The following is a 43,156-nucleotide window of genomic DNA, read 5'->3' as shown; positions in this document are numbered from 1 at the left end:
TACATGGATTCCATTCCCATGGTGGTACTGTCCGGCCAGGTGCATGCCCAGGAACTGGCGATCCGTTCCCGGATAAGCACCGAGCCCCATTAGGGTATTGGTCACTGGGTAATTGAGCATTTTCGCCAGGCATGTAAGCAATTCGCTACCCTCGCCCTGCACCACACCGCCGCCGGCGTAAATCATTGGACGCTTGGCGCCCAAGAGCATACGTACCGCTTTTTTGATCTGGCCAGTGTGACCGCGCTGTGCGGGCGCATAGGAGCGCATCTTCACCGCTTCGGGGTACTGGTACTCGAATTTTTCATCAGGCCGGGTGACATCCTTGGGGATATCGATCACAACTGGGCCGGGGCGGCCCGTAGAGGCGATATGGAAGGCCTTTTTAATCATGCCGGGAATGTCTTCGGCTTTGCGCACCATAAAGCTGTGCTTCACGATTGGGCGGGAAATACCGACCATATCGGTTTCCTGGAACGCATCTTCGCCAATCAAGTGGCTCTGTACCTGGCCGGACAGTACCACCATGGGAATGGAATCCATGTACGCAGTCGCGATACCGGTAATCGCATTGGTTGCGCCGGGACCTGAGGTCACCAGCACCACGCCTGGCTTACCGGTGGCTCGGGCGTAGGCGTCAGCCGCATGGGTAGCCGCCTGTTCGTGGCGCACCAGGACATGAGGGACCTTGTTCTCCTTGAACATGGCATCGTAAATGTGCAGTACAGCACCGCCCGGATAACCGAACACGTACTCAACGCCCTCGTCTTCCAGGGCGCGGACAATCATTTCACCGCCGGATAAGAGTTCCACAGCAAATCTCCAAAAATGAACGCTGCCCGACGCGTAACCCTCGCCGGTGCATTGCTTCAGTTTGTGTGGACATGTCGAGAACGAATACCAGGAACCGGTATTCGACTTTCCACGCCACCCCCTTTATCAGCTCGATACACTTCGCAAACGCCCCGTGAGGAGACGCTCCTCCAGGGAAGAATCGATCACGAAGCCCGTGTATCGGTCGCCCTGCGGGGTAGCGCAGTGTCTGGCCCTCAATCGCACAGGTACTGTGCGACTGAATACGGGACTCACAAACAGCTGACATGAATAATCGGATCACGCCAGTAGGCCAGGGGACGAGGGTACTCGCCGTTAGCCGTTGCCATCTGTAAGACGGGAGGAATCTTGGCAGAACCGGCTGCAAAGTCAACCGCAGGCGGCGATGCATGGTATTTGTTCCGTGAATAATGCGGGATTGCTCCCCCGCGGGAATTTGGATATGTTTCAGGAATCGACCCACAGGAGCCAAGGGGGCACCGTGACCTCGTTTATTCCCAAAGCCATTGTGCTTGCCATCGCTGCAGGCATGCTCGCCAGTAGTCTCAGCACGGCCGCCGGCCAGACCTACTACCGCTGGAAGGATGACCGCGGCAATGTTTACCACAGCGACCGGCCACCGCCGAAGGGCACGGAGTACGAAGTTGTGTCCACTAAATCGTACGATATCCGACGCGTCGAGGGCGATGAAGGCGCCGTACCACTGGATACGACCCCCGAGCCTGGCAACGAATTTGAAACCTTCCCCCAGGAAGAAACCGCACCCAAGAAGAGCGCCGAGATGTGCGCTCGCGCCCAGGAGAACCTGGCGACACTGCAGAACGGCGGTCGCATTCGACTGCGCGATGAGAACGGCGAGTTCCGTTTCCTGAGCGAAGAAGAAAAAGCCGACCAGATGACCCGCGCCCAGGCGGTAATCGACCAGAACTGCTAGCGCCAAAGCACCGGCAAAAAAAGGCCCCTAACGGGGCCTTTTTCATTTTCGGGAACCGACTAGCGAGCGTCGAAGCTCGCCTGCTCGCCGTCGTAATCCACCGCAATCGTCTGCCCAGGGGCATACTCTCCGGCCACAATTCGCTGTGCAAGCGGATTCTCCAGCTCCTGCTGAATGGCTCTCTTCAGCGGGCGCGCGCCGTAGACAGGATCGAAGCCCGCAGCTACGAGGTGCTCCATGAACGCCTCTGAAATATCCAGCGAGAGTTCCCGCTCGGCCAGACGCGCCTCAAGGCCGCGCAGCTGAATATCAGCAATACCGCGGATCTGGCTTTGCTGCAGTGGGTGGAATACCACCGACTCATCCACACGATTGATGAACTCCGGACGGAAGTGGTTGCCCACCGCGCCCATGACCGCCGCCTTGATGGCGTCGTAGTTCTCGTCGCCGGCCATCTCCTGGATAAACTCCGAGCCCAGGTTGGAGGTCATCACTACTACGGTATTACGAAAATCGACCGTACGACCCTGGCCATCAGTCAGGCGACCGTCCTCCAACACCTGCAGGAGAATATTGAACACATCCGGATGCGCCTTCTCCACCTCGTCCAATAGCAACAGCGAGTATGGACGGCGGCGCACAGCCTCGGTCAGATAGCCGCCTTCCTCATAACCCACATACCCGGGAGGCGCGCCGATCAGACGGGCAACAGAGTGCTTTTCCATGAATTCGGACATATCGATCCGCACCATGGCCTGCTCAGAATCAAACAGAAACTCTGCCAACGCCTTACACAACTCGGTTTTACCCACGCCGGTGGGGCCGAGGAACAGAAACGAGCCATTCGGGCGATTCGGGTCCGAGAGCCCCGCCCTGGAGCGACGCACTGCGTTAGACACTGCCACCACAGCCTCATTCTGACCGACGACGCGATTGTACAGCGCCTCTTCCATGCGCAATAACTTCTCACGGTCGCCCTCGAGCATCTTGGAGATGGGAATACCCGTCCAGCGCGACACCACTTCCGCGACTTCTTCCTCAGTCACCTTGTTGCGCAGCAACGTGCGCTCCACGGTCTCCGCCTCATCGGCCTGCTCGAGTTGCTTTTCCAGTTCAGGCAACTTGCCGTACTGCAACTCGGACATGCGCGTCAGGTCTCCGGCGCGACGCGCCGCTTCAAGCTCCAGCTTGACCTGCTCCAGGTCCGACTTAATCTGGGCACTGCCCTGCAAGGACGCTTTCTCGGCCTTCCAGATTTCCTCGAGATCAGAGAACTCTCGCTCAACCAGCTCGATTTGCTCATCCAGATGTTTAACCTGCTCCTTGGCAGACTCGTCCTTGGCCACAGCCTCACGCTCGATCTTCAGCTGAATCAGGCGCCGCTCTAGGCGGTCCATGGATTCGGGCTTGGAATCAATCTCCATCCGGATGCGGCTGGCCGCCTCGTCTACAAGATCAATTGCCTTGTCCGGTAATTGCCGATCGGTAATGTAACGCTGCGACAACTTGGCTGCGGCGATGATTGCACTGTCGGTAATATCAACACCATGGTGCACCTCATAACGCTCTTTCAGGCCACGCAGAATGGCAATGGTGTCTTCCTCGTTGGGCTCATCGACCAACACCTTCTGGAAACGCCGCTCAAGGGCCGCATCCTTCTCCACGTAATGCCGGTATTCATCCAGCGTCGTCGCACCCACGCAGTGCAATTCACCGCGAGCCAGCGCAGGCTTAAGCATATTGCCCGCATCCATTGAGCCCTCGGCCTTACCGGCACCTACCATGGTGTGCAGCTCATCGACAAACAGAATGATGCGCCCTTCCTGCTTGGAGAGCTCATTGAGTACTGCCTTGAGGCGCTCCTCAAATTCACCGCGGAATTTAGCGCCAGCCAGAAGCGCCCCGAGATCCAATGACAAAATACGCTTGTCCTTGAGGCCCTCCGGCACCTCACCGTTAATGACACGCTGCGCCAGGCCTTCGATGATGGCGGTTTTACCCACCCCCGGTTCGCCGATAAGCACAGGGTTGTTCTTGGTGCGACGCTGCAGCACCTGAATGGTGCGGCGAATTTCATCGTCGCGGCCAATCACCGGATCGAGTTTGCCCAATTCGGCACGCTCGGTGAGATCGATGGTGAACTTGTCGAGGGCCTGACGGGTCTCTTCGGCCTCAGGGTTGCTCACGGCCTCGCCGCCGCGCACGTCCTCAATCGCTGTTTTCAGTGCTGCTGCGGTCACACCGCTTTGTTTGAGCAATTCACCGGCGCGGTTCTTGCTCTCAAGCATAGCCAGCAGCACCAGTTCACTGGAGATATAGGCATCCCCGCCCTGCTGTGCGAGCTTATCCGTTACGTTCAGTATGCGACCCAGATCCTGGGAAACGTGCACCTCACCGGCGGCGCCGCCTACCGTGGGCAGCGCGTCGACCGCGGCGTGTACCTCGGCTCGCAAAGCGGTGAGCTCTGCACCCGCCTTATGCAGCAACGGGCGCGCGGAACCACCGCTCTGCTCCAGCAGCGCGCTGAGCAGGTGTACGGGTTCAATAAAGTTATGATCCTTACCCAGTGCCAGTGACTGAGCGTCCGCCAGCGCGGACTGCAGCTGGTTGGTCAGTTTGTCCATACGCATTGTGTGAAGTCTCCTTCCCGGGGGCATTCTCCCCGGCTAAATTTGTCTCTTGGGGGGTTATATTGGGCCAAACAACCCGACTTCAAGGGGGGAGATTCAATCCGACAACCAGACTAAGCTGGCCATCCGGCCGGTTTGGCCGTCGCGCCGATAGGAGAAAAAGCGCGCTCTGTCGCTGAAAGTGCAGAAATCCCCGCCAAAGAGCTGCTGCACACCCGCCACACGCAAGCGATGACGCGCCAGCGCGTACAAATCGGCCATGAACGCGCCCTGGCGCCCCTCACTGGGTACGAAACACGCAGCGCTGCCAGCCTCACCGGCGCCGCGAAAGGGCAGTTTATTATCGGCCGCCACAAAGGCCGCCTTGACCTCCGGGCCAACCTCAAATGCCCGCGGGCCGATGGCGGGCCCCAGCCAGGCCAGAATCCGTTCGGGCGCGCAGTCCATGGATGCCACCGTTGCCTCGAGAACGCCCGCACACAGCCCGCGCCAGCCGGCATGCGCAGCAGCCACCCGCGTACCGGCCTCGTCGCAGAACAATACCGGGAGGCAATCGGCTGTCATGACGGCGCAGGCGTAATCAGGTGTCGCTGCCCAGCTGGCATCCGCTTCAGGGAGCGGTTGATTTCCGGCCAACACCACAGCGGTGCCATGAACCTGTTGCAGCCACTGTAGCTGCGCGCCACCGAGATGCGCCCGCACCAGGGCGCGATTGGCGTCGACAGCGGCGGGGTCATCTCCCACATGCTGTCCCAGATTCAATCCCTGATAAGGGCCGATGCTGACGCCTCCGGCCCGAGTTGTGGATAGCGCCCTTACCCGGGGCGGCGCCGGCCAGTCGGGCTCAATACAGGGGATCGTCACTGGCGATAACCGGGTCTTCGCGTTCGAGCACTGCCAGCAGCTGCTGCATCTCTTCGGGCAGCGGGCACTCAAAATGCACCTCTTCACCGGTTTCGGGATGAAACAGGCCCAGCGCCCGGGCGTGTAACGCCTGGCGAGGAAAGCCGCGCAATACTTCAACCAGTTCGGTCGATGCCCCTTTGGGAATACGCGGGCGGCCACCGTAGGTAGGGTCGCCCACCAGCGGGTAGTGACGATGCGCCATGTGCACGCGGATCTGGTGAGTGCGCCCGGTTTCCAGATTGACCGCGATGCTGGTGTGATGGCCGAAGCGCTTCTCCACACGGTAGTGGGTAATGGCGGGTTTACCGCCAACCGCCAGCACTGCCATTTTCTTGCGCTGTTTGGGGTGACGACCCATCGGCTCGTTGACGGTCCCACCGCCGGTCATCACGCCAATGCACACCGCACAGTACTCGCGCCTGACGGTGCGCTCCTGTAGCTGAGCAACCAGGTCGCCGTGGGCGAGCAGGCTTTTGGCGGCCACCATAATGCCCGAGGTCTCCATGTCGAGGCGGTGGACAATACCGCCCCGGGGCAGCTGCGCCATCTGCGGCGCATGGGCCAACAGGGCATTGACCAGGGTACCGTCGGCATGCCCGGCGGCCGGGTGGACCACCAGACCCGCGGGCTTGTTGATAACGATGATGTGCTCGTCTTCGTAGATGACATCCAGGGCGATATCCTGCGCCTGCCAGCCTACGACTTCCTCAGGCTCGGTATCGATAGACAGCTCCATGCCCTCGACCACTTTGTCACGGGTTCGCAGCTGCTTGCCATCGGCGAGCAGTTCGCCTTTTTTGATCCACGCCTGCAGGCGCGAGCGGGAATAGTCTGGAAAGAGACGCGCGGCCACCTGGTCCAGCCTGTCGCCGTCCATCTCAGCCGGCACCGATGCCGATATCTGGATTCTTTCGCCCATGACTTTTCCTGTTTATGCCGCTTTCGGGCTGTGGTTAAATAGCCGCCTTGATTAAGGCGTGCATGGTAGCACGCCGAAGGAAATAACACCGGTGAGATCTTTGAAATACGCCCTGGTCCTGCTGCTCAGCCTGGCTATTGTTGGCTGCGCGGGCAACGACGAAACCCCTGAAATTGCTGCCGATACAGGCGAGCAACAAATCTACGAGCAGGCTCAACGCTACCTGAGGGCCAGCAACTGGGATCTGGCGGTACGCAGCCTGCAGACGCTGGAATCGCGCTACCCGTTCGGCCGCTATGCGGAGCAGGCCCAGCTGGAAATCATCTATGCCCACTACCAGGGCTACGAGCAGGAGGCCGCCGTTGAGGCCGCGGATCGCTTTATCCGCCTGCACCCACAGCACCCCAACGTGGATTACGCCTATTATATGAAGGGGCTGGCGGCTTACTCTGCCAATGAAGACCTGCTATCGCGCTTCCTGCCCACCGACGCCGCCGAGCGCGATGTGTCCTCTGCCAAAGAGTCCTTTGCCGAGTTCGCGCAATTGGTCTCGCGCTTCCCGGACAGCCCCTACGCCGCCGATGCCAAGGCGCGCATGGTATACCTGCGCAATCTGCTGGCCCGGCACGAGATTCTCGTGGCCAACTACTACTTCCGTCGCGGCGCGTGGCTGGCAGCGACCAACCGCGGCCGCTACGTGGTTGAAAACTTCCAGCGCACGCCGGCCGTTGCCGACGGCCTGGCGGTGATGGCACAGGGCTATATCCTGATGGGTATGGACGACCTGGCACGAGACACGATTGAAGTGCTCGCCATGAATTACCCGGAGCACCCGAACATCGACGAAAACGGTGAGTTCAAGAGCGTGTATACGCTCGATGGCTTACAGCGCAACTGGATTAACAAAGCCACCTTCGGCCTGTTCTTCCCGCCAACCCCGCCGCAGTTCGACTCCCGCGACAGCTAATACCCTACCTTGGGGCGCATCGGCAGATGCGCCCGCGATTATTCGCCAATCCGCCAGCCTGACGTAATCGGGTAACGGCGGTCTCGACCAAACCCACGCCGGGTGATGCGCACTCCGATCGGGGCCTGACGGCGCTTGTACTCGTTGATGTCGACCAGGCGCAACACGCGCTGCACCTGTTCCCTGTCCATGCCGCTGGCGATGATCGCCTCGGCTGACATGTCCTGCTCAACGTACATCTCCAGAATCTGGTCGAGCACGTCGTAGGGCGGCAGTGAATCTTCGTCTTTCTGGTCTGGTGCCAGCTCAGCCGAGGGCGGCCGGTCGATAACGCGCTGAGGAATGCAGGGCCCGAGGGTATTGCGGTAGCGGCACAAATCAAACACCAGCGTTTTAGGAACATCCTTGAGAGCATCGAAGCCACCGGCCATATCGCCGTAGAGGGTGGAGTAGCCCACCGCCATTTCGCTCTTGTTCCCGGTGGTGAGCACCAGGTAGCCCTTCTTGTTGGAGATCGACATAAGCAGCACACCGCGGCAGCGGGCCTGCAGGTTCTCTTCGGTGGTATCGGCAGCGGCGCCTGCAAATTCATCCGCCAGTGCCGCCATGAACGACTCGTAAATCGGTTCGATGGATATCACCTTGTGGCTGACACCCAGCGTACGCGACTGCTCCGCCGCATCCTCAACACTCATCTGGGAGGTGTAACGGAAGGGCATCATCACCGCCTCAACACGCTCCGGCCCCAGGGCCTCAACGGCCACCGCCAGTGTCAGGGCCGAATCAATACCGCCGGACAGGCCCAGTACCACGCCCTTGAAGCGGTTTTTGTTCACGTAATCCCGCACGCCCAGTACTAGTGCGCGCCAGGTTGCTTCCATCTCGTCGAGGGGCTCAACCACCGACACCCCACGAAAGGGCGCCTCGGCCTGTTCCGCATCGTAGTGCAGCCAGTATTCGCCCTCTTCGAAGCTGGGGGCCGCGGCCACCACTTCGCCTTCCGCACTCACCGCAAATGAACCACCGTCGAAGACCAGTTCATCCTGGCCGCCGACCTGATTGACGTAGACAATCGGGAATCCAGCGGCTTTGGCCCGCGCCGCGATAAGCTCCCAGCGCTCAGAGCGCTTGCCCCGGTGGTAGGGCGAGGAGTTCAGGTTGAGCAACAGGGCGGCGCCGGCCTCGGCGACATCGAGGGTTGGGGCTTCCTCCCAGATGTCCTCGCAAATGGACAGACCTACCGGAATGCCGTGGATATCAACAACGCAGGGCTCATGCCCGGCTTCAAAATAGCGCTTCTCATCAAATACCTGGTAATTGGGCAGACATTGCTTGCGATACTCGGCGATGATTTCACCGCGGTGCACAACACCCGCCACGTTGTACAGAGCGTCGCCGTCTTTTCTGGGGTAGCCGATAACGGCATAGGCATCTCCGCTGAGCGCCGCACAGATTTTTTCCAGTGACTGATTGACCCGCAGTTCGATACTGGGCCGCAGCAGCAAGTCTTCAGGGGGATACCCGCTCAGCGTCAGCTCAGGAAAAACCACCACAGGCGCAGCGTGTTCCTTCTCGGCGCGCTGGACGGTCTCGATAACACGCTCGGTGTTGCCATCGAAATCACCGACCAGCGTATTCATCTGGGCCATCAGGATATTCAGGATTGTCATGGGGCTACCATCTCACTGCATTGTCGCTACAAACGGGGCGCTATTTTCCGAAAAACCAGCCCTTTAAGCCAGCCCCCCGGCCAACAATGCCTGTTACACTAAGTTTAATAACAGCTACTGAGCCCAGGCCATCGCGTGAACCCGCCCGCTATCCTGACCAAGCCCGTCACCGGAGCGACCTCGCAACAGAACCTGACCCTGTTCAGGATTTATATTGCCTATCGTTCGCTGCTGTCGGTGGTGCTGCTCATCATGCTGGTCAGCCCCAATACCCGCCAGCTTGTAGGCTCGCTTAACCCGGCCCTCTATGCCCTGGTGGCATTGGCACATCTGGCCACCAATGTGCCCCTGGCAGGCTTTTTCTCCCGTCACCTGAACCAGCGGGTCATGCTCGCTGTGTTCGTGCTGGATATTATTGCCATCACCCTGTTGTCGGACTTTTCCGGCGGTATCGCCAGCGGCCTGCCGGTCTTGCTGGTCATCACGGTGGCCGCCAGCGCAGTACTGATCAGCAATCACACCATAGCCACACTGATTGCCGCACTCAGTGCCATGGCGCTGTTGCTGGATACGATATGGCTGGCCTACAGCGGCGAACTCAATATGAACGCCCTGTTCCCGGCGGGCATTATCGGGGCGCTCATTTTTATTGTGTCCCTGCTAGTGCAGGCTGTGGCCCAACGCCTGGGCAGAGCCGAGGAGCTCGCCCGCAACCGGGCCAGTGACCTGTATGAACTGCAGCGGCTGAACGAACAAATTGTCCAGCACATGGAAACCGGCATTCTGCTGGTGGATGACAAGAGTGTGGTCCGGGTGATGAACAAGGCCGCCTCCAGCCTGCTGGTGCCGGACCGCCCGGTGCTGCTGGAACAGGGGCGCGCCCTCGCCGACTACTGTCCGGAACTGGCGTTTCAGTTCGAGAACTGGCGCAAGACGGGCCTGCACCGCGCACAGCCGTTTTCACCGGCAGAAGATTCAGCCCCCGTGATCGCCAACTTCCGCGACCTACAGTCCAGCCCCCACGGTGAGGCGCTGATTTTCGTCGAGGACTATTCTCCCGTCACCCAGTACGCCCAATCACTCAAGCTCACGTCGCTGGGCCGCCTGACTGCCAGTATTGCTCATGAGATCCGCAACCCTCTGGGCGCGATCAGCCATGCAGCACAGCTCATGCAGGAATCCGATGATTTGTCGACGGCAGACAAACGTCTGGCAGACATCGTCCAGCACCACTGTGGGCGGGTGAACGAAATTGTCGAGAGTGTCATGCAGATTTCCCGCAGGGCGCCGCCAAAACCCGAGTATCTTGAGCTGGACAGCTGGATAACGGAGTATGTTAAGGACTACCTGAAGAGCCTCAACCGGCCTGCCGATATTACTATCGATTGCCAGTTTAAAGACATGTTGATCGAATTCGATCCGGAGAACCTGCGCCGCGTCATGAGCAATCTGTTGGACAACGCGCTGCGCCACAGCAAGCTGGCTACCGGCCATGAAACGGCGCAGCTCAGCGTGGAAGTCGACTTCATTAACCACCTGTGCATTATCGATATTGTCGATGACGGCGCCGGCGTGCCGGCGGCTGATCAGGCTAAGCTTTTTGAACCCTTCTTTACGACTGTGGCAGAAGGGAGCGGGATGGGGTTGTACCTGTGCAAAGAATTGTGTGAAATCAACAATGCGAACCTCATCTACCGCCCCACCGACAGTGGCGCGAGCTGTTTTCGCATTTCCCTTAGCCAGCGAGCACGATAAATGGCAGCGCAAAGCGTTCTCATCGTTGACGACGAACCTGATATTCGCGAACTACTGGACATCACCCTGAGCCGCATGGGTCTCGAAACCCACAGCGCTGCGAGCCTGGGCGAAGCCCAGGCGCGGATCAGCGAGGTTGTTCCCGACCTGTGCCTGACTGACATGAAGCTACCCGACGGCAATGGAATCAGCCTGGTTGAGTATATTCAGCGCGACTTTCCCCAGATGCCCGTGGCGATGATTACCGCCCATGGCAGCGTGGAAACGGCAATTTCCGCCCTCAAGGCAGGCGCCTTCGATTTTATTTCCAAGCCGATTGAACTGGAGACCCTGCGCAACCTGGTCAACAGTGCCCTGCAACTGGAAGGCGACACCAGTCGCGCTGACAGCGCCGTCGATCACGACCTGATTGGCTCTGCACCGTCAGTGGAAAGGCTGCGCAAACAAATCATCAAGCTTGCCCGCAGCCAGGCCCCGGTTCATATCCGCGGTGAATCCGGTAGTGGTAAAGAAGTTGTCGCGCGACTCATCCACAATAACGGTCCGCGGGCAGCGGGCAGCTTCGTCGCCGTTAACTGCGGCGCTATTCCCCCTGACCTCATGGAAAGCGAACTGTTTGGTCACGTCAAAGGCAGCTTCACCGGCGCAACCAGCGACAAACCGGGGCTGTTCCAGGCGGCAGCGGGCGGCACGCTGTTTCTCGATGAAGTGGCCGATCTACCCCTGGGCATGCAGGTCAAACTGCTGCGCGCCATTCAGGAAAAATCGGTGCGCCCGGTGGGCGCCAGCGAAGAGCAGCCCACGGATGTTCGCCTGCTGAGCGCCACTCACAAGAATCTCGCTGCCGAGGTTCAGGTCGGGCGTTTCCGCAACGACCTGTACTATCGAATTAACGTCATTGATGTACAGGTGCCCAGTCTGCGCGAGCGACGCGAAGATCTGCCCGCACTGGCCAGGACCATACTCGGACGGATATCCAGCGAAGAAGGCACGGCAAAGGCGACTCTGGATGCCAGCGCTCTGGACGCTCTGGCATCGTACGATTTCCCCGGCAATGTTCGCGAACTCGAGAACGTGCTGGAACGCGCTTTCGCCCTCTCGGACAGCGGTACCATTACCGGCGATGATTTACAGTTCCCGAGTAACGCGCCGGTCATGCGCAGCCCGGGCACCCGCACCCGCAAAACCGATCGGCCCGGGAGCGAAATATGGAACATCAGCGACGCAGACGGCGACCTTGAAGGTTTTCTCGAAGACATCGAGCGCAAGGTATTGTCATCCGCGCTGGAAGAGAACCGTTGGAATAGGACAGCTGCTGCAAAACAGCTGGGAATCAGCTTCCGCTCAATGCGTTACCGACTGAAGAAACTGGGCCTCGACGACTAGCCCCGTCACGGATTACCAGCATTGCTGAGGATGCGCTGCCAGCTCACCACTCACTGAGCGCTGGCCGTCTCGACCCAGCGTGAGAATACCGCACTGGCGGTCAAGGCGCTGGTCATTTTGTGGCCGTGCAGCCACTGCCAGAAAATCTCCCTCCGATATTTTCAATTCGACTCGGTATACGGCTTGTGAGGGGCGGACGAGATTCGCACCACCGTCAATGAAATAGTCTTCCACCAACCCCAACTCAACCAGGGAAAGAGCATAGCGACGGTGCTCCAGCCAGAAACGCTCCTGTCGCGCTGCCAAGTCCTGCAGTGCCGCAATGCCGATCACTCGATGAGACTTGATCTGGATGTGGCGATAAGCCGGTAGTGCTATCGTCATCAATATGGCCGTGATAACAAGCGCAATGAGCAGTTCAAGTAGCGAGAAACCGAGCTGCAGTCTCACCGGCTGTCCAATCCGCTCTCACGCCAGTGCGCACGCCATCGCAGCGCACCGGCAGGCTTGATAACCACGCCACCGTTCTCCCCTGCCTGCGGCAGCAACAATCCATCACGGTAGGGCAGGGCACGGCCCGGGATTCCATAGCCAAGCACATAGCTTCGATCAAGCTCCATTGGGAGGGTGGCATCCTCATCCCAGGACCGAGCTCGCAGTACTTCACGCAGCGCTGGCGCGCCGTTGTGTAAGTCGATCGCGTACCAACGGCCATGGCCAAGGCCGCTTTCGCAGCGCTCGAGGGGTAGCGATGCTGGCGTATAGGTACTGAAAAAAACCTTCCCACTCCTGGTCAGCACCTCCGAGAACCCCTTCTCCCCCTCATGCATCAAAGACAGAGACCAACCCGCTTCCAGATCGGCCCCGGTACATTCTTCACTCGCGGGCTGGCGGCAAATGTCTGACACGTCTACTAGCTCCATGTGGCTGACCGTCCCGGACTGACCGCGGTCCTTGATCAGATAGGCAAAGTTCTCCCTGACAGTATCCATCGGCCTGGCACGATCTCCGGATACCAGTAGCACGCCGTCGTAGTCGCCGTGACCATCGCGGGCGCGGACAATATCAGCTCGGTGAAAAACAGGTCTGTCAGAACCCAGACGTGCGATGCGTCGAATGCTCGTCTCCGCCAATAGTTCAACGATTTCTCCAGTCCATGCTGCGCCGGCCTCGGGAAAATCAATTCGCCATAACTGCCCTCCCAGATCAGCAATGTAGGCGCGATCTGTCGCCCCGCTATCGTCGCTGTCCAGCACCGCCGCTGGCGCGGCGAAACCGCTATCCATCCCCGGCGGAGCTATGTCAGCGTCTATCTCACTAGCGCCTCTTGCACGCCAAAGCAATGCACCAGATTCGGCATCTATCAGGTAGACATCATTGCCCTTGACGGCAGACGTCACCTCACTCTCGCGCGCAAAGTTGTAGCCACCGCCCAACAGCAGGGCCGGCCGCAAGCTTGATTCACCCAAATCCAGGTGCACCAGCTGTGGCACAGAAAAGGTCAGCCCCAGATTTTCAAACTCAGGCGTATCCGCCGTAATTTCCCACAGTGGCGCAGGTAAATCCGGGCGGCTGACGTCGATGCCAAACACCCCCGCGCCACCGCGTCGCAAACCAAAAAACACCCAGACCCTGTCACCCGCTTCGGGATCAATGAAGCCATCGCGGTTCCGATCTTGACGATACACAGTCGGTGATCCATCGATCCCGTACAGTCGCGCCTTGTCAGACTGGCCAGGAGCACTGTCGTCAGTGCGCTGGTGTAAGGCCTGCGGCACATAAGCCCACGCCAACGTATCCGTACGCAGGCCAGTTTCAGATACTTTCAGCATGAATAGTGCACCGGTATTACTGCCGACAACGAGACGCATATCAGGCGGAGCGGGGGCATCCTCTGGCAACCCGTAATCAATAAGAATAGGCTGAGAGTGCATTATCGCCCCCAGAGCCTGATCCTGCACCGAATCAATCAATTGCTCGCCAGCGCTTGAAGTAACCCGTAAGCCACCCATCCACAACTTGGACGGCGACGGCCGAAAAAACGGTTGAAAGCGCACCGTCCCCGGACTTAGGCCAACACCGGCAAAGCTCACAGCATTGAGCCCACCCCCTCTCGTCACCGCAGTCACCCACCCAGTTGAGAGTTTGGCTGCAATGCTCATCTCTGCATCACCCGGGACCAGATCCTCACTCCCGATGTGTACGACAACCGGCGGTGCACAGCGCGTACCGATCGCCTCATTCGCTAACATGCTGCTGATTCTGCGTTCGAAAACCGTCGGCAGTTCGCGGGGCAACTGGGCTGGAACGCCTGTCGCAATGACACGCCCCAGGAATGTCTCAAGCTCCTGCAGTGAAGATTCATCGCGCAAATTAGAGACACTGCGCAGCAGCCACTGCGAACCGTCACAGACTTGGCCATCGCAGTCGCTAACGCGGGGCGCCAGCAAACTCACAGCAATTGCCGGCGGCCCCCACGGCCATTCTTCAGAGAGACCTATCTGACGCAGGGCATCAGTGAGTACAACGGGTAACTTGCCCAGCAGGCCGGCCTGCTCAAGACCAGCCCAGTCAACTGCAACAACGACCTGCGCACCGGTATCACGCTTCATTTCACGCAGATAAATATCGACATCATCGGCACTTGCCGACTGCGCGAGAACAACAATGGTCAGGCAGACCCAGAGCGGTCTCATTGATCCGACCTCGGTGCTAACACCACTATCCCCTGGTGCAATGTGGAGATCGCAGGAGGGACACTCGCACGCACAACAACTTCATAGCGCACAGCCTCGTAATGAATGGCACTGCTTGCCTTAGCTTCACCGAGTCGAGGTGGGATACCACCATCATCGCTAAGCATTTTCAGGTAAGCCTGTGCATGCTCATCCGCTGTCCCTTCAAGGTGACTACAACCGGGTATGGTTAAGAAGCGTGTTCCGGGGTTACCGCGGGGCACTTCCAATCCCAGACAGGTAAGCCGCTGTTCGATAAGCCCCAGCGCTTTCTGCCGCGTCTGTAAGCGAGCTTCCAGAGCCGGTGTGATCCGGACCTGGAATAGATGGGCCTCACTAACGGCGGCCACGGCCATGGCCAATAGACCAAGATATACGAGCGCAAACACCAGAACGGTACCGCGCTGCCTCAACGTCAGGGGGTTAACCACGCCACGCATCGCTGTTTCTCAACAACACAACAGACGTCATCTCAGTGCGGAGAAAATCTCCCGAAAGTGATAGCGGTAAGGGGCTACGCATACCAAGACGAATGCTCACAAGCAGTGTGTGCTTGAGCTGATCCACATCAGGAGTGCTTCCCCACATGTCGGCGCGCCGATCGCCATTCGCATCCAGTGCATACGTAATCTGCAGCTGCTCTACGCCTTCTACGAGACACTCGATAGGCGCGGTGAGTGCTGCGGTCCGCGACAATCGCATGCGACACAGCCCTGGCAAATCATCACCGGACCTGACAGAATAATGTCGAACAAACCAAAGTGATGGCACAAAACGCCATAGGTCCCGGGACACACCACCCCCTCGCGACAGGCGAGGCTCATGATTGCCTGACTGCAGGTAGGTTTCTCCGTCCGTCACTGTGCCGAGGTTCTCTCCGCGCAGGCGCAGCGGGTGGTCCAGTGCCCGGCGCAGTAGCACAGCATCGCTCCCTGGCTGGTAATAATTCTCGCGCCGACAAACCTCGGGAATACTCTCACCCCCAGGGCTTACACCGTGACTATCCAGATCATCAAAGTGCTCCAACATAGGCATTGGTCCGAGCAGATAGGAGTAACAGCCATCATCACTGTCGATTACCCGCTTCACGTCCGCGGGCCAGACATGTCCATAAAAGCCCACCATACTGAACTCACGCTCCAGTAGCTGAATAGCGTAACGACCATTGTCACGCATCATGGCAAGCTGCTCGTCATGCCAGTACTGCCGCATCACAGCCAGTAGCAAGCTGGCAACGCCCAGGCAAAGTGCCGCGCCCAGAGCCACTGCCACCATTAACTCGATCAGGCCCAGGCCCGCACTGAGGGCGCGACGCATGTGCATTACCAACCGGTGCCTGGCGTCGTTTGCACAGCGAGTTGATGCCAACCTGGCGGTGTTGGTATCGCACAACTGTATGTGGACTGCGCCGCCTGCGGCGTCTCTGGCCAGGCGATGCTAATTTCCAGAGTGCACGAATCACGCCAAATACAACGCTTAGCGCCGGGCACTACAACCAGACCCTGGAGGTCGGCATACTCGCTCCCACCACGCTCGAGTTCGAACAGCGCCCGCAGCCCCCTTATAGCGTCGATCTGATGTTGCGCCAGCGCGCCCAACTCACGCGAGGTAGTCAGCGCTCGGGCCAATCCCAGTGTCGCAAGCGCCACCAACAAGAGTGCAATACTCACTTCAAAAAGCCCGGTCCCGCGCTGCCTGTTCACGCTGCTTCCCCGGGGCAAAGGCCCTCACCGCGAGCAACCCGACTGCGCCCTGCCCGGGAGAGTACGACGACGAATGCATCACTGCCGCTCACACCTTTGGCACACAGCTGAAAACTGACATTCCGATTGGCGCTGCCATCTGGCCGCCACCGGACGGCGTCATGCAGTGGGCGGCTGGACTGTCGATTGCTGACCGAAATACCTGAGGCAAGAAAATCCGAAATGCGCAGCAGCTCTGACGCACCAGGTGAGGCGACCCGCACTACCCACCCCTGGCGGTAGTCCTCTCCGCACACACCCGGCTCCGGTGCGCGCGGGCAAAGTTCAACCGGCGCTCCGCGAATGATCGACTCCACCCTCGCATATTCCATAGCGCTGTGAAGCTGCAGTGCAATGGTGCGCATCTGATAGCGCGTGGACAGGCGCTCAAACCCGGGGAGTGATATTGCCAACAGCACCGCCACGATAATGAGGCTGACGAGCAACTCGATCAGAGTAAATCCGGCCTGAGCCAGTGGTCGCGATTTCCGTTTCACAATACACCTCCCGCTGAGCCAAGCATGGCTCAGTGGAGGTGCAGATTCGAGTGATTGGCTGAATACGACCGACGATGGTCGTTATTGCTGCCGCGATTTCCTGTATTACAGGTTTACGGCGTCGATGCGCAGCTCTTTGGGCAGCGAGAAAGTGATATTTTCAGGGATACCCTGCAGTTCAACAGGCGCCTCGGCGCCCAGGGCCTGAAGACGATCGATCACTTCCTGGACCAGAATTTCCGGTGCGGAGGCCCCGGCGGTCACACCGATGCGCTGTTTGCCCTGCAGCCAGGTGGGATCGATATCCGCTGCCCGGTCGAGAAGATAGGCCTCAGCGCCCATACGCTCGGCCAGTTCGCGCAGGCGATTGGAGTTAGAGGAATTGGGTGAGCCCACGACAAGCATGAGGTCACAGCCGGCACCGAGATCCTTGACCGCGTCCTGGCGATTCTGGGTGGCATAGCAAATGTCGTTTTTGCGCGGCCCTTCAATCCGGGGAAAGCGCTCACGCAGTGCATCGATGACTCGCGCCGTGTCGTCCATCGACAGGGTGGTCTGGGTCACATAAGACAGACTGTCGGGCTCCCTTACCTGCAACGTCGCAGCCTGCGCTTCGTCCTCGACAAGATAAATCTCGCCGCCCGCAGTGTGGTCGTACTGCCCCATCGTACCTACAACCTCGGGGTGTCCCTCGTGGCCGATAAGAATGCACTCTCGACCTTCGCGACTGTAGCGAGCGACTTCCATGTGTACCTTGGTTACCAGCGGGCAGGTCGCGTCGAACACCTTTAGCTGGCGACGCTGGGCTTCATTGCGCACCGCCTGGGATACACCGTGTGCGCTGAAAATCACAATGCAGTCGTCGGGCACTTCATCGAGCTCATCGACAAACACGGCGCCCCGCTCACGCAGATCACCCACCACAAATTTATTGTGCACCACCTCGTGGCGTACGTAGATCGGTGCGCCAAACACTTCCAGCGCCCGGTTAACAATATCAATGGCCCGATCTACGCCGGCACAAAAGCCGCGCGGGTTGGCCAGTTGAATTTCCATTAGTGCAGCTCCGCCGGTTCTACCCGATGAATATGGACATCGAAAAGTATAGTACGGCCGGCCAGGGGATGGTTGAAATCCACGGTTACCTCGTCGCCGTCAATGGCGATCACCATACCGGGGAGCTCACCACCACCGGCATCGGCAAATGAAAACACAAGACCAACCTCCAGGTTGACGTCTTCGTCGAACTGGGACGCGTTCATGCGCTGGACGTTGTTTTCATTGGGTTGACCAAATGCGTCTTCTGGGGGGACTTCAAACATCTTGCGCTCGCCCGCCACCATGCCAAAAAGACGGTGCTCGAAACCGGCCAGCAAACTGCCATCACCCACGGCAAAGTCTACCGGGTCACCCCCGAAGTTGGAGTCTACCTCGGATCCATCTTCCAGGCTCACGGAAAAGTTTAGATACACCCGGGTGCCTTCACTGACGGGGACGTTTACAGTACTCATTCTTTGGTTCTACCTGCCATAAAGCTCTCCAGCAGCATACAGCCTGCACCTACGGTGATGGCCGAGTCCGCAATATTGAAGGCGGGGAAGTACCAGCCGCCGTAGTGGACCGAGATAAAATCGACAACGTAACCGAGGACCATCCGGTCCCAGACATTGCCAATCGCGCCGCCCAGGATTAATGCCAGACTGAGTGACAATAGCCATTGACTACGCTCGGCGACAAACAACCAGATCACCAGCCCGACACTGATAACCAATGCCAGCACCGTGAAAAACCAGCGCTGCCAACCACCGGCTTCGCTGAGAAAACTGAACGCCGCGCCGGTATTGTGCTGCAGCGTCAGGTTAAACCAGGAGAACACCTCGACCGGCACGCCGTAGTGGAGCTGATTGCTGGCCAGCCCCTTGGTGTACTGATCCAGCATCACAATTACTGCGGCCAGCACGTACCAGGGCCACGCCCCTACCCCGCTACGCAAAGCTACGCTGCTCGCCATCGCCGTCCACGTTCTCAACACAGCGACCACACAGGGTCGGGTGTGCCGCGTGCTGGCCAACATCTTCACGGCGATGCCAGCAACGCTCGCACTTCTCGGCAGTGGAAACATCAACCAGGATACGCAGCCCCTCAACGTCACTAAAGGCGGCCCCTTCCGGGGCTTCAGCCAGCGCAGCGATGCTGGCGCCAGACGTGATCAGCACGAAGCGCAACTCATCACCCAGCGCAGCGAGTTGCTCGGCCAGCTCGGTGTCGGCATAGAGGGTTACATTCGCGTCCAGCGATCCGCGCAGTTCTCCGGCCGCGCGACGCGCTTCCATTTCCTTGTTCACAGCGGCGCGCACGGCTACCATCTGGCGCCAGTACTCGCGGCCCATGGATTGATCGTCCGCCAGGATCGAAAGGCCCTCGTACCAGGTTTCCAGGAACACCGACTCGCTGCGCTCACCCGGCAGATTTTCCCAGATTTCCTCGGCGGTAAAACTGAGGATAGGCGCAATCCAGCGCACCAGCGCCTCGCCGATATGGTACATCGCAGTTTGCGCCGAGCGACGCGCGATACTATCAGTGCGCGTGGTGTACTGACGGTCTTTGATCACATCCAGATAGAAACCACCCAGATCACCGGCACAGAAGTTGTGCAGTTTCTGGTAAATCTGGTGGAAATTATAGGACGCATAATCCTCGGCAAGCTCTGCCTGCAGGGCAGCGGTGCGATCGATTGCCCAGCGATCCAGCGACAACATGTCGTCAAATGGCAACGCGTCGGTCGCGGGCTCAAAGCCGTTCAGGTTTGAAAGCAGGAAGCGCGCAGTATTGCGGATCCGGCGATAGGAGTCGGCTGTCCGCTTGAGGATCTCATCACTAACACTCAATTCGCCGCGATAGTCCGTGGCAGCCACCCACAGGCGCATGATGTCGGCGCCGAGATCGTTCATGACCGTCTTGGGCGCAATGATGTTGCCCAGCGACTTGGACATCTTGCGTCCTTCGGAGTCCACCGTGAAACCGTGCGTGAGCACACTCTTATAGGGCGCAGCGCCGTCGATGGCAGTGCCGGTCACCAACGATGACTGGAACCAGCCGCGGTGCTGGTCCGAGCCCTCCAAGTAGAGGTCGGCAGGTTTGTGCAATTCCGACCGGCGCTCGAGCACACTGACGTGGGTGACACCAGAGTCGAACCACACATCCAGGGTATCGGTCACTTTCTCGTAATCGTCGGCCTCATCGCCAAGCAGCTCAGCAGGTTCCAGCTCGAACCAGGCATCGATACCACGGGACTCCATTTGCAGTGCAACCTGCTCGATCAGTTCATCGGTGCGCGGATGCAACTCGCCGGTCTGTTTATGGATAAACAGGGCAATAGGAACGCCCCAGGTCCGCTGGCGAGAGATACACCAGTCGGGGGCGCCGGCTACCATGCCGCTGATGCGCGCTTCACCCCATTCGGGGTGCCAGGTGACTTTCTCGATCTCCGCCAGGGCCTTATCGCGCAGCCCCTCCTTGCTCATGCTCACAAACCACTGCGGTGTGGCACGGAAGATGATTGGGGTCTTATGACGCCAGCAGTGCGGATAGGAGTGTTCGTACTGCTCGTAGTGCATGAGCACACCGCGCTCTTGCAGCAGCTCGACAATCGCCGGGTTGGCCTTCATCACATGCTGGCCGGCAAAGTATTCAGTTCCCTCGAGGTAAACACCGTTGCCGCCCACCGGGTTATACACTTCGATGTCGTAGCGCTTGCCGACCACAAAGTCATCGGCGCCGTGCGCCGGTGCCGTGTGCACGGCCCCTGTGCCGGCCTCGGTGGTCACGTGATCACCTAGAATCACTGGCAACTGGCGATCCAGGAAGGGATGCTGCAGAAGCTGACGCTCCAGATCGGCGCCCTTACAGCGACCGAGAATTTCGACGCTCTCCAGCCCATAGCGTGCAGCACAGCTCTCCAACAGCTCCGCGGCGACAACCAGCGCCCGGCCCTCGGCGGCCACCAGCACATACTCCAGCTCCGGGTGCAGGCTCACGGCCATACTGGCAGGCAGCGTCCAGGGGGTGGTGGTCCAGATCACCACAGCGATTTCACCGCTGTAGTCACTGCCCATCGCCGCATTGAAGGCGCCGGGATCGACAGCGGCATAAGCCACATCGACAGCCGGTGAATGCTTGTCGGCATATTCCACTTCAGCTTCAGCCAGGGCGGACCCACAATCCGTGCACCAGTGGACGGGCTTAAAGCCTTTGTTCAGGTGGCCATTACCCACTATGCGTCCGAGGGCACGCACGATGTCGGCCTCGGTCTGGTAGTTCATGGTCAGATACGGGTCGGCCCAATCACCGAACACACCCATACGAATAAACGTCTCGCGCTGCCCATCCACCTGGCGCGCTGCATACTCACGGCACTTCTGGCGGAATTCAGCGGGCGTGACTTTCACGCCAGGCTTGCCCACTTTCTTTTCAACGTTCAGCTCAATCGGCAGGCCATGACAATCCCAGCCAGGTACATAGGGGGCGTCGAAGCCGTCAAGGCCCCGGGACTTTACGATAATGTCTTTGAGAATCTTGTTAACCGCGTGGCCCAGGTGCAGATCGCCGTTGGCGTAGGGAGGGCCATCGTGCAGGATAAACTTGGGACGGCCTTCAGAGGCCTGGCGAATCTTGCCGTAGAGGTCCATATCCGCCCACTGCTTGAGCCGTGCAGGCTCGCGCTGGGCCAGGCTGGCCTTCATGGGGAACGCCGTCTTGGGCAGGTTCAGGGTCGCTTTGTAATCACTCATATCTTCTTTCTCAGGCCGGCCGTTGTTCGAACCAGGCCCTGGTACTCGCTATATCTCTGGCGATGTTCTCTTTGAGCTCCTCCAGAGAGCCAAACTTCTTTTCGTCCCGCAATCGATGGCGGAACGTTACTTCAATGTGCTGGCCGTACAGCTGTATCTGGCGGTCTAGCAGGTGAACTTCAAGGTTGGCCTTGATGCTATCCTCCACCGTCGGACGCACACCGACATTGGCAACGCCCCGGGCCGCCTCCAGGCCAGCCCCATTCACTTCCACGGCATACACGCCAGCCAGTGGCGCCCGCAACCGGCGCAATTCCAGGTTCGCCGTGGGCGTACCGATGGTCGCTCCCAACTGGCGGCCGTAAATCACTTTGCCTGCAATGGAATATGGCCGGCCCAGCATCTCCTCGGCACGGTCAAAATCGGCGTTTTCCAATGCTTCGCGGATACGTGTACTGCTCACCCGGCTACCATCCCACTCGCGGGTCGGGGTCGGCCCCGCATCGTAGCCGTGGATTTCACCCTGCTGCTGGATGTACTGGACATCGCCCTGGCGATCGTTGCCAAAGCGAAAGTCATCTCCGAGTACGACGTACTTCACGCCCAGCCCTTCGACAAACACCTGCTCGACAAACTGCTGGGCCGTCATGGCGCGAAGTCGCTCGTTAAAGCGGATGCGCAGCAGACGATCTATCCCGAGTGCTTCCATGGCCCGAAATTTCTCCCGGAAGCTCATAATTCGGGCCGGCGCCTGTAGCGGCGAAAAATACTCGCGCGGCAGTGGCTCGAAGACGATGACAGTTGATGGCAGGCCCAACTCAGCGGCTTTGCTCTGCAGATGCCTGAGCACAGCCTGATGGCCCAGATGCACCCCGTCAAAGGCGCCAATCGTAGCCACACAATCGCGGTGTCTGGGCCGCAAATTGTGCAGGCCGCGTATCAACTCCATGGGAATCTGGTTTGCCCGGTGAAATCCAACGACGAATTATAGCGAAACCACCCTCCCCCTGAAACGTCCATTTTCCCGGTTATTGCCACCAGAGGGCTGGATGGATGGGTGTTGACTTGGGGATCGCCAGGTGCGCCAAACGACCCTGACGCCCCGGCAGCGCCTAGCCGTCGTAGGGTACCCGACCCTTCATAAACATCTCGCGATTCTCGCGCTTCTTTTCCTCGGACTTGCGCAGCAGGACATAAACCGCCCCGGTACCGCCATGGCGAGGCTGGGCCGAGTGAAAGGCCTGCACCTGGTCGAGCTCGCGCAACCAGTGATCGGTACAGCCCTTGAGAATAGATGAGCGCTCGCGCTCAGCTTTGCTCTCACCCTTGCCGTGAATGATGATGACACTGCGGATCCCCAGGCGCACCGACTCCTGGATAAACTCAAACAATTCCTTGCGGGCGATCCGGGTTGTCATGCGGTGCAGATCGAGGCGGGCTTCCGCCTCATAGCGGCCCTGTTTGAGCCGGCGAAACACCCCGTTCTGAACGCCGGGGCGCTTGTAATCGAGGACATACCATGGATCCAGGGGTGCAATGGCCAGACCGTCCTCGGTCAGGATATTGCCGTCATCGCGCTTATCGAGAGTAGCCGCCTCACGCCGCTGATCCAGCGAGGAATCCCGATGGCGCTTTTTATCCAGGCGCACCCTCCCCTCACGCTTAAGCGGGACCACGTCGGACATTTCGTCGAAAAACAGGCTCTCTTCGTCGCTGGACATAGGGTTTCTGACTCCTTGCTGGGCTATTATATCGCTCTGTTGCAGCAGGCAAATACCCGAATATGGACAACAGCAGTGCAGATCAATGCCCTCTCTGCGGCGAGCCCAACCAGTGTGCCATGGCCGCTGGCCAGCCTGCCGAGAGTTGCTGGTGCATGACCGCCCAGATCGCACCGGAGGCCATCGAGCGACTGGCGCCCGAAGACAAAGGCACCCGCTGTATCTGCCCACGCTGCGGTTCCACCCCCACCAGGAGTTCAATTTGAAAGGCAATGTCGTCAACGGCGTAGGGTACCTGTTTGAAGGTGCCAAGCTGCTCACCCACCCCTCACTGCGCCTCTTTGTGCTGGTGCCTCTGGCCATCAATATCGTGATTTTTGGCACCTTGATCAGCATCGGCATGAGCTATCTCATCGACTGGATGGACCAGGCCCTGGCCTGGGTGCCGGACTGGCTCAGCTTTATCGAATGGATACTCTGGCCACTGGTCGGCCTGACCCTGAGCCTGATGACAGGCTATATGTTTACGGCTGTGGCCCTGATCATCGCCTCGCCGTTCAACGGCCTGTTAGCCGAAAAAGCGGAAGAACTCCTAACTGGAAAGGAAGTACCGGCCCTGGAGGGGCTGGGCGCGGCACTGATGATGGTGCCGCTGGGCATTGTGCGGGAACTGGCCAAACTCATGTACTACCTACCCATGGCAGCGTTCGTCCTGCTAATAACCTTTATTCCCGTGTTGAACACCGTGGCCCCGCTGCTTTGGTTCCTGCTGGGAGCGTGGATGATGTCTATCCAGTTCGTCGACTACCCCATGGACAATCACCAGCTCAGCTTTGGCGACGTCAAAGAGGCGGTGCGCAGCCGCCGCCTTAGCAGCATGGGATTTGGCGGCGCCGTGGCGCTGTGCACCGGCATACCCATTGTGAACTTCTTTGTGGTACCGGCAGCCGTCGTGGGCGCCACATTGCTGTGGTGCCGAGAGCTGAATCGCTAAACGAGCAGCTCCGCAGGGGGGTAGGTGCACTCCAGCTTCGCGCCAAGCAAGGCCTCGAGGTCAGGCAGCAAGAATGCGTCGTCTTCACTAGCAAAACTGATAGAGGTGCCAGTGGCGCCGGCACGACCAGTACGACCGATGCGGTGCACGTAGTCTTCCGGATCCTCAGGCAGGTTGTAGTTCACCACATGGCTGATGCCATCGACGTGAATACCGCGCCCCGCCACGTCGGTGGCCACCAGCACCTTGATCTCACCGGTTTTGAACTGTTCCAGTGTGCGGGTGCGCTTACCCTGGGGAATTTCACCCGACAGAATACCCGCCTTCACACCTGACTTACGCAGCCGCTCGTGCAGCCTCCGCACCTGGTCGCGGCGATTGGCGAACACAATCAGGCTGTTGCAGTCTTCACTTTTAATGACGTTATTAAGCACCCGGTAGCGCTCTTCGCTGCTGACCAGATAAATTTTCTGGTCCACCGTATCGGTGGCAACAGATTCAGGCTCAATCTCAACCGTCACCGGTTCAAAGGTCCACTGCTGGGAAAGATTGATAATGTCCTGGGTAAATGTCGCCGAGAACAATAGCGTTTGACGGTTTTCCTTGCGAGGCGTGGCACGGACAATACGCTTCACCTGCGGGATAAAGCCCATGTCGAGCATCCGGTCCGCCTCGTCGAGCACCAGTACCTCGATGTGATCGAGATAGAGATCGCGGCGAGTCATGAAATCGATCAGGCGGCCCGGCGTAGCCACAACCAGATCAACCACGTTGTTCTGCAAGCGGTTGAGCTGCTTCTGGTAATCCATACCGCCAATCAGGGTGACCACTTCCAGCCCGGTGTGCTTGCCGAGGTCGGCGGCATCCGCAGCGATCTGCATGACCAGCTCACGGGTGGGCGCAATCACCAGCGCGCGCGGCTCGCCAATAAAGCGCTCACCCTCAACAGGGTTGCTCAGCAAATCATTGAAGATGGTAATGAGGAATGCGGCCGTTTTACCGGTGCCTGTCTGCGCCTTGCCAATCGCGTCATTGCCTTTGAGTGTATACGGCAACACTTGACCCTGAATAGGCGAGCAATATTGAAAGCCGAGCTCGGCAATACCGCGCATCAGTTCGTCGCGCAGGCCGAGGTCGTGGAAGCGTACCTTGCCCTCTTCTGGCTCAACGACAAACTCGTCGATGCTCCAGGGCTGGGGAGCAGCTTTGGGCTTGCGAGAACGGCGGCGTTTCTTGTTGCCGCTGGCCTGCTGCGCCTGCTCCTTGCGCGGCGACTTGTTCTGACCTGCAGGGGCCTGGACAGCTGCACCAGCACTGTTGTTCTTGCCGGTAATACGCCCTACAAAACTCTTGATCAATTGACTGTAATCCTGTGACTGCTCAAAAAACGCGCTAGTCTATCATAGCGCGGCCAGCGCCGCGCCTACAAAAAAGAGCAGGATTAACGGGCTGGGAACAGCCTCGAGAGGTAGTAATCCACGCTGGTATAGCGCCCGCCGCCAGTGAATAACAGCGAGAACAGCATCACCAGATAGGTCACCGCGAACTCAATACCGTTGTTGAGCACTACAAAGCTGCCTTTCTCGGTCAGCCAGGAGTAGTTGCCATGTTCACGCAGAATGTCTTTGGCGGCACCCAGGCGCACCGCCACTTCCTGGGAGCTGGAGTCGGCAATCGCGGCCCAACCGTGGGGCCAGTGGACAGCAAAAATCGCCACTACCATGGTGATCATGAGCGGGATGGAAATCCAGCGGGTTGCCAGGCCAAGCAGCAGCAACAGCGCACCAATAGCCTCGGTGTAAGCCGCCAGATACGCCAGCAACTCAGGCGCCGGCAGGCCCAGCCCCCAGTCGGGGTTGCCAAACCATTCAATGGTGCTGTCGATACCCTTGATTTTCTGGGTGCCCGCCATCCAGAACACCGGCACCAAGTAAAGTCGCAACGCCAATGGAGCCAGGCCATCGAGGTGTTGCAGGCGCGGAAAAATAACGCTGTGTATGGTGTAATACCACTGTGCAATTGCGTTCATTGAGCATTCCCTACCGAATTATTCACTCTGTGACAGCAAATACCGCCAAAAGGTTTCATCAATTCCGAATTTTGCGCCAAGGCTCCACCCTGGGATGACCACGACATTCAAAGACTATCGCAAGGAAGCCGCCGCCGTCGGCGCTATTGCCTGGCCCACTGTGATTGCCCAGCTGGCGCAAATGGGCACCGGTGTCGTCGACACCGTAATGGCCGGACGCTACAGCTCGGTCGATCTGGCGGCGATTGCGATCGGTTACAACATCTGGCTGCCACTGTTCCTGCTGACTCTCGGCATCATGCTGGCTGTCTCGGTCATCGTCGCCCAGGATTTTGGCGCGCGCAAAACCCAGGCGATCCGCGACATTTTGCCCCAGTCGCTGTGGCTGGCCATCATTCTGGGCGCCATTGTGGGGCCAATTTGCTATCAGATGGGACCCTTGCTGGATATGCTCGGGCTCGATCCCATCACATCGGACAAAAGCCTGGCCTATATGCAGGCGGTGGCATTCGGCCTGCCCGCAGTGGTGATTTTCCAGGCCCTACGCTGCCACACCCAGGGACTGGGCATAATGCGTCCCTTTGCCGTTGCCAGCGTGCTCGGTTTTATCGCCAACATCCCCCTTAACTATATGCTGATCTATGGCAAGTGGGGGGCACCCGAACTGGGCGCAGCGGGCTGCGGCTGGGCCACCGCCATCTCCATGTGGCTTAGCCCACTGCTCATCGGTGGCTATATCCTGCTCAGCAAAACCATCAAGCCCTACCTCCCGGAGCGGATCATGGTGGCGCCCGACTGGACAGCCATAGGACAAATTTTGCGTCTGGGCTTACCGATCGGACTGACCTTCTTCCTGGAAATTGGCGTCTTTACCGTGGTCAGCTTGATGATTGCCACATTGGGGAACAATGCCATGGCGGCACACCAGATCGCCTACAACGTATGGGATGTGGTTTACATGCCGCTGATCAGCGTGGGCTCAGCCATGGCCACGCGGGTGGGTCACGCTATCGGCAGCGGCCGACACGAGCAGATCAAGCTCGCAGTGGCAACAGGCACAGGCATGACGTTGCTCGTGGGCGTTGTCTCAACCGTAGTGTTGCTCTCTATTCCGTCGCTCATCATCAGCGCTTACACCGCCGAGTCGGGTATCCATGTAATTGCGCTGCGCCTGGTGCAACTGGTGGCCATTTTTATCGTCATCGATTCGACCCAGGTGGCGGCCTCTTATGTGCTACGCGCGTTTAAAGACACTCGCTTCCCGTTCCTGGTCATGTGCTTCGCTTATTGGGGCTTATCGCTGCCGCTGTCCTGGTGGCTGGGTCTGAAAGTGGCAGAAAACCCCTCAGATGGCACCGCCGGCATCTGGGTCGCGTTAATCGCGGGAATTTGCTTTTCGACCGTGCTGGTGGGCTGGCGCCTATACGGCAAGCTACAAAAACTGCCCGTCAGCGCTGCTGCGCACAATCAGGGCATTCAGGACGGGCCGCAAGCCTGAGCTGCTGCTGCTCGGCGGTACGCAGGTCCATCATAAGCAGCCGGCCCCGCAGGGGTTCACCGAACCCTGTGAGCAACTTCAACGCCTCCATAGCCTGCAGCGCGCCGAAGATGCCCACCACCGGCGCCAAAACGCCGCTGTCACTGCAGCTCAGGGCCGTTTCAGCGCCTTCACTGGGATACAGGCAGCGGTAACAGGGGCCGCCGCCGGCAACATCAAACACCGAGAGCTGCCCTTCACTGCGCACGGCCGCGGCCGACACCATTGGGATACCTGCGGCAATGCAGGCCCGATTCAGGGCGAAGCGGGTGGGAAAGTTATCACTGCAATCCACAACGAGGTCGACAGCTTGCACCGCAGCGGCAAGCGCGTCGCCAGCGAGGTGCTCTGTGAGCGTAGTTACCGTCACACCGGGATTAATATCAGCAATGCTCGCCGCGGCAGACACCGCTTTGTTGCGGCCAATATCGGCCTCGCCATGGGCAAGCTGGCGCTGCAGGTTACTCAACTCCACGGCATCGCCATCCGCCAGCACCAGCGTGCCAACTCCGGCCGCCGCCAGGTACAGGGCCGCCGGACAACCGAGGCCACCCAATCCTACAATCAAAACCCGGGATTCCAGCAATCGCTCCTGACCAGCCACATCGAAATCGTGGAGCAGAATCTGGCGGTTGTAGCGTAATAACTGCTCGTCACTCAACACTCAGCTGCCCTCCACTAATACGCTCGTGGCCACCCAGATCGCGCCGTGACATCACCGCAGAAAAACCATTATCGGTCAGCAATTGGCGCACGGCCGGCGCCTGGTCATAGCCGTGCTCCAGCAGCAGCCAGCCACCTGGGGCGAGGTAATCGCCCGCGTTGGCACACAAATGCGCGAGATCGGCCAACCCCTGAGCCGCCGCCACCAGCGCACTATCAGGCTCAAACCGCACGTCACCCTGGCTTAGATGGGGATCGCCGGGGGCAATATAGGGTGGGTTACTGACGATCAGGTCAAAGTGCTCTCCGGACAGTGCTGAAAACCAGTCAGATTCCAACACAACCACCTGCTCGAGCTGACAGCGACGGGCATTGCGCAGAGCAAGCGCCACGGCCTCGGTACTGGCATCGGTGGCGGTAATCTGCCAGCCGGGCTTCGAATGCGCCAGGGCCAGTGCAATGGCGCCGGTACCCGTGCCGAGGTCGAGCGCCCTCACCGGCTCGTCCAGTGGCAGCTCTAGGGCCCACTCTACGAGCGTTTCTGTATCGGGACGGGGNATCAGGGTAGAGGGATTTACCTCCAGGTCGAGCGACCAGAATTCACGCTGACCTGTCAGGTGCGCCACCGGTTCGCCGCGCTTGCGACGCGCCAGCAGTGCCTGAAACTGCGCCAGCGTCTCGCCTTCAACGGCGGCCTCCGGCCAGGTATACAACCAGGTACGGGATTTTGCCAGACAGTGTCCGAGCAACACTTCGAGGTCGCGGCGCGGGCTGTCACCGGGGAGATCGTCTACGCCCTGCAGCAACTCGGCCACGGTGGCCATCAGCCCGCCAGTGCTGCCAGCTGATCCGCCTGATACTCCTGCCGCAGTGGGCCAACCACGGCGTCCAGCTCACCTTCCATTACCTCTGCCAGTTTGTAAAGAGTCAGGTTGATGCGGTGGTCGGTCAGGCGTCCCTGGGGGAAATTGTAGGTGCGAATGCGGTCACTGCGATCACCCGTACCCACCAGGTCGCGACGCATGGAGGCCTGCTCTTCAGCGGCTTTGTCCTGGACACTGGTCAACAGCTTTGCCTGCAGCAGCGACATAGCCCGAGCCCGGTTCTTATGCTGGGAACGCTCGTCCTGGCACTCCACCACAATACCTGAGGGCAAGTGGGTGATGCGCACCGCGGAGTCGGTCTTGTTCACGTGCTGGCCCCCGGCACCGGAGGCACGGTAGGTATCAACCCGCAGGTCGGCCTTGTTAATTTCCACCGCGTCGACCTCTTCAGCCTCAGGCATTACGGCCACGGTGCAGGCGGAGGTGTGGATTCTGCCCTGGGACTCAGTCTCTGGAACCCGCTGTACGCGGTGCGCGCCAGACTCAAATTTGAGGTGCGCATATACGTCGCGACCCTCGACCCTGGTGATAATTTCCTTATACCCGCCGTGTTCGCCAGGGCGCTCGGACAGCACTTCTACTTTCCAACCCATGCCCTCGGCGTAGCGCGAATACATACGGAACAAGTCTCCGGAGAAAATCGCCGCCTCGTCGCCACCGGTACCGGCGCGAATCTCGAGAAAAACGTTGTGAGAATCGTTGGGGTCGCGCGGGAGTAACAGCGTTTGCAGCTGCGATTCGAGGACCTCGAGTTGCGCGCTGCCTGAATCGATTTCCTCGCGGGCCATATCGCGCAGATCAGGATCATCGTCCTCCAGCATCAACCGCGCCTCTTCCAGGTCACTATTGACCTGACTGAAATCGGCGTAGCATCGCACCACCTCTTCCAATTCCGCATATTCACGGGAGAGGTCTCGGAAGCGGTTCTGATCAGCGATGGTCTCGCTGTCGCCCAACAGGGCCGCAACCTCTTCGTGGCGGTCGGTGAGGGTCTCCAGTTTACTCAGGAGGGATGCTTTCATTGCAATGTGTGTCTCGAATGATCGGTATCTTCAGCGCTGATATCCACACCCTGGGTGGATTCGGTACTGGTCTCAGGGTCGCTCGGTGCCTGTACGCCGAGCAGCCGGCTGGCATCTTCCAACGCCCGCTCACGACCGCTGGCGGAAATTTCCTTCAAGCCGGCGGTCGGCGCATGAATGAGTTTGTTCATCAGCGAGCGCGACAATTGCGTGAGCAGTTTGGCGGGATCCTCGCCCCGGGCCAGGGAGCGCAAGGCCCGCTGTAATTCCTGCTCGCGGGTCTGGTCGGCGGCGCTACGATATTCCTTGATGACATCGACTGCACCGAGTCGACGGGTCTCCGTGACATAAGCCTGGACACCCTCTGCGATAATGACGTCAGCCTTGCGTGCCTCACTCTGACGGCTGCGCAGATTCTCGTCGACAATCTCGCGCAGGTCATCGACGCTGTAGAGATAGATATCACGCAAATCGCCCACTTGCGGCTCGATATCCCGTGGCACGGCAATATCGACCATTAACATGGGCCGGTGTTTGCGAACTTTGATCGCCTGCTCAACTGCTCCCTTGCCGAGAATAGGCAACTGGCTCGCTGTAGATGTGATGACGATATCTGCCGCCGGGAGCTGAGTCGGAATATCCGCCAGCAGCACCGCTTCAGCGCCAAACTGCTGGGCAAGCTCTCGGGCCCTGCCGAGAGTTCGGTTGGCGATGACAATTTGTTTTACTCCGGCATCAATCAAGTGGCGCGTCACCAGCTCAATCGTCTCACCGGCACCCACCAGCAACGCCTGACAGTTCGCGAGATCCGAAAAAATATGCCCCGCCAGATCGACCGCGGCATAGGCCACCGACACCGGGTTCTCGCCAATGGCCGTATCCGTGCGAACCTTCTTGGCGATGGTGAATACCCGCGGGAACAAACGCCCCAGTTCACTGGCCACAGTGCCTGCTTCAGAAGCTACCGCAAATGCCGACTTCAATTGGCCGAATATCTGAGGTTCACCCAACACCATGGAATCCAGACCGCTGGCCACTTGGATGATATGCGACAGTGCCGCTTCCGCCTCGTAGTGGTAGGCAGCGCTGCGCAGTTCCTCAGCGGGTAAATGATGATAATTGGCGATCCAGTCAATGAGATTGGCGGCCCGCTCTGCCAGCGGCTTGCCCGCAGGGACAATGCCGTACAGTTCGGTGCGGTTGCAGGTAGAGAGAATCACCACCTCATCTACCGCGCCGGTCGCACAGGCGTCCGCCAGCGCCTCAGCCACTTGCTCAGGGGCAAACGCAACCCGCTCGCGCACTTCAACGGCGGCGGAGTTGTGATTGATTCCGAGGGCAATCAAGTTCATGGCTGGTCGTTCTGGCTCCTGCAAAAGGGCTGTTCAAAAACCGACGCACCTTAGCACATCCGATCAAAAATTTCTGTTATTTTAACAAGTTAGCCAGCTCATAACAGGCTTCCAACGATCCACCCCGGCTGTGGGTTTCAGGGCCCGTCTATGTCATCATAGCTTGCCTGACGCCATTCGGACCTGACTCGATGTACCGCTTCCTCGCCACCGCCTGTTGCTTTGCGCTGCTCACCGCCTGCGCCAGCACCGACACGCACGAGGAAATTGCAGTGCCTGCGGTCGCCGCCAGCACGCCGGAACAGGCGCCCAAGCCTGCTCCGCCCATCCCGGAACGCCCCATTCCCGCAGACAGCGTCTACCCGCTGATACTGGCGGAATTCGCCATGCGCCGCGGCGATTACAACACAGCGCTGGACGCCTATCTCGAGGAGGCGCCCACCTTGGGCGACGTAGGCGTGGCACGACATACAACCCACCTGGCTCAGTATATGCGCCGGCCGGAAGAATCCCTTGAGGCCGTGCAGCTGTGGCTAGCGCTGGAGCCAGACAGCGTCGAGGCAAACAATACTGCTGCCAGCCTGCTGGCCGCACAACAGCAGCCGCTGCAGGCATTGCCGCACATGGCGGTGGTAGCGCGATCCGATGTCCAGGCCAACTTTCCGCTACTGCTGCAGGGGTTCAATCAGCTACCTCCGGCGCAGCAGGCCGAACTGGTGGCAGGCCTGAATACGCTCGGTGAAGAGTTTCCCGACGACCCCGCCCTGCTAATGACCCAGGCGCTGATTCACGCGGAATTCCAGCAGTACCCCCAGGCCCAGGCCAAGCTGGACAAATTATTCACGGTTGACCCACTGCAGCACCAGGCGCTCCTGCTGGAGGCCCGCGTGCGCCTCAAACAGCAGGAGCAGGACCCATTCCGCCACATCAGAACTGTCCTGGAAGCGCATCCGGAAGATTCTCGCCTGCGCCTGGAATACGCCAAGCTACTCACCAGCACCGATATCGTCGCAGCCCGCGAACAATTCGAAATATTGTCGGCCCAGTCACCACAGGACGCCGACCTGCTACTGTCACTGGCCCTCATCAATCGTGAGAACGGCGATGACTTAGTGGCACGGGCCTACCTGCAGCAGATGTTGGCCCTCAACGCGCGCAACGACGAAGCCCACTACTACCTGGGGCGAATTGCCGAGGATCGCAGCGAACAGGGCGAGGCCGTGCGCCACTACCAGCAAATCGGCGACGGCCGGCAGTATCTGGCTGCCAATCAGCGCCTAGGCCAGATTCTGATCGACAGCGGCCAGTTCGAAGAGTGCCGCGACTGGTTTGCCAGCCAGCGCTTGCGGCTCCCTGCACGCAGCGAACAGCTCTACAATATTGAAGCGGACCTGCTTAGCAGCGGTGGCTATCTGGGGGCCAGCCGCGAGGTGCTGAACCAGGGCATTAGTGATTTCCCCGAGTCGGAGGCACTACTGTACGCGCGATCCATGGTCAGCGAACAACAGAATGACCTGGACCTCATGGAGCGCGACCTGCGCACCATACTCGCCAATGACCCAGATAACGCCACCGCACTGAACGCACTGGGCTACACCCTCACCAATCGCACCGACCGCCACGACGAGGCCCTTGAGTTGATCAGTCGGGCCCTGGAACTGGACCCGGAAGAGCCGGCTATCCTCGACAGCATGGGCTGGGTGCTTTTCCGCCAGGGGCGTGTTGAAGAATCACTGGAGTACCTGATGCGCGCCTATGCCGCATTTCCTGACCCGGAAGTGGCTGCCCACCTGGGCGAAGTGCTATGGGTCAGTGGCGATCACGAATCCGCCACCCGTGTCTGGCAGGGCGCGCTACTGCGCGACCCCAATCACCCGGTACTGCTGAGCACCCTGGAGCGCCTGGGCGTTGAAACCCACCTGCAAACGCTGCCCGGCACTGAGGCCGCTGCAGAACAGTGAACACCCTGACACGGACTCTTCTGCTGGGGTCATTCCTGGTGCTGACAGCCTGCGCAGGAATAGCGCCGCCACCTCCCCACTGGAGCGAGCAGCAGGCGCGTCTGGAGGCCTTCGACCAATTCACCGCCCGCGGCAAGATTGCGTTGCGCACCCCCACCCAGGCGGAATCCGCCAGCCTCACCTGGCAGCAAACCGGACAAAACACGCAGCTGCATCTACAGGGTCCGCTCGGAATCGCTGCCACCACCGTGGAGAGCGATGGGTTCCATGTCGAGATCCGCCAGGGCGACGACATCCAGTATTGGACAACCGACAAGGTCCCGCCCGGGTCGGAGTGGGACCTGCCCCTGCAATCAATGCCATACTGGCTGCGCGGCATCCCAGACCCCAACACCACCAGCGACGCACTGGAGTTTGACCCGGACACCGGCCGGCCTGCCCGGCTGTCGCAACAGGGCTGGGAGGTCACCTACAGCGGCTTCGGCACCTTCGCCGAGCTCACGCTGCCCACCCGTATGGAAGTGTCGCGCGACGATACCTGGGCCAGGATTATTGTGCGCCGCTGGGAAGAGACCGCTACCCGTGACTGACTCGATCACGCTCTTGTCGCCGGCCAAGCTCAACCTGTTCCTGCACATTACCGGGCGACGCAGTGACGGCTACCACGAACTGCAAACCCTGTTTCAGTTGCTGGACTGGGGCGACACCCTCACGTTCACCCCTGACGATAGCGGCGCCATCACCCTGTCTGGGTCGCCGTTTGATATCGAACTGCAGGACAATCTCATCTACCGTGCCGCAGCGCAGTTGCGGACAGGACATCGCGGCGTGCACATTGAAGTGACCAAGCGCATTCCGGAGGGCGGCGGCCTCGGTGGCGGCAGCTCAAACGCGGCCACCACATTGCTGGCACTGAACCACCTCTGGGCACGCGCTTTCAGCAGTGAAAAACTGCAGCAAATCGGGGCCAGCCTAGGCGCTGACGTCCCGGTTTTCGTGGCCGGCCACACCGCCTGGGCGGCGGGTGTCGGGGAAATTCTGGAGCCGGTGGAAATGCCCGAGGAGTGGTATGTGATCGCCGCTCCCAACTGCCATGTTTCGACGGCAGAAATTTTTTCACACGAGCAATTGACACGGGACACCTCTCCCATCACAATAGCCGCCTTTTTCGAGGGGCACTCCCGCAACGACTGCCAGGATCTCGTTAGAAACTTCCATCCGGAAGTTGATAACGCGTTGAATATCCTGGAAAAATTTGGAAGTGCCAGGTTGACCGGAACCGGAGCATGCGTGTTCGCAAGCTTCCCTGAAAAGGCCCAGGCCCAAGCGGTCCTGAGCCAACTGCCCGCGGAACTGAATGCCTTCGCGGCAGCGGGGGTGAATAAGTCACCCGTGCTGGAGGAACTGGTCAACAGCTAGAGTTTACTGGGGTGTCGCCAAGCGGCAAGGCACCGGGTTTTGATCCCGGCATTCGCAGGTTCGAATCCTGCCACCCCAGCCATATTCAGAAATGCCATACATCGGGTGGTGTGTGGCATTATTTTTATGTGCAGCATTCGTCGATTCGCTTTAAAAGGTAACGTCCAGTGTCCTCGAAGATGATGGTTTTCACGGGTAACGCCAACCCTGAACTCGCTCAGAAAATTGCCAGCCGCCTGTATCTCAACCTGGGACATGCGGATGTCGGCAAATTCTCCGACGGCGAGATCGCAGTTGAACTGAATGAAAACGTCCGCGGCAAGGACGTCTTCGTGGTCCAGTCAACCTGCAACCCCACCAACGACAACCTGATGGAGTTGCTGGTGATGATCGACGCCCTGCGTCGTGCCTCGGCAGACAGCATTACCGCGGTAGTGCCCTACTTTGGCTACGCCCGCCAGGATCGCCGAGTACGCTCTGCCCGCGTACCCATTACTGCTAAAGTGGTGGCGGACATGATGGTAGGCGTCGGTGTAGACCGGGTGCTGACCATGGACCTGCACGCAGAGCAGATTCAGGGCTTCTTCGAATGCCCGGTGGACAACGTATACGGCTCGCCGATTCTGATCGACGACATCGTGGCACAGCAGTACGAAAACCAGATCGTGGTATCGCCGGACATCGGCGGTGTAGTCAGGGCCCGCGCCGTCGCCAAGCAGCTGGACGAAGCTGACCTGGCCATTATCGACAAGCGCCGACCCAAGGCTAACGAAGCCCAGGTCATGAACCTGATCGGCGACGTGGAGGGCCGCACCTGCCTGCTGGTCGACGACATGGTCGACACTGCCGGCACACTTTGCCAGGCGGCCAACGCGCTGAAAGAGCGCGGTGCACTGGGTGTATATGCCTACTGTACTCACGGAGTACTGTCCGGCAAAGCCCTGGAAAATATTCGGAATTCCCAGCTCGACCAGCTGGTAATCACCGATACGATTCCCCTCTCTGAGGAGGCTCGCGGCATCGAAAAGATCCGCGTACTAACCACCTCTGACCTGCTGGCTGAGTCCATGCGTCGGGTGGCCAACGGGGAATCTATCAGCGCGCTGTTCAGTTAAGAACAGCTTTTATGAACCCACTGCCGCACCGGTCGCAGGTGTTGCAGTGAATATCAAAGGAGTCTGACAATGTCTGACCAATTTGAAGTACAAGCCGAACTGCGTGAGGACATGGGGAAAGGTGCGAGCCGCCGCCTGCGTCGTCTCGCCGACAAAATCCCTGCCATCATCTACGGTGGTGACAAGGAACCCCAGTCTCTGACCATCATCCGCAAGGACCTGGAAAAGTCTCTGGAAAACGAAGCGTTCTACTCCCACGTACTGGAAGTGAACGTAGGTGGTGATGCACAGAAAGCAATCCTCAAGGATCTGCAGCGTCACCCCGCCAAAGACCTCGTAATGCACGCTGACTTCCTGCGTGTCGACGACAAGGTTGCCATTAAAGTACACGTGCCCATTCACTTCCTGAACGAAGAGAACTGTCACGGCGTGAAGATGGAAGGCGGCATGATCCAGCACCAGGCGACTGACATCGAAGTTAGCTGTCTGCCCGGCGACATCCCCGAGTTCATCGAAGTGGATATGCTCGAGATCAAAACTGGCGAGATCGTTCACCTGTCTGACGTCACTCTGCCCGCAGGCGTAACTTCCGTTGCCCTAGCTCTGGGTGAAGACCACGACCTGGCGATCGCCTCTGTCGTTGCGCCGAAGGGCGGCAAAGACGGCGATGAAGTCGAAGCTGCTGCTGACGACGCCGCTGAAGAAGGCGAAGGCGAGGAGTAATTCCTCGCCTCCTGGCTCCCGCGTTGACAGCCATCAAGCTGATCGCCGGCCTGGGTAACCCCGGTAGTGAATACCGGGGCACCCGCCACAACGCGGGCGCCGATTTCGTTGAGGAGCTGGCGCGCCAATGCGGTGCTACTCTCTCGGCGGAATCCAAATTTTCCGGTCTCGCTGGCCGTATCACCTACGCCGGTCACGACCTCAGATTACTCATCCCCACAACCTTCATGAATCGCTCCGGCAAGGCCGTTGCAGCGATGGCCCAATTTTTCAAAATTGCCCCGGAAGAGATCCTCGTCGCCCACGATGAACTGGATATTCCCGCAGGTACGGCCAGGTTCAAGCAAGGTGGGGGCCACGGCGGCCACAACGGCCTGCGTGATATTGTGCCCGCACTGGGCAACAACAAGAAGTTTCATCGCCTGCGAATCGGCATTGATCACCCCGGCCACGCCTCCAAGGTCTCGGGCTACGTCTTAAGCCGCCCCCCACAGGTAGACCGCGATCGTATCGATGCCAGTATCGACGAGGCCATCAGCGCCCTGCCTCTGCTACTGGACGGCGACGCCACCAAGGCGATGACCCGATTACACAGTTTTAGCGCAGCCTAGCTGCCCAGCACCAAAGGACACTTCCATGGGTTTCAAATGCGGTATTGTCGGCCTCCCCAACGTGGGCAAGTCCACCCTGTTCAACGCACTCACCCGCGCCGGTATCGACGCGGAGAACTTCCCGTTCTGCACCATTGAGCCCAACGCCGGTGTGGTACCGATCCCCGATCCGCGCCAGGACAAGATCTCCGCGATCGTGACGCCGGAAAAAGAAATCGCCACTACCATGGAGTTCGTGGACATCGCGGGCCTGGTGGCCGGCGCATCCAAAGGCGAAGGCCTGGGCAACCAGTTCCTGGCCAATATCCGCGAGACAGACGCCATCGCCCACGTCGTGCGCTGCTTCGAGGATGAGAACGTCATTCACGTGGCCAACCAAATCGATCCCGCCGCCGACATCGAAATCATCAATACCGAGCTGGCGCTGGCCGACCTGGAGAGCTGCGAGAAGCAACTGCAGAAAGTCACCCGCACGGCCAAAGGCGGCGACAAGGAATCCATCGCCATGAAGGCGCTGCTGGAAGACAAACTCCTGCCCCAGCTGAACGAAGCCAAACCGGTACGCGCCCTGTCCCTCGACGAAAACGAAGAGGCGCTGGTAAAACAGCTGTTCCTGCTCACTGTTAAGCCCACCATGTACATCGCCAACGTCGACGAAGACGGCTTCGAAAACAACCCACACCTGGATGTGGTGCGCGGCATTGCCGCTGAAGAGAACGCGGTCGTCGTGGTGATCTGCAACAAGCTCGAATCGGAAATCATTGAGCTGGACGACGAAGAGCGCACCGAATTCCTGGCCGACCTGGGTATGGAAGAGCCGGGCCTGAACCGCGTGATTCGCGCAGGCTACGACCTGCTCAACCTGCACACGTATTTCACTGCAGGTGTTAAGGAAGTCCGCGCCTGGACGGTACCGGTCGGCGCCTCTGCCCCGGAAGCCGCCGGTGTCATCCACACCGACTTCCAGAAGGGCTTTATCCGCGCTGAGGTCATCTCCTACGCCGACTTTATCGAGCACGGTGGCGAACAAGGCGCCAAGGATGCCGGTCGCTGGCGCCTGGAAGGCAAGGACTACATCGTTCAGGATGGCGACGTCATCCACTTCCGCTTTAACGTCTAATCGGTTTATTACTCTTCGGTCCCGGGAGGGTTCAGACCTTCCCGGACCAAAACTCTCCCCAACGTTTGATTACAAATCGAATGGTCTTAGGTGACCGTCCCCAAAACGGCGCACACGCTCAACGTAAGGCAAAATCTCGGTGATCATCGTGGTCTCTTTTAGACGACACGGATCGGGAACGCAGTAAGCCTCCCCGGGACCACCTCAAGGCCCTCCATGGCACGCTTCGGCGTCCCGGAGCGCCGGCCGCACCATCCATGGCTCCCGACGATCCCGGGAAGACTTACTGCGCCCCCGCTCCTGCCCCGGCTACTGACAAGTAGTGCGCCAGTCATGGGCTCTATCTTATATCCAGGAAGAGTGAATGAGCTGTGGTTTAGCGCTTCGAAGCCTTCAGGTCACGCTTGTGCGCAGCGGAGGCGGCGGAGGGCTTTCCGTGGGGAGTGTTTGAGGGCTGCTTGAGGATTGCGCAGCAATCCCACCCCGAGTTGCCCCGCGGCCGCAGCCGCTGGAGTGGAGCACGTGGCCGCGTAGAAGGGCTAAGCCACAGCTCATTCACGATTAGCCTAAACCCATCCTCCTGTCAGTCCACGCTTATGCGCAACAAAGACAGCTTAGAACTTTCTCCGAGAAGTGTTTGAGGGATGCTTGAGAATTGCGCAGCAATCCCACCCCGAGTTGCCCCGCGGCCGCAGCCGCCGGAGTGGAGCGCGTGGCCGCGTAGTAGTGCTATGCCGCCGCTCATTCACGGTTAGCCTGAAAGAAGTCATCTGGCAGACCTTAGACCTTAGTCGGCTTGCCATGCACTGGCGTAACAGTAGAATCCAGAATCCACTGAAAGAATAACCACGGAGGACAACCATGTCCGAGTTTCCGACCCACCCGGTACCCGCCAACTTCAAGGATGCGCACATCGATGCCGACACCTACAAGGCCATGTACCAGCGCTCCATCGACGACCCCGATGGCTTCTTTTCCCAGATGGCCAATGACTTCCTGTCCTGGGACCAGCCCTGGGACAAGGTCATGGACTACGACTTCGTCAAAGGCGAAGCCGCCTGGTTTGCCGGCGGCAAGCTGAACGTCAGCTACAACTGTGTCGATCGACACCTTCCCGAGCGCGCCGACCAGACCGCCCTGATCTGGGAAGGTGACGACCCCGCTGACAGCAAACACATCACGTACGCTGAACTGAAAGATCACGTCTGCAAACTCGCCAACGCGCTCAAATCACGCGGCGTCAAAAAAGGCGATCGCGTGTGCATTTACATGCCGATGATTCCCGAGGCCGCTTACGCCATGCTGGCCTGTACACGCATCGGGGCCGTGCACTCTATTGTCTTCGGCGGATTTTCCCCGGAAGCCCTCAAGGATCGCATCCTCGNCTCCGACTGTCAGACCGTCATCACCGCCGATGAAGGTGTGCGCGGTGGCCGCAAGGTGCCACTCAAGGTTAACGCCGACAAGGCTCTCGAAACCTGTCCCAACGTGCATACCTGTCTGGTGGTGGAGCGTACCAGTGGCGATGTCGCCTGGAACGCAGACCGCGACGTCTGGTATCACGAGCTGGTGGACGGTCAGAGCACCGACTGCGAGCCGGAGTCCATGGATGCCGAGGACCCGCTGTTTATTCTTTACACCTCTGGATCAACCGGCAAACCCAAAGGGGTTCTGCACACCACGGGCGGCTACCTGCTGCAGGCCGCCATGNCCTTCAAATACGTCTTCGACTATCGCGATGGCGAGATCTACTGGTGTACCGCCGATGTGGGCTGGGTAACCGGGCATACCTATATTGTGTACGGCCCTCTGGCTAATGGTGCCATTTCATTGATGTTCGAGGGCGTACCCACCTACCCCGACGCAGGCCGCTGCTGGGAAGTCGTCGACAAGCACCAGGTGAATACGTTCTACACGGCGCCTACCGCCATTCGCGCCCTGCAGGCCGTCGGCGATGAGCCGGTAGCGCGCGCATCACGCGTCAGCCTGCGGCTGCTGGGCACTGTGGGTGAGCCAATCAATCCAGAAGCCTGGGAGTGGTACCACCGCGTCGTCGGTGACGGCCGCTGTCCGATCATCGATACCTGGTGGCAGACCGAAACAGGCGCCCACATGATTACACCACTGCCTGGCGCTGTGCCGTTGAAGCCGGGCTCCGCCACCTTCCCTTTTTTCGGCGTAGAGTTGGCACTGCTCAACGAAGACGGCTCCGAAATCGAGGGACCCGGCGCGGGCTACCTGGTCGTCAAGCGCTCCTGGCCAAGCCAGATACGCACCGTATTCGGTGACCACAAGCGACTGATTGATACCTACTTCATTAACTACCCGGGCTACTACTTCACGGGCGACGGCGCCACGCGTGATGAAGACGGCTACTACTGGATTACCGGTCGGGTCGACGATGTACTCAATGTGTCTGGCCACCGTATGGGTACCGCGGAGGTCGAAAGCGCACTGGTGTTACACGAGGAGATTGCCGAAGCGGCCGTGGTGGGCTTCCCCCATGACATCAAGGGGCAGGGCATTTATGCCTACGTCACACCCATGCAGGGCGTAGAGCCCAGCGAAGAACTTCGCCAGGAACTCATTGCGCTGTGCGTGAAGGAAATCGGCCCTATTGCCAAGCCGGACATCATTCAGTGGGCACCGGGTTTACCCAAAACCCGCTCGGGCAAAATCATGCGCCGTATTCTCCGCAAGATCGCCGAGAATGAACTGGACAGCCTGGGCGACACCAGCACGTTGGCGGACCCCTCCGTTGTCGATAACCTGGTGGCTAATCGGCCTGGTTGAATATCTTGGGGGCGTTAGCCCCCTATCCTTACACCCGCGATAAAAGTTTCTGTTCGAAATCTGCCGTGTAGCTCGCCGCACTCGTGAGCGGGCTCCCGACCATTTTCGGCCGCAGCCCCTGGCGCAGGGCCAGAAGTTCTTCGCGATGCTCTGACCAATATTGTCCCAGGCGGACGAACTCTTCCTCATCACTGGCAGTAAAGCCTTCTATTTCCAGGCTCGCCAACATCCCGGCGGTCTGGCGACTGATGATGCGCTCGCCGAGCAAGGTGAGCACGGGCGTGCCCATCCACAGGGATTCACAGGTGGTCAATCCGCCGTTATAGGGAAAGGTATCCAGAGCAATATCGATGTCGCCATATTCGGCAAACATCTCGGCGTGGGGTGAGATTCCACGAAACTCGATGCGTTCAGCCCCGATACCGTGCTCTGCAAAGCGCTCCAGGAACACCGTCTGGGAATCCGCCTCACCAAATGCTGAGCCCTTTAGAACCAACCTCGATCCCGGTACGCCATTCAGCAGCGCGCACCAAGTGGCGATCACGTGGGGCACCATCTTGTGGTGTCGGTTAAAGGAGCCGAAAACGAGAGGCGCATCCATTGCCGTATTGAATACCGGCTCAGGCGCATAGTCAGGCGCCTCATAGACCAGTCGCGGCTGATCCAATAACAGCAATTCCTCGGTGAATTGCTGAGCGCTATCGGGTGGCGAGGAAAACGCATCACTGACGTAATAGTCCATCGTATCCAGACCAGTGGTGTCGAAGTAGTCGAGCATTGACACCTGCACGGGCGCTGGCTTCCGGGCCATAATGCCAATGCGGTTCTCCGGAGCGTGGCCGGCAAGATCAACCAGCACGTCGATACCATCGTCGACAATCCGCTGGGCAGCGGCCTGATCAGACAGTTTACCCACGTCTATCCAGGCATCAGCGCGCTCCCTGAAGTACTCTGTCAGTTCATCTGTGCGGGGAGTGACATTGTAGAGGTACACTTCGAAACGCTCGCGGTCATGATGATCAAACAAAGGTTTAAAAAAGTACCCGACAATCTCCCGGGAGAAGCGCGGAGAGAGATAACCAATGCGAATTTTCTTACCCGAATCAATGGTGCGATTCTGCTCCAGCCGAGGATTGGCTTTGCTTATCGCTACTGCGAGTTGCCGGTGCATATTGAACAGCAGCTGGTGATCGGACTGCGAGAACATGTGCATGCTGAGCAGTATCTGGCTCATGGTCGCCAAGTCGACATTGGCTGCGCCAAACACCTTCAGGTAGCTTTCAACAGCTTCCGCAGAACGACCCAGATCACGCAGCGTATGGCCGCGGTTCGGATACACAATCAACAGATCAGGATTGATTTTCAGGGCCCGATTAAAGGCCTCCAGTGCTTCGGTCTTACGCCCGGCAATGCTCAGCGCCGTACCGTAGTTGTAAAAGTAATTGGG

At 59.2% G+C, this 43,156-nt stretch carries 39 protein-coding genes and 1 tRNA gene (1 of these 40 running past the window's edge); 16 read left to right on the top strand and 24 right to left on the bottom strand.

Annotated features, from left to right (window positions below; all coding sequences use genetic code 11):
- Positions 1–813, bottom strand: an 813-nt coding sequence (locus tag A3709_RS22395) for a thiamine pyrophosphate-binding protein (RefSeq protein ID WP_255359779.1), incomplete at its 3' end; no start/stop codon positions are given.
- A 463-nt stretch (positions 814–1,276) separates the two neighbouring features.
- On the opposite strand from A3709_RS22395, the gene A3709_RS22390 reads away from it, so the two are divergent.
- On the top strand, positions 1,277–1,768 hold the full coding sequence (locus A3709_RS22390) for a DUF4124 domain-containing protein (protein ID WP_197484375.1): 492 nt from the start codon (positions 1,277–1,279) through the stop codon (positions 1,766–1,768).
- 59 nt (positions 1,769–1,827) lie between these two features.
- On the opposite strand, the gene clpB is transcribed toward A3709_RS22390, so the two are convergent.
- The 3 genes from clpB to rluD all read right to left on the bottom strand — a co-directional run bounded on the left by clpB (position 1,828) and on the right by rluD (position 6,223).
- Positions 1,828–4,398 carry an ATP-dependent chaperone ClpB gene (gene clpB / locus A3709_RS22385; RefSeq protein ID WP_066059943.1) on the bottom strand — a complete coding sequence of 857 codons (2,571 nt, stop codon included), beginning with the start codon at positions 4,396–4,398 and terminating at the stop codon, positions 1,828–1,830.
- 96 nt (positions 4,399–4,494) lie between these two features.
- Entirely contained in the window at positions 4,495–5,262 is a 768-nt protein-coding gene (gene pgeF, locus A3709_RS22380) for a peptidoglycan editing factor PgeF (protein WP_082850312.1), read from the bottom strand.
- The gene (gene rluD, locus A3709_RS22375) at positions 5,243–6,223 is read right to left on the bottom strand and encodes a 23S rRNA pseudouridine(1911/1915/1917) synthase RluD (protein WP_066059941.1); all 981 of its coding nucleotides are present in this window, start codon (positions 6,221–6,223) and stop codon (positions 5,243–5,245) included. The genes pgeF and rluD overlap by 20 nt, the downstream gene beginning before the upstream one ends.
- A gap of 100 nt (positions 6,224–6,323) precedes the next feature.
- Between rluD and A3709_RS22370 the strand changes: the two genes are divergently transcribed.
- Positions 6,324–7,190 carry an outer membrane protein assembly factor BamD gene (locus A3709_RS22370; protein WP_066059939.1) on the top strand — a complete coding sequence of 289 codons (867 nt, stop codon included), beginning with the start codon at positions 6,324–6,326 and terminating at the stop codon, positions 7,188–7,190.
- A gap of 38 nt (positions 7,191–7,228) precedes the next feature.
- On the opposite strand, the gene A3709_RS22365 is transcribed toward A3709_RS22370, so the two are convergent.
- On the bottom strand, positions 7,229–8,860 hold the full coding sequence (locus A3709_RS22365) for an NAD+ synthase (RefSeq protein WP_066059937.1): 1,632 nt from the start codon (positions 8,858–8,860) through the stop codon (positions 7,229–7,231).
- A 135-nt stretch (positions 8,861–8,995) separates the two neighbouring features.
- Between A3709_RS22365 and A3709_RS24350 the strand changes: the two genes are divergently transcribed.
- Complete coding sequence (locus A3709_RS24350; RefSeq protein ID WP_231871294.1) at positions 8,996–10,615, top strand: PAS domain-containing sensor histidine kinase; 1,620 nt, start codon at positions 8,996–8,998, stop codon at positions 10,613–10,615.
- On the top strand, positions 10,616–12,001 hold the full coding sequence (locus A3709_RS24345; RefSeq protein ID WP_066059935.1) for a sigma-54 dependent transcriptional regulator: 1,386 nt from the start codon (positions 10,616–10,618) through the stop codon (positions 11,999–12,001). It begins immediately after the preceding gene.
- Between the two features lie 12 nt (positions 12,002–12,013).
- On the opposite strand, the gene A3709_RS22350 is transcribed toward A3709_RS24345, so the two are convergent.
- From A3709_RS22350 to smrA, 12 genes are all read right to left on the bottom strand, one after another.
- Positions 12,014–12,451, bottom strand: a complete 438-nt coding sequence (locus A3709_RS22350; protein WP_066059933.1) for a type IV pilin protein — start codon at positions 12,449–12,451, stop codon at positions 12,014–12,016.
- A complete protein-coding gene (locus A3709_RS22345) occupies positions 12,448–14,697 on the bottom strand; it encodes a pilus assembly protein (RefSeq protein ID WP_066059931.1) in 2,250 nt (749 codons plus the stop codon). The genes A3709_RS22350 and A3709_RS22345 overlap by 4 nt, the downstream gene beginning before the upstream one ends.
- Complete coding sequence (locus A3709_RS22340) at positions 14,694–15,176, bottom strand: hypothetical protein (RefSeq protein ID WP_066059929.1); 483 nt, start codon at positions 15,174–15,176, stop codon at positions 14,694–14,696. The genes A3709_RS22345 and A3709_RS22340 overlap by 4 nt, the downstream gene beginning before the upstream one ends.
- The gene (locus A3709_RS22335) at positions 15,160–16,053 is read right to left on the bottom strand and encodes a PilW family protein (protein WP_197484374.1); all 894 of its coding nucleotides are present in this window, start codon (positions 16,051–16,053) and stop codon (positions 15,160–15,162) included. Before A3709_RS22335 ends, A3709_RS22340 begins: the two co-directional genes overlap by 17 nt.
- A 5-nt stretch (positions 16,054–16,058) precedes the next feature.
- Positions 16,059–16,439, bottom strand: coding sequence for a hypothetical protein (locus A3709_RS22330; protein WP_066059926.1), 381 nt, complete (start codon positions 16,437–16,439; stop codon positions 16,059–16,061).
- The gene (locus A3709_RS22325; RefSeq protein ID WP_066059924.1) at positions 16,436–16,975 is read right to left on the bottom strand and encodes a GspH/FimT family pseudopilin; all 540 of its coding nucleotides are present in this window, start codon (positions 16,973–16,975) and stop codon (positions 16,436–16,438) included. Before A3709_RS22325 ends, A3709_RS22330 begins: the two co-directional genes overlap by 4 nt.
- A gap of 105 nt (positions 16,976–17,080) precedes the next feature.
- Complete coding sequence (ispH, locus tag A3709_RS22320; protein WP_066059922.1) at positions 17,081–18,031, bottom strand: 4-hydroxy-3-methylbut-2-enyl diphosphate reductase; 951 nt, start codon at positions 18,029–18,031, stop codon at positions 17,081–17,083.
- Positions 18,031–18,486, bottom strand: a complete 456-nt coding sequence (locus tag A3709_RS22315; protein WP_066059920.1) for a peptidylprolyl isomerase — start codon at positions 18,484–18,486, stop codon at positions 18,031–18,033. The genes ispH and A3709_RS22315 overlap by 1 nt, the downstream gene beginning before the upstream one ends.
- The gene (gene lspA, locus A3709_RS22310; RefSeq protein WP_066059918.1) at positions 18,483–18,986 is read right to left on the bottom strand and encodes a signal peptidase II; all 504 of its coding nucleotides are present in this window, start codon (positions 18,984–18,986) and stop codon (positions 18,483–18,485) included. Before lspA ends, A3709_RS22315 begins: the two co-directional genes overlap by 4 nt.
- Positions 18,961–21,765 carry an isoleucine--tRNA ligase gene (gene ileS / locus A3709_RS22305; RefSeq protein WP_066059916.1) on the bottom strand — a complete coding sequence of 935 codons (2,805 nt, stop codon included), beginning with the start codon at positions 21,763–21,765 and terminating at the stop codon, positions 18,961–18,963. Before ileS ends, lspA begins: the two co-directional genes overlap by 26 nt.
- Positions 21,766–21,775: 10 nt before the next feature.
- Positions 21,776–22,714 carry a bifunctional riboflavin kinase/FAD synthetase gene (gene ribF, locus A3709_RS22300; RefSeq protein ID WP_066059914.1) on the bottom strand — a complete coding sequence of 313 codons (939 nt, stop codon included), beginning with the start codon at positions 22,712–22,714 and terminating at the stop codon, positions 21,776–21,778.
- Positions 22,715–22,877: 163 nt separating this feature from the next.
- Positions 22,878–23,486 carry a DNA endonuclease SmrA gene (gene smrA / locus A3709_RS22295; RefSeq protein WP_066059911.1) on the bottom strand — a complete coding sequence of 203 codons (609 nt, stop codon included), beginning with the start codon at positions 23,484–23,486 and terminating at the stop codon, positions 22,878–22,880.
- A 62-nt stretch (positions 23,487–23,548) separates the two neighbouring features.
- On the opposite strand from smrA, the gene A3709_RS22290 reads away from it, so the two are divergent.
- Together A3709_RS22290 and cysZ are read left to right on the top strand one after the other, a co-directional pair.
- Entirely contained in the window at positions 23,549–23,752 is a 204-nt protein-coding gene (locus tag A3709_RS22290; protein WP_066059909.1) for a cysteine-rich CWC family protein, read from the top strand.
- Positions 23,749–24,480: a sulfate transporter CysZ gene (gene cysZ / locus A3709_RS22285; protein WP_066059907.1), complete on the top strand. Its 732-nt coding sequence runs from the start codon at positions 23,749–23,751 to the stop codon at positions 24,478–24,480. Before A3709_RS22290 ends, cysZ begins: the two co-directional genes overlap by 4 nt.
- Here cysZ and rhlB read toward each other — a convergent pair.
- Both rhlB and A3709_RS22275 read right to left on the bottom strand, forming a co-directional pair.
- A complete protein-coding gene (rhlB, locus tag A3709_RS22280) occupies positions 24,477–25,838 on the bottom strand; it encodes an ATP-dependent RNA helicase RhlB (protein ID WP_066059905.1) in 1,362 nt (453 codons plus the stop codon). The genes cysZ and rhlB overlap by 4 nt on opposite strands.
- An 83-nt stretch (positions 25,839–25,921) precedes the next feature.
- Positions 25,922–26,509 (bottom strand): DoxX family protein, encoded by a 588-nt coding sequence (locus tag A3709_RS22275; RefSeq protein ID WP_066059903.1) that lies wholly within the window; start codon positions 26,507–26,509, stop codon positions 25,922–25,924.
- Positions 26,510–26,603: 94 nt separating this feature from the next.
- On the opposite strand from A3709_RS22275, the gene A3709_RS22270 reads away from it, so the two are divergent.
- The gene (locus A3709_RS22270) at positions 26,604–28,007 is read left to right on the top strand and encodes an MATE family efflux transporter (protein ID WP_066059901.1); all 1,404 of its coding nucleotides are present in this window, start codon (positions 26,604–26,606) and stop codon (positions 28,005–28,007) included.
- Here the strand turns inward: A3709_RS22270 and A3709_RS22265 are convergent.
- The 4 genes from A3709_RS22265 to hemA all read right to left on the bottom strand — a co-directional run bounded on the left by A3709_RS22265 (position 27,958) and on the right by hemA (position 31,967).
- Positions 27,958–28,710 (bottom strand): molybdopterin-synthase adenylyltransferase MoeB, encoded by a 753-nt coding sequence (locus tag A3709_RS22265; RefSeq protein WP_066059898.1) that lies wholly within the window; start codon positions 28,708–28,710, stop codon positions 27,958–27,960. The genes A3709_RS22270 and A3709_RS22265 overlap by 50 nt on opposite strands.
- A complete protein-coding gene (gene prmC, locus A3709_RS22260; RefSeq protein WP_066059896.1) occupies positions 28,700–29,533 on the bottom strand; it encodes a peptide chain release factor N(5)-glutamine methyltransferase in 834 nt (277 codons plus the stop codon). The genes A3709_RS22265 and prmC overlap by 11 nt, the downstream gene beginning before the upstream one ends.
- Positions 29,533–30,615 (bottom strand): peptide chain release factor 1, encoded by a 1,083-nt coding sequence (prfA, locus tag A3709_RS22255; RefSeq protein WP_066059895.1) that lies wholly within the window; start codon positions 30,613–30,615, stop codon positions 29,533–29,535. Before prfA ends, prmC begins: the two co-directional genes overlap by 1 nt.
- Entirely contained in the window at positions 30,612–31,967 is a 1,356-nt protein-coding gene (gene hemA / locus A3709_RS22250) for a glutamyl-tRNA reductase (protein WP_066059893.1), read from the bottom strand. Before hemA ends, prfA begins: the two co-directional genes overlap by 4 nt.
- Positions 31,968–32,158: 191 nt before the next feature.
- Here hemA and A3709_RS22245 point away from each other — a divergent pair, with 191 nt between their 5' ends.
- From A3709_RS22245 to acs, 9 genes are all read left to right on the top strand, one after another.
- Positions 32,159–33,928, top strand: a complete 1,770-nt coding sequence (locus A3709_RS22245) for a tetratricopeptide repeat protein (RefSeq protein WP_066059892.1) — start codon at positions 32,159–32,161, stop codon at positions 33,926–33,928.
- Positions 33,925–34,518, top strand: coding sequence for a lipoprotein insertase outer membrane protein LolB (gene lolB, locus A3709_RS22240; protein WP_066059891.1), 594 nt, complete (start codon positions 33,925–33,927; stop codon positions 34,516–34,518). Before A3709_RS22245 ends, lolB begins: the two co-directional genes overlap by 4 nt.
- Complete coding sequence (gene ispE / locus A3709_RS22235) at positions 34,511–35,347, top strand: 4-(cytidine 5'-diphospho)-2-C-methyl-D-erythritol kinase (RefSeq protein ID WP_066059889.1); 837 nt, start codon at positions 34,511–34,513, stop codon at positions 35,345–35,347. The genes lolB and ispE overlap by 8 nt, the downstream gene beginning before the upstream one ends.
- A gap of 7 nt (positions 35,348–35,354) precedes the next feature.
- A tRNA-Gln gene (locus tag A3709_RS22230) sits at positions 35,355–35,429 on the top strand.
- 100 nt (positions 35,430–35,529) lie between these two features.
- Complete coding sequence (locus A3709_RS22225) at positions 35,530–36,462, top strand: ribose-phosphate pyrophosphokinase (protein ID WP_066059950.1); 933 nt, start codon at positions 35,530–35,532, stop codon at positions 36,460–36,462.
- Positions 36,463–36,531: 69 nt separating this feature from the next.
- The gene (locus A3709_RS22220) at positions 36,532–37,185 is read left to right on the top strand and encodes a 50S ribosomal protein L25/general stress protein Ctc (RefSeq protein WP_066059888.1); all 654 of its coding nucleotides are present in this window, start codon (positions 36,532–36,534) and stop codon (positions 37,183–37,185) included.
- 23 nt (positions 37,186–37,208) lie between these two features.
- Complete coding sequence (gene pth, locus A3709_RS22215) at positions 37,209–37,796, top strand: aminoacyl-tRNA hydrolase (RefSeq protein WP_066059887.1); 588 nt, start codon at positions 37,209–37,211, stop codon at positions 37,794–37,796.
- 25 nt (positions 37,797–37,821) lie between these two features.
- A complete protein-coding gene (gene ychF / locus A3709_RS22210; RefSeq protein WP_066059885.1) occupies positions 37,822–38,916 on the top strand; it encodes a redox-regulated ATPase YchF in 1,095 nt (364 codons plus the stop codon).
- Between the two features lie 861 nt (positions 38,917–39,777).
- Complete coding sequence (gene acs, locus A3709_RS22205; protein WP_066059883.1) at positions 39,778–41,709, top strand: acetate--CoA ligase; 1,932 nt, start codon at positions 39,778–39,780, stop codon at positions 41,707–41,709.
- A 28-nt stretch (positions 41,710–41,737) separates the two neighbouring features.
- Here acs and A3709_RS22200 read toward each other — a convergent pair whose 3' ends face one another.
- Positions 41,738–43,156, bottom strand: partial view of a tetratricopeptide repeat protein gene (locus tag A3709_RS22200; RefSeq protein ID WP_066059881.1) — the 3' portion only. The gene runs 312 nt beyond the window's last position; the window shows 1,419 of its 1,731 coding nt (coding positions 313–1,731); its start codon lies beyond the right edge, outside the window; its stop codon occupies positions 41,738–41,740.

It is taken from the genome of Halioglobus sp. HI00S01 (genome assembly GCF_001635445.1).
GTDB classification, from domain to species: Bacteria; Pseudomonadota; Gammaproteobacteria; order Pseudomonadales; family Halieaceae; genus Halioglobus; species Halioglobus japonicus.
The sequence above is the reverse complement of the archived record's forward strand: the minus strand, read 5'-3'. Positions and strand labels throughout refer to the sequence as shown.

What these genes read in the sequence shown, in the direction of transcription:
- lspA (WP_066059918.1), bottom strand. Translation starts at nt 18,986, where the DNA reads ATGGCGAGCAGCGTAGCTTTGCGTAGCGGGGTAGGGGCGTGGCCCTGG.
- rluD (WP_066059941.1), bottom strand. Translation starts at nt 6,223, where the DNA reads ATGGGCGAAAGAATCCAGATATCGGCATCGGTGCCGGCTGAGATGGAC.
- ribF (WP_066059914.1), bottom strand. Translation starts at nt 22,714, where the DNA reads ATGGAGTTGATACGCGGCCTGCACAATTTGCGGCCCAGACACCGCGAT.
- prfA (WP_066059895.1), bottom strand. Translation starts at nt 30,615, where the DNA reads ATGAAAGCATCCCTCCTGAGTAAACTGGAGACCCTCACCGACCGCCAC.
- A3709_RS22315 (WP_066059920.1), bottom strand. Translation starts at nt 18,486, where the DNA reads ATGAGTACTGTAAACGTCCCCGTCAGTGAAGGCACCCGGGTGTATCTA.
- A3709_RS24345 (WP_066059935.1), top strand. Translation starts at nt 10,616, where the DNA reads ATGGCAGCGCAAAGCGTTCTCATCGTTGACGACGAACCTGATATTCGC.
- A3709_RS22275 (WP_066059903.1), bottom strand. Translation starts at nt 26,509, where the DNA reads ATGAACGCAATTGCACAGTGGTATTACACCATACACAGCGTTATTTTT.
- A3709_RS22220 (WP_066059888.1), top strand. Translation starts at nt 36,532, where the DNA reads ATGTCTGACCAATTTGAAGTACAAGCCGAACTGCGTGAGGACATGGGG.
- A3709_RS22345 (WP_066059931.1), bottom strand. Translation starts at nt 14,697, where the DNA reads ATGAGACCGCTCTGGGTCTGCCTGACCATTGTTGTTCTCGCGCAGTCG.
- ispH (WP_066059922.1), bottom strand. Translation starts at nt 18,031, where the DNA reads ATGGAAATTCAACTGGCCAACCCGCGCGGCTTTTGTGCCGGCGTAGAT.
- smrA (WP_066059911.1), bottom strand. Translation starts at nt 23,486, where the DNA reads ATGTCCAGCGACGAAGAGAGCCTGTTTTTCGACGAAATGTCCGACGTG.
- A3709_RS22245 (WP_066059892.1), top strand. Translation starts at nt 32,159, where the DNA reads ATGTACCGCTTCCTCGCCACCGCCTGTTGCTTTGCGCTGCTCACCGCC.
- A3709_RS22365 (WP_066059937.1), bottom strand. Translation starts at nt 8,860, where the DNA reads ATGACAATCCTGAATATCCTGATGGCCCAGATGAATACGCTGGTCGGT.
- A3709_RS22335 (WP_197484374.1), bottom strand. Translation starts at nt 16,053, where the DNA reads ATGCGTCGCGCCCTCAGTGCGGGCCTGGGCCTGATCGAGTTAATGGTG.
- A3709_RS22225 (WP_066059950.1), top strand. Translation starts at nt 35,530, where the DNA reads ATGGTTTTCACGGGTAACGCCAACCCTGAACTCGCTCAGAAAATTGCC.
- A3709_RS22290 (WP_066059909.1), top strand. Translation starts at nt 23,549, where the DNA reads ATGGACAACAGCAGTGCAGATCAATGCCCTCTCTGCGGCGAGCCCAAC.
- A3709_RS22270 (WP_066059901.1), top strand. Translation starts at nt 26,604, where the DNA reads ATGACCACGACATTCAAAGACTATCGCAAGGAAGCCGCCGCCGTCGGC.
- hemA (WP_066059893.1), bottom strand. Translation starts at nt 31,967, where the DNA reads ATGAACTTGATTGCCCTCGGAATCAATCACAACTCCGCCGCCGTTGAA.
- A3709_RS22390 (WP_197484375.1), top strand. Translation starts at nt 1,277, where the DNA reads ATGTTTCAGGAATCGACCCACAGGAGCCAAGGGGGCACCGTGACCTCG.
- ychF (WP_066059885.1), top strand. Translation starts at nt 37,822, where the DNA reads ATGGGTTTCAAATGCGGTATTGTCGGCCTCCCCAACGTGGGCAAGTCC.
- ileS (WP_066059916.1), bottom strand. Translation starts at nt 21,765, where the DNA reads ATGAGTGATTACAAAGCGACCCTGAACCTGCCCAAGACGGCGTTCCCC.
- A3709_RS22340 (WP_066059929.1), bottom strand. Translation starts at nt 15,176, where the DNA reads ATGCGTGGCGTGGTTAACCCCCTGACGTTGAGGCAGCGCGGTACCGTT.
- clpB (WP_066059943.1), bottom strand. Translation starts at nt 4,398, where the DNA reads ATGCGTATGGACAAACTGACCAACCAGCTGCAGTCCGCGCTGGCGGAC.